We start from the raw sequence: 57,671 nt of genomic DNA on the forward strand, positions 1-57,671 counted from the left end.
TTATTCATAATTAATTCCCCGTTCTCTCCATTTGTTTTGATTATAACGGGTTTTCTGATTGAATTAACACAAAAAATCCCGAATAGTGGACTTTTTTATAAGTGTCCATTATTCGGGATACAGTTCATAACTCTCTATGGGGTGTTTTTATTATGTATGAAGAAGTGTCTCTGGTGTCCGTTAAATTCCTATTAACCCGCCATATGTCACAAATGACGGCATTGATATATGTACGTCAACCTGCAATCTACGTCGCTGCGGGGTCTCGTCTGGACCGTTTCACTTGCAGAAGTCTCGTGAATTTCGCTTGAATAGAAATACTTTTCTACTATCATCACTGCAGGGAAGGCTTCTAACTGGATTAAAGTACAACCGACAAAAACTCCTTAAATCTTTCAAAATTAATCGCTTGCCCCCCACATAAACCGACAGACAATTTTATGACCCTTACGCTATACTAAGTGCACAGTTCTACAGAGGAAGGAGCACCCAATGGCAATATATCTGGATGTCATTTGGTTTCTGAATTTCTGTATCGATTTTCTGTTATTATGGTTGACTTCTGTGATCCTTAAAAGGGAAGTCTCTAAGAACAGGTTGGCCATAGGTGCATTATTAGGTTCTTTATACGTATTGTTTTTATTTTTGGACACCGCAATCATCTACCATCCAATCATGAAGTTAATCTATTCCATTTTCATCATCATCACCACATTCGGTTACAAGCGCTTTGGCTATTTTGTACAAGGCTTATTCATGTTCTACTTTTCAACGTTCATTACAGGGGGTGGCATTCTAGGACTTCATTATTTTTTACAGACTGATGCACAAATCGTGAACGGAGTTGTTAAGACGCAATCGTCAGGGATGGGTGATCCAATCAGTTGGTTATTCGTCATTTTAATGGTTCCGATCATGTTATATTTCACGAAGAAAAGAGTCGACCATATTGAGGTAAGGAAACTTCGCTATGATCAAGTTATGAATTTCGAACTGAAAATAGACTCTTTAACCTTAAAAGGAGCCGGGCTTTTGGATAGCGGGAACCAGTTACATGATCCGATATCGAAACAACCTGTCATGATATTGGATATGACTGTTTTTGCCGGTCAGATTCCTTCGGCGATCATCAACCACGCCAAAAGCCTTGACTCGATGGGTGAATTGGTAGATGAACCGAATCCGTGGCAAGATCGGATGCGCATTATTCCGTATAGGGCTGTAGGAAGTACAAATCAATTTCTTACAGGATTCAAAGCAGATTCTATTGCTATTTGGAATAATGGCGAAAAGTATGAAACATCAAATGTGATCGTCGGACTATCGTTTACAAATATTTCGGGAGAAGGAGAGTATAACGCTATCCTTCATCCGAAAATGTTAGCAAATGCAAAAGTGACATCAACCGCATCGTAAAAATCGATTAATTAACCCGGGGGAGGAAGTTGAATGGGGAAGCTGAAACTGCGACTTACATTGTTCTGGTACAAACTCTTGATCAAATTGGGTGTGAAGACGGAAGAAATCTACTACATAGGCGGAAACGAAGCCCTTCCATCACCCCTTTCGAAAGATGAAGAAGCTTTATTATTGAAAAAGCTGCCAAAGGGTGACAAGGCAGCACGAGCAGTTTTAATTGAAAGGAATTTGCGTCTAGTCGTTTATATTGCGAGAAAATTCGAAAACACAGGAATCAACATAGAGGATCTGATCAGTATCGGTACGATCGGATTGATAAAAGCTGTGAATACCTTCAATCCTGAAAAGAAAATCAAGCTCGCGACATATGCTTCAAGATGCATCGAGAATGAGATATTAATGTATTTGAGACGTAATAACAAGACACGTTCTGAAGTTTCATTTGACGAACCTTTGAATGTTGATTGGGACGGTAATGAATTATTACTCTCTGATGTCCTGGGGACAGAGGAGGATATCATCACTAGAGATATCGAAGCGAGTGTAGATCGGAAGTTATTGGTCAAAGCCCTTTACACCTTGTCCCCAAGAGAAAAGCAAATCATGGAGTTGAGATTCGGTCTTGCGGGCGGAGAAGAGAAGACCCAAAAAGATGTAGCGGATTTGTTAGGAATATCGCAATCATATATCTCCAGATTGGAGAAGCGTATCATAAAGAGGCTGCAAAAAGAATTCAATAAGATGATGTGATTATAAAAAAGAACTTATCGATGACATCCGGTAAGTTCTTTTAATTTTGCTTTTAAAATTCCCAAAATAAATTAACCCTTGTTAAGACAAGCATTTTGAGAGATGACATCGAAATCCGGATCGATAATTTTTAAGCTTGTGCATAAATTTTCCTCCTCAGGAGATACTTTAATTTGACAGTAACTCCCAATTGGAGGGGAAGATATGACACGAAATAAGGTGGAAATTTGTGGAGTAGATACATCTAAGCTTCCAGTTTTGAAAAACCCTGAAATGAGAGTTTTATTCAAAGAAATGCAGAATGGAGATTTGTCAGCAAGAGAAAAACTTGTGAATGGGAATCTAAGGTTGGTCCTTAGTGTCATCCAACGATTCAACAATCGGGGAGAATATGTCGATGACTTATTTCAGGTCGGTTGTATCGGTTTGATGAAATCAATCGATAATTTCGATTTAGGTCAAAATGTCAAATTCTCAACCTATGCGGTACCGATGATCATCGGTGAAATAAGAAGGTACTTGCGCGACAACAATCCAATACGTGTTTCACGGTCATTGCGTGATATCGCCTATAAAGCTTTACAAGTCCGTGATAAAATTGTCAGTAAGGAGTCCCGCGAGCCGAACCCGACGGAAATAGCCCGTGAACTAGGAGTTACAAAAGAAGAAGTCGTTTTTGCACTCGATGCGATCCAAGATCCTGTTTCTTTGTTTGAACCGATCTACAATGACGGTGGTGAACCGATCTATGTCATGGATCAGATCAGTGATGACAAACAGAAAGATTATCAGTGGATTGAGGAAATTGCGCTGCGCGAAGCGATGACGAGATTGAATCAGAGGGAAAAGTTGATTTTGACGATGAGGTTTTTCCAGGGTAAGACCCAAATGGAAGTTGCGGACGAAATCGGAATATCTCAAGCACAAGTTTCTCGTCTGGAAAAAGCAGCAATCAACCAAATGAACAAGAGCATTCAAAGTAGTTGAATAGCATGAGAAGCCGACCATATACAAGTCGGCTTCTTTTTTTGTTCATTTTATATCCACTTGTCATATATTTTATAGAGAAGCATTGTTTGTACGACATTACTTAGTATATACAAGGGCATTCTTGCAGGAAAAATATTTGTTTTTTCAAGGTATTATTCTGTATTAATCAAAGGATTCGCAGAAATCACCAATTAAGAACGACAAGGCCAAATCAAAAACATAAGTCAGGGGAGATTATTGTGATAAAAATATCCGAGTTCCAGGTGAAGGATGTTGTCAATGTTTCGAATGGAAGAAAGCTTGGTCATATAGCAGACCTTGAAATCAATCTGAATTCAGGAAAAATCGAAGCGATCGTTATCCCGGGGGCTGGGAGAATGATGGGGTTCATGCGTAAAGAAAATGATATCATCATCCCGTGGAGAGATATTGTCAAAATTGGAAAAGACGTGATTCTTGTCAGGTTCGAAGACCAATCAGGTAATGAATTGGCTCCTCAAGGCTTTCAACATTCTTCGAAGAATTAAATGAACAACGTATTCTCCAACTATTCAACAACTTGTGATAAAATAAGAAGAGCTAATCATGATATCGACAGCAATACACACGATAATTGTTGGAGGGTAAACAATGTCGGATCCTTTTATACTTGGATATGAAATGTATTATAAAATTAATAAACTGCGGGATTTCACCAATAATAAGGTGACGGCAGGCTTTTCAACAAGGCATGGCGGAGTGAGTCAAGAGCCATTTCAATCATTGAATCTCGGCTTGCACGTGAAAGATGTCGATGAAGATGTCATCGATAACAGGATGCGCCTGGCGGAAGCGATCGACACACAGTTGGACCAGTGGGTGTTTGCTGACCAGGTTCATGGAAGCGAGATATCCAAAGTGAAACAAACTGACAAGGGCAAGGGTTCAAAATCCCTTGAATCGGGAATCATAGGGATGGATGGATTATATACAAGGGAAAGAGACCTTGTCCTTGCATTAGCCTACGCTGATTGTGTACCGATTTTTTTCTTGTCAGAAGAATCCGATATAGTCGGTATTGCACATGCCGGGTGGAAAGGCTCAGTGAAAGGGATTGCTGCTAGAATGGTTGATACATGGGTTACAATGGAAGAGGTAGCTGTCGATTCAATCCATGTCTTTGTAGGACCGTCTATCCAGGAATGTTGTTATGAGGTTGATGAGCGTGTCATTACTCAAGTTGATGACTCCTTAGATGATGAGGATCCCAGGCCTTACACTGCGAAGGGAAATTCAAAGTACCAATTGAATCTTCAGCACTTGAATAAACAGCTTCTTATCAGAGCTGGCGTTCCTGAAAAGAATGTCCATTTGACGAAACTTTGTACAAGCTGCAACATAGAACGGTTTTTTTCACATCGAAAAGAGAATGGAGCAACTGGAAGAATGTTAGGTTTCATCATGTTGAAGCAATAGGAGGTGCGCAAGTTAAGATTGACTATTTCAAATAACTTACAAGTGATCAAAGACGACATAGCAGAAGCTTGCCAGGGAACCAATAGAGATCCTGAAAAGGTATCTATCATTGCAGTGACGAAATATGTCAGTGTCGAAACAACTCAAAACGCGGTTGAAGCTGGAATCATCCATCTTGGTGAGAATCGGGATGAAGGCTTTTTACATAAATATGAGCACGTCAGTGGAGATGTCAAATGGCATTTCATAGGGACTATACAATCCCGTAAAGTCAAATCGATTATTGATCAGGTCGATTATATCCACTCGTTAGACCGTATGTCACTGGCGAAGGAAATCAACAAGAGAGCTGACCGCAAGATCAAATGTTTTGCCCAGGTGAATGTTTCGGGAGAAGAGTCGAAACATGGATTGGAACCCGAAGAAGTTGTTGCATTCATCAAAAAAGTTGCTGAATATGAAAATGTTGAAGTAGTAGGTTTAATGACGATGGCTCCATTCATAAATGATGAAGAAAGGCTGCGGAGTATTTTTCGTACGATGCGGATTCTGAAAGAAGAAGTACAAGCATTAGACCTTTCACACGCACCTTGCACTGAGCTATCCATGGGAATGTCAAATGACTATAAGATTGCCGTAGAAGAAGGCGCTACCTTTGTACGTATCGGTACATCGCTAGTAGGAAAAGAATTTTGAGGAGGGCTCTCCATGGGAATTAAATCAAGGTTGAAGAATTTTTTTGCATTTGATGAAGATTTATATGAAGAAGAGGTTTACGAGGTTGAACAATCTGAGGGTGAAGAGGTTGAACCGATGAGCCGCTCGCGTCGAGATCAGAAAAGCCAGAATATCGTCAGTTTACAAAGTGTTCAACAACAAGTGAAAGTGGTACTGATCGAACCGAGGACCTACTCGGAGGCACAAGAAATCGCAGATCAGTTGAAAAACAGAAGAGCAGTTGTGATGAATCTACAAAGAATTCCCCTTGATCAGGCCAAACGTATTGTCGATTTTCTTAGTGGTACGGTATATGCCATCGGTGGAGATATACAGAAACTTGGTCCAAACACATTCATGTGTACACCAGATAATGTTGACGTTTCAGGTGCAATATCTGAAATGACTGGGGAAGAATAGAAGCTTAAAAGGGTGGTAATAGAGAATGCTAGAAGATATCCTAATATTTGCAATTGGAGCTTACCGATGGTTGATCATCATCTATATTTTCATGTCCTGGGTCCCGAACGCGAGGGAATCGTCATTCGGTCAATTTTTAGGGTCGATTTGTGAACCATTTCTCTCTCAATTCAGAAAAATCATCCCACCACTTGGAATGATTGATTTGTCCCCGATTGCAGCGTTGTTTGCACTTTTCTTCGCTGAAATCGGTGTCCGTGCATTATTCGATTACCTGTAGGTGTAAGAAATGTCGATATATGATCATTACAGACCAGAAGAACAGCCTTTCATAGATCAAGTGTTGGAATGGCGGAAAATCGTACTTGACCAATACCGGGTAAAAGTCACAGATTTTCTGGATCCGCGAGAGCAGCACATTATAAAATCCATTCTTGGATCAAATGATGAAGTCCATTATCAAATTTGGAAGGGGTACCAAGGCATTGAACGTTCAAGGGCCTTGCTGTACCCCATTTATTATGAACCTCAAGACGAAGATTTTGAAATAGAATATCTTGAAACGTCTTATCCATCAAAGTTCGTTACATTACATCATTCAGATATACTCGGTGCTCTAATGAACCTCGGTCTGAAACGGAAGAAGTTCGGGGATATTTTGTTGGGGGAATCTAAATTCCAACTCATCATCGCCAGTGAGGTTGCCGATTATGTCCGTTTGAACTTCAATTCGGTAGGGAAGACATCTATAAGTGCCAAGGTCATCTCTCCGGAAAAATTGATCGGAAAACCTGATGAATGGAATACAGCATCGAGCACGGTAAGTTCGTTGAGATTGGATGTTGTGTTGTCGGAAGTATTTCGTCTGTCACGGTCAAAGGCAGTCCCATACATAACGAACAAAAAGGTAAAGCTGAACTGGAAAGTCGTTGAGCAACCTTCAAGCATTTTGGAGGAAGGTGATCATCTTTCTGTGCGAGGTTTAGGCCGAGCGAAACTCATTTCTGTTGATGGTAAGAGTAAAAAAGGAAAGTGGAAAGTAACTTTTGGTACAAAAAATTCCAAATAAGAGAAGGATTTGTCATTGAATATGTCGAAAATGAAAGAAAGTAAAGACATCGATACGGGGGTGGCGTCATGCCTTTAACACCATTGGATATTCATAATAAAGAGTTTAATCGTGGATTTCGAGGATATGATGAAGATGAAGTGAACGAATTTTTAGATCAAGTCATCAAAGATTATGAAGGGGTCATTCGTGAAAAGAAAGACCTACAGGAACAGTTAGCGAAAATGGAAGAGAAGCTTTCCTATTTTACGAACATTGAAGAAACGCTGAATAAGTCAATCGTCGTTGCACAAGAAACGGGTGAGGAAGTAAAGCGTAACGCGAATAAAGAAGCCCGTTTGATTGTAAAAGAAGCAGAGAAGAATGCTGATAGAATCATTAATGAAGCATTGTCCAAATCGAGAAAAATAATGCTCGATATTGAAGAATTGAAGAAGCAATCTTCTGTTTATCGTACCCGGTTCCGTATGCTGATCGAAGCACAGCTGGAAATGTTGAAAAACGAGGATTGGGATCATCTGATGCCTCCTGAAGATGAGAATGAGCAGCATCAACTTGAGGAATCAGAGTCAGAAAAAGCAAACATAACTTGACGAAGTAATTTTAAATTCGGTATACTTTGATGACAGGAGTATAATCCTACTGAGATGGGGACAGTACGATCAGTTATCTTTCTAAGCGAGTCGGGAATGGTGTAAGCCCGATAAAGAGTCTGTAAGGAAAATCACCCCGGAGTTCCGTGCTGAATTTCAGTAAGCACTGGCGTGTCATTCGCGTTAAGGATGCTGAGTGGCTTGTGTGAAAGTGTACATACAGCTATTAGGGTGGTACCGCGAGTCAACCTTCTCGTCCCTATCTGGGATGAGAAGGTTTTTTTATACCAAAAAGAAAGTATAAGTGCAACTGTGGCTCAGCCTTCGCTAAGGCTTGATTTCGCCATATTTTTCCAATACTTATTAGAGTATCGGATGTTTTCTGCATTTAAAATGAACGCTTGCTCAGTGATGAAGAAGTGGAAAATTTTAATAAGGTACATGCCCCTATTAAAAAATGGCTTTGTTGATATTAATGAAATCAACTATCATTATCAGAGCCTAAGAAAAAAGAACCTTTTGAAAGGCAGGATGGATACATGAATTACAAAGATACGTTATTAATGCCAAAAACTGAGTTTCCGATGCGAGGCGGTCTTCCGAATAAGGAACCGAATATCCAGGAGAACTGGGAAGATCAGAAGATTTATGAAAAAGTGTTGGAGAAAACGAAAGATCAACCCAAATTCATTTTGCATGACGGGCCTCCATATGCTAACGATAATATCCATCTCGGACACGCAGAAAATAAAGTCCTGAAAGATATCATCGTACGATACAAATCAATGAACGGCTTCAACGCACCCTATGTTCCTGGTTGGGACACACATGGGCTGCCGATCGAAACGGCGTTAGCTAAGAAAAAGAAAGTAGATCGTAAGAAACATACGATCGCTGAATTCCGTAAGATGTGTGCGGAATATGCACTTGAGCAGGTTGAATTGCAAAAAGAACAGTTCAAACGTCTTGGCGTACGCGGTGATTGGAATAACCCATATATCACTTTGAATAAAGAATACGAAGCTGAACAAATCAAAGTCTTTGGTGAAATGGCAAACAGGGGCTTGATCTATAAAGGGAAAAAACCGGTCTACTGGTCCCCTTCATCTGAATCAGCTTTTGCAGAAGCAGAGATCGAGTATAAGGATAAACGTTCCCCTTCCATTTATGTCGGATTTAAAGTAAAGGACGGTAAAGGTGTTGTCGATGAAGATGTATCTGTTATCATCTGGACGACTACCCCATGGACGATCCCTGCTAACCTGGGTATTGCCGTTCATCCGGATTACAATTATGTTGTCGTTGAAACTGGCGGTGAAAAATATCTCGTCGCAGAAGATCTGCTTGACGAATTGACAGAGGTATTGGAATGGGAGTCTCCAAATGTAGTGAAGCAGTTCAAAGGAACGGAGCTTGACCAGGTAGTCGCACAGCACCCTTTTTATGACCGGGAATCTTTGATGATGCTGAGTGATCATGTTACCACTGATTCCGGTACTGGATGTGTCCACACTGCACCTGGACACGGGGAAGATGACTTTAGAGTTGGAAAACGTTACGGACTTGGTATCCTATGTCCTGTCGATGATAAAGGTGTCATGACTGCAGAAGCCCCAGGCTTTGAAGGAATGTTCTATGATGATGCCAATAAACCGATTACAGAGAAGTTACAGGAGTCTGGCGCATTACTGAAATTGGAATTCATCACACACTCCTATCCACATGATTGGAGAACGAAGAAACCGATCATTTTCAGAGTGACAGACCAATGGTTTGCTTCAATTGATAAAATCAAGGATCAGATCCTTTCGGAAATCAAGGAAGTCAAATGGTATCCTCATTGGGGAGAAACAAGACTTCATAATATGGTGAAGGATCGCGATGATTGGTGTATTTCGCGTCAAAGAGCGTGGGGAGTACCGATCCCGGTCTTTTATGGAGAGGATGGCGAACCGATCGTTACACCGGAAACGATCGAACATGTTTCCGACTTATTCCGCGAACATGGATCTAATGTCTGGTTCGAATGGGATGCCAAGGATCTTCTTCCTGAAGGCTTCGAATCAAAGCATAGTCCGAATGGAGAATTCACGAAAGAGACGGATATCATGGATGTCTGGTTCGATTCAGGCTCTTCCCATCAAAGTGTTTTGAATGAACGTGATGAATTACAACGTCCTGCTGATGTATACCTTGAGGGTACAGACCAATATAGAGGTTGGTTCAATTCTTCCTTATCAACAAGCGTTGCCGTCACAGGAAAGTCACCATACAAAACGATCATCACGCATGGGTTCGTACTCGATGGTGAAGGTAAAAAAATGAGTAAATCTCTCGGGAATGTCATCGATCCGATGAAAGTTATGAAGCAGCTTGGAGCGGACATCATCCGTCTTTGGGTTTCTTCAGTCGATTACCAAGCAGACGTACGTGTTTCGGATGATATCCTTAAACAAGTATCAGAAGTTTATCGTAAAATCCGTAATACACTCCGTTTCATGCTCGGTAACTTGAACGGATTCGATCCAGCGAAGCATCGTGTATCATATGAAGATATGAACGAGCTTGATCAATATATGCTGGTCAAAATGAATCAGCTGGTAGAACGAGTGAAGGATGCTTATGATGATTATCAATTCTCATCTGTTTATAATGCGATCCATAACTTCTGTACGATCGAATTGAGCTCTTTCTATCTTGACCTGGCAAAGGATACGTTATATATCGAAGCTGAGGATGATCATAAACGTCGTTCAATGCAGACAGTTTTGTATGACAGTGTTGTTGCTCTTACGCAACTTGTCACGCCGATCATCCCTCATACGGCTGATGAAGTGTGGCAGTACATTCCAGGTGAAAAGGAAGAAAGCGTACAGCTTACGATGATTCCTGAAGCCAATAAATATCCGGATGCAGAAGATCTTATAAAGAAATGGGATCAAATGCTGGATATCCGAGATGAAGTATTGAAGGCATTAGAAAATGCGCGTAACAAAAAAGAAATTGGTAAATCACTTGCAGCATCCATCGAGCTCTATCCGAATGCAAAAGCAAAAGAGCTTTTGAACAATGCAGGTGAACTGGATAAATTCTTCATCGTCTCACATGCAACTGTTGCTGGAGATAAAGAACAAGCTCCGGAACATGCTGATGTATATGACCTCGTAGGTGTTGTTGTAAAAGCAGCGGAAGGAGAAACTTGTGAACGCTGTTGGACAGTGACAACTACTGTCGGTGAAAATGAAGACCATCCTGCCCTTTGCGCACGCTGTGCTACTGTGGTAACAGAGAATTATCAGTAAAGAAAAAGAAAGCCTGCTCTGATTGAAATCAGAGCAGGTTTTCTTATTTTATGGAAGGCTTCATAAGACACTTAGAACGCAAAAAATCAGACAAAAGTGTCCCAAGACCTTATTCCCTGTACTCAGAACCCTTTGCTAAGTGCATTAAATTTGGGTTCCCGCGTTTTCATGTACTTAGAACACCTCGCTGAGTACATCAAATTCAGATTTTCGTGTTTTCATGTACTTAGAACCCTTTGCTGAGTGCTTCAAATTTGGGTTCCCGCGTTTTCATGTACTTAGAACCCTTCGCTGAATGCATCAAATTTGGGTTCCTGTGTTTTCATGTACTCAGAACTCCTTGCTGAAAACATCAAGTTCGGATTTCCTCGTTCAATGCAAACTTCCTGTTGTAAAATGCAAGACTCTGGTCAAACTATTATTACTATGCAATAGGAAGGAAGTTGGGTCATGAAATATGAACATTTGAAAAGACAACTCAAACAAAGGAAACAAGAGATATTGCATGAATTTGATCAAAATGACCATTACGGATTGAATCGTGGCTTTGCCAGTGATAATTCATCAGGCGAGCTTTCTCAATATGACAACCACCCAGCTGACTCGGGTACTGAACTTTTTGAGCGTGAAAAAGACATCGCATTGAATGGGCATCTAAAGGAAGAACTGTCGGATATCGAGTACTCATTGAATCAGATGGAAGAAGGGACATATGGAATTTGTGAAGTGACTGGAAAAGAGATTCCTATGGAAAGACTAGAAGCACTTCCTACTGCACGGACAGTAAAGGAAGCTTCGCCAAACCAGGAGATATCCAATGACAGACCGATTGAAGAAGAGGCACTTACTGAAATGGAAGATAAGTATTATTCAGAGCATGATGATAATGAATTCAATCAGCCCAATGTTTATTACGAAGTCGCCTCATTCAACGAGAATAGCATGACATACGATGGCTCCTCTAACTTAGATGAAGAAGACAATACCGAATATGTGGAAGAATATGAACAATTCGTTTCCACAGACATCGAAGGCTACAGAGGTGCAGATAATGTGAATTTTGAACGTAATGTGGAATATGATGAATACATGGATGAACAGGATCGTATGGACGATGAACAGTCTTAAGTGTAAGACTGTTCTTTTACATCTTTGACATACTCACTCCATTTTTGCTTTCTTGCTCTTCCAAACTGCTGAGTCCCTCCAAGTTGGTATTCGGCTCTTATCGTTTTGAGTACTTCATAAAGCGTTCATGAGTACCTCGAAAGTTTTTTCTTATTTTAGTGCTCCTCTTTCGAAGACTAGAATTCAATTGTGAAAGGACCTTCAATATGCTAAAATTTAACGGGTAGAAACGAAGGTGGGGTAAACATGCGCTATTATGCTTTAGCGATTTTTGTATTGATAGTTGATCAAATTACGAAATGGCTCATTGTCACAAGGATGGAGCTGGGGGAACAAATTACGATCATCAACGAGTTCTTCTATCTTCATTCACATCGGAACCGGGGGGCAGCTTTCGGGATATTACAAGGACAGATGTGGCTCTTCATCATCGTCACAATCATCGTCATCATAGCTGTAGTCTATTATCTACATACTGAAGCAATAGGCAATGTTTTGTTAAGTACATCATTAGGTCTTATTCTTGGAGGCGCAATCGGTAATTTCCTCGATCGTCTAATTCGAGGGGAAGTCGTAGATTTTCTCGATTTTTACATCATCAACTATGATTTTCCGATTTTTAATATTGCGGATTCCTCGCTTGTGATCGGTGTCGGAATGATTGCACTTGCCTTTTTACTGGAAAGCAGAACACAGAAGGAGAATTAAAAATGGAGCAAGTTCATATAAAGGTGACTGACGATAATAAACGTGAACGGGTAGATAAAATCATTTCAACTGAACATGAAGATACATCACGGTCACAAGTACAGCAATGGATCAAAGAAAATCGGGTGAAAGTGAATGGGGAACCGGTCAAAGCGAATTATAAATGCCAAGATGGTGATGAAATCATCATCGACATCCCTGAACCAGTTGAGCTTGAAGTCGTACCTGAGGTAATGCCTCTTGATATCGTTTTTGAAGATGAAGACTTGATTGTCGTCAACAAACCAAGAGGTATGGTGGTGCACCCGGCTCCTGGGCACTTGACAGGTACTCTCGTGAACGGTCTGATGGCTCACTGCAAAGATCTTTCAGGGATAAATGGCGTTCTCCGCCCAGGCATCGTCCACCGGATTGATAAAGATACCTCTGGCCTATTGGTTGTCGCAAAAAATGATACGGCTCATAAACATTTAGGCGCTCAGATGAAAGCAAAAACGACAACTCGTAAATATGAAACAATCGTGCATGGTGTCATCCCTCATAACAAAGGAACGATCGATGCTCCAATCGGGAGAGATAAGCATGATCGGCAAAAAATGACGGTTACGGATACGAACAGCAAGGACGCTGTTACACATTTCAATGTACTTGAACGATTCAGCCGTTATACGTTTGTGGAATGTATCTTAGAAACTGGACGGACTCATCAAATCCGTGTCCATATGAATTATATCGATTTTCCGGTAGCTGGGGACCCGAAATACGGACCGAAGAAGACGCTTCCGATCGATGGCCAGGCCCTGCATGCAAAAACGTTGGGCTTTGTTCATCCAAGGACTGAAGAGACTATGGAGTTCACATCTGAACTCCCAGATGATATGCAGACGTTATTGGACGAACTTCGTCGAAATTAAGCTTGACAGGCTGAGAACGCTTTGAGATAATCAGTTCAACAATGAAATAGGAACCTTTAAGATCAGTCCCGTGAGGCTGAGAAGGTAAACGGTCAGGTATCAGGAGAAAAGTGTCTTCTGGATACTTTCAGGTACAACTATACCCTCTCACCCATTACGGTGAGAGGTTTTTTTATGAAAAGGCTATTACCGGGTCCTAAGGTTCACGAAAACAGGGGGTGTGGGAATGGAGCAAACCGTACTGCTCGATCAACAAGCAATCAAACGAGCTCTAACGCGAATTGCCCATGAGATTCTAGAAAGGAACAAAGGAACAGAAAACCTTGTCCTTGTCGGAATCAAGACAAGAGGCGTTTACTTGGCTGAAAGACTGAGTGACCGGATTGAACAGATCGAAGGTGAGAAGGTAAGTAAAGGGGAAATCGACATCACCTTGTACCGGGATGATCTCACGAAAAAGACAGACAATGACGAACCGATGTTAAAAGGAACGGATATCCCGATTGATGTCACCAATAAAACAGTGATTTTAGTCGATGATGTCCTGTATACAGGCCGCACAGTAAGAGCGGCGATGGATGCGCTCATGGATTTGGGGAGACCGTCTCAAATACAGCTTGCTGTCCTGATTGACCGAGGACACCGTGAACTCCCAATCCGGCCAGATTATGTCGGCAAAAATGTACCAACATCAAAAGAAGAAATCATCAGTGTAGATTTGACAGAAGTTGATGCAGTAGAGCAAGTCATCATACAAAAAAACTGAAAAGGCCCTTTTTAAGTCAGTCCCGTGAGGCTGGCAAAGGGGAATGAAATGACAACAGGAGAACTGTACCTTGCTCCGCATTTCATCCAACCTCTTTGCACCTGCAGAGAGGTTTTTCTATGGGCCTCATATTATGAGGAGGATGTAAAAATGAAACAGAAAGAATCTGTTGGAATTCGAGAAGTACCCAAGCCAGGTAAATGGCTGACTTTTAGTATACAGCATTTATTCGCGATGTTCGGAGCGACGATCCTGGTCCCATTCTTGGTAGGACTGAGTCCTTCAGTCGCGCTCATTTCAAGCGGACTGGGCACGTTGGCGTATCTGATCATTACAAAAGGTCAAATTCCTGCTTATCTCGGCTCATCATTCGCTTTCATCATGCCGATCCTTTTAGCGAAATCTCTCGGTGGATTAGAAGCAGTCATGGTCGGCAGCTTCTTAGCTGGTCTTGTTTACGGAATCATTGCATTGTTGATCCGCAGCCTGGGTATCAAGTGGCTGCTGCAGATCTTTCCACCGATTGTGGTAGGTCCTGTCATCATCGTCATAGGACTAGGTCTTGCGACGACTGCGATTGATATGGCGATGTACGTTCCAGGATCTGATCCGAAAGAGTATAGCCTGATCCATTTTTCAGCAGCACTTGTCACACTTGGAATAACGATCATAACCGCTGTTTTTGTGAGAGGATTCTTCAGTCTGATTCCTGTATTGGTAGGAATTATCGGCGGTTATGCATACTCATACTTCATCGGATTGATCGATCTTGCACCAGTCCGTGAAGCTCAATGGATTCAAATGCCTGACTTGATGGTACCATTCGTAACATACACACCATCCTTCTCCTGGCAGATCGCGCTGATCATGGTACCAATCGCAGCAGTGACGATCACAGAGCATATTGGGGATCAGATGGTCCTTAGTAAAGTCGTCGGGAAAAACTTTATCGAAAAGCCTGGTCTTCATCGTTCGATCCTGGGTGATGGCGTAGCTACAATGATCGCTTCATTTTTAGGTGGACCTCCAAATACAACATACGGAGAAAACATTGGCGTTCTAGCGATCACAAGAGTATTCAGTGTATTTGTGGTAGGAGGAGCCGCGGTCCTGGCAATCATGTTCGGATTCGTTGGAAAAATTTCAGCCTTAATCGGGACTATCCCGACACCTGTTATGGGAGGCGTCTCTATCCTATTATTCGGTATCATCGCATCATCAGGATTGAGAATGCTGATTGATAACAACGTGGACCTTGGGGATAAACGGAATCTTGTCATCTCCTCTGTCATACTCGTCCTAGGTGTTGGAGGAGCGACCATTGAAGTGACAGAAGAGTTCCAGATTGCAAGCATGGCTTTGGCAACAATTACAGGAATAATCCTGAACCTGGTCATACCGGGAAGGGATAAAGATGTTCATAATTCTAAGATATTCTCTGATATCAATGAAACCAAGACAACTCAAAATGACTCTGTAGCATGAGAATGACCATCTTTTAAACATAGTCCCGTGAGACTAAAAAGGGTGGATGTGAGGGATTGCTCCTTGTGTAAAAGACACTTGGGGCACCTTCCAACACGCCTTTTACAAAGAAGAAGGCGTGTTTTTTACACATGAAGAAAGTATAAGTGCAACTAAGGCTCAGCCTGCGCTTAGGCTTGGCTTTTGCCAAGTTTACTTTAAAAAATATGGCTTTGATAAACGCTGAAGATTTTCGCTGAAAATTGACAAGAAGCCAAAATATAAAGAGTTAAGGAGCGTGTTTTGGGTGAATCATCTACTTACAATCGACGCTTTACAAACGAGTGCTATCGATGAGATTCTGCAAAGGGCCCAACATTATGCAGACAAAGATTTCAAAGTTGATAGCCAGAGTGAACCGAGATTTGTGGCGAATTTATTTTATGAACCGAGTACGCGTACGAAGTTCAGTTTTGAAGTAGCGGAAAAGAGACTTGGTCTGCAAGTATTGGATTTCGAATCTCAGTTTTCAAGTGTGTTGAAGGGGGAGTCATTATATGACACAGTCCGGACGCTTGAAGCAATCGGAGCGAATGCGGTCGTTATCCGCCATCCACAGGATCACTTTTACGAAGAACTGCAAGATATAACGATTCCGATTTTGAATGCTGGGGATGGATGCGGGAATCATCCAACTCAATCCTTGTTGGACTTACTCACAATTCGACAGGAGTTCATCGTCTTACAAGGTTTGACGGTCGCCATCATCGGGGATTTGAGACATAGTCGTGTGGCACGATCCAATGCAACCTTGCTATCGAAAATGGGCGCTAAGGTCATTTTCTCAGGACCGGAACAATGGTTTGACGCTGAACTCCCATACGGACAATATGTACCAATGGATGAAGCTGTAACAGAAGCAGATGTTGTGATGATGCTAAGGATCCAGCACGAAAGGCATGAGCAAATGATGGACTTGTCAAAACAGGAATATCATAATCAATACGGTTTAACGATCGAAAGAGAAAAGCTGATGAAAAATCATAGTATCATCCTGCATCCAGCGCCGGTGAATAGAGGAGTGGAAATTGCGGATGAACTGGTTGAAGGCCCTCGTTCAAGAATCTTCAAGCAGATGACGAACGGCGTAGCGATACGGATGGCCGCCTTGCATTGGGCACTACAAATAGAGGAGGAAGTAAGTTATGGGAATCTTACTTAAAAACGCTCGTGTATGGAATAAGGATAACCGAAAGCTGCAAGATGTATTGATCATCGATTCCAAAATTCAAGAAATCCGCTCAAACATAGATGAAGAAGGGCATGATACCATCGATGTCGATGGTCAACTTTTGGCACCTGGTTTTGTGGATTTGCATGTACATCTTCGTGAACCTGGAGGAGAGCATAAAGAGACGATTGAGACTGGGACGAAAGCTGCAGCAAGAGGCGGATTCACTACAATTGCAGCTATGCCGAATACACGTCCGGTCCCGGACAGTCAGACCACTATGATGAATTTACAGAAACGGATTAAAGAAACAGCGAGCACCAGGGTCCTCCCATATGCTTCAATCACAGTCCGCCAGATTGGCGAAGAGCTTGTCGATTTTGAAACACTGAAAGAAGAAGGCGCATTCGCTTTTACCGATGATGGGGTCGGAATCCAAAACGCAGATAAAATGCTGCAGGCGATGCAACGAGCAGCTGCACTGGATATGGCGATCGTCGCTCATTGTGAGGAAAATTCACTCATCCATAACGGTTGCGTCCATGAAGGAGAATATTCAAAAGCGAACGGTTTGGATGGAATTCCATCTGTGTGTGAAAGTGTACAGATTGCAAGAGATGTCCTTCTTGCAGAAGCGGCAGGGGTCCACTATCACGTATGCCATATCAGTACGAAAGAGTCTGTCCGAGTGGTTCGGGATGCAAAGAAAGCTGGAATAAATGTGACAGCTGAAGTAACACCTCATCATCTACTGCTGTGTGAAAATGACATCGTCGATCAATCCCCTGATTTCAAAATGAACCCGCCTCTTCGTGGGGAAGATGACCGGAACGCGTTAATTGAAGGCTTGCTGGATGGAACAATCGATTTCATTGCAACCGACCATGCCCCGCATACGGTGGAGGAAAAGGCTGTCGGCATCGAACGTGCTCCATTCGGAATTGTCGGCTTAGAAACGGCGTTTCCGTTATTGTACACATATTTAGTGAAACCTGGTATATGTGACCTGGACTTCTTGATCAGCCGGATGACGAAGGAGCCTTCAAAGTGCTTCGGTTTACCTTATGGCCGAATTGAAGAAGGAGCACCAGCGGATCTTGTCGTCCTCGATTTGGAACATGAGAGTCCGATACTTGTTGAAAACTTTGCTTCAAAAGGAAGAAACACACCATTTAAAGATCGAATTTGTAATGGATGGCCTATCCTGACATTAGTTGCAGGAAAAATAGCATATAAGAACGGGAGCGTGTTCACACCATGAAACGACAATTGATTTTGGAAGACGGTAGTATTTTTGAAGGCGTTGGAATCGGAAGTTTGCGTGAATCGGTTGGAGAAGTTGTTTTCACCACTGGGATGACAGGATATCAAGAAACGCTTTCTGATCCGTCTTATTGTGATCAAATCATCACTTTCACATATCCTTTGATTGGAAATTACGGTATCAACCATGAAGACTTCGAATCGATCGATCCTGCAGCTGCAGGAATAATTGTAAGCGAAGCAGCGATTGAACCAAATCACTGGCAATCGACAAGTACATTCGATGAGCTGTTGAAGGTAAAAGATATTCCTGGAATAACTGGCATAGATACCCGGGCTTTGACACGAAAAATTCGAATACATGGAACGTTGAAGGGGAAAATTGCTCCAATGGAAGCGGATGTCGGTCACATCACGGAAGAGCTGGCTCGGAAATCTTTACCGAGAGATCAGGTCAAGAAGGTTTCTACGCATACACCATACACTCTTCCTGGTAGAGGGAAGCGTGTCGTCCTGGTGGATTTCGGCGCAAAGCGAGGTATCTTAAGAGAATTGATCGAGCGAGGCTGTAATGTCACAGTCGTTCCTTATAACATAAGTGCAGATGAAATACTGCGGTTGCAGCCTGACGGGGTGATGCTCAGCAATGGACCAGGGGATCCGACAGATGTTCCGGAGGCGATCGAAATGGTCAAGAATATCCTTGGGAAAGTCCCAGTGTTCGGAATTTGCCTTGGACATCAGTTACTTGGACTAGCATGCGGTGTAAAGACAGTCAAAATGAAATTCGGACATCGCGGTGTCAATCACCCTGTGAAAGATCTGGAGAGTGGAAAGGTCATGATCACTTCACAAAACCACGGCTACACCGTCGACCCGACCGGTATTGAAGAAACGGAACTGTTTGTCACACATGTCGCGATCAACGATGAAACGATAGAAGGGTATCGTCATAAATCCCAACCAGCGTTCAGTGTTCAGTTCCATCCAGAAGCTTCACCAGGTCCGAATGACTCGAATGATTTGTTTGAGCAATTCATTTCTATGATGCAGACATCGAAGAAAGCGGGGAATCAAGTATGCCAAAACGTTTAGATATTGAAAAAATCCTTGTCATCGGTTCGGGACCGATCGTGATCGGTCAGGCAGCAGAATTTGATTATGCAGGCACCCAAGCTTGCCAGGCGTTGAAAGAAGAAGGATATGAAGTCATACTCGTGAATTCGAATCCAGCGACAATCATGACTGATACGACAATGGCTGATAAAGTATACATCGAACCACTGACTGTCGATTTTGTCAGCAGGATCATACGTAAAGAAAAACCAGATGGAGTTCTTGCAACATTAGGGGGACAAACCGGATTGAACCTTGCAGTTGAACTTCATGATGCAGGTATTTTAGAAGAATACGGAGTCGAGTTGCTCGGAACGAATTTGAATTCAATCCAACAAGCTGAAGATCGGGATCTCTTCAGAACATTGATGAATGAATTGGATGAACCGATTCCGGAAAGCGAAATCATCCGTTCTCTTCCGGAAGCTAAAGAATTCGTCGAGAAAATCGGCTACCCAGTGATCATCAGACCAGCATACACCCTCGGAGGTACCGGGGGAGGGATTGCCAGTAATGAAGCTGAATTGAATGAATTCGTATCAAGTGGATTGAAATACAGCCCTGTGTCCCAAGTGTTACTGGAAAAAAGCATTGCAGGTTACAAGGAAATCGAATATGAGGTCATGAGAGACGGAAACGACGGCGCAATTGTCGTATGTAATATGGAGAACATCGATCCAGTAGGTGTTCATACAGGAGATTCCTTCGTCGTGGCACCGAGTCAAACACTCACTGATCGTGAATATCAGATGCTACGGAATGCAAGTTTGAAAATCATCCGGGCCCTTGAAATCGAGGGGGGATGTAATGTTCAGCTAGCTCTAGACCCGGATAGCTCGAATTATTACATCATCGAAGTGAACCCGCGTGTCAGTCGATCATCCGCACTCGCGTCTAAAGCGACGGGCTACCCGATCGCAAAGCTAGCAGCGAAGATCGCTGTCGGTTATACGCTGGATGAACTGAAAAACCCAGTCACTGGAAGAACCTACGCCTCTTTCGAACCTGCACTGGATTATGTCGTCACTAAAATTCCGAGATGGCCGTTCGACAAATTCGAGGCGGCGAACCGTACGTTGGGAACACAGATGAAGGCCACTGGTGAAGTCATGGCGATCGGAAGGAATTTTGAAGAATCATTGCTTAAGGCCGTTCGTTCACTCGAGACAGACATCTATCATCTGCAAAGCTCGACCGATCCAGCCACTGTCACAGATTGGGAGGAGATCCTGAAGAAAACCGATGATCAAAGGATATATAACGTCACTGAGGCACTTCGGTCTGATGTTCCAATCGAGTCCATCTACGAGTGGACAAAGATTGATCCATTCTTTTTATCTAAGCTGAAGAACATCACCGAGATTGAAAAAGCATTGGAAGCAAACACCAATGATTATGAACTATTAGAGATAGCAAAGCATAGAGGATTCTCTGACAAGATAATTGCAAAGCTTTGGGATATGACGGAGTTTGAAGTCTACCAAAAGCGAGAAGAGAATCAGTTGATGCCGATCTATAAGATGGTCGATACATGTGCGGCGGAGTTCGATTCGGCTACGCCTTATTACTATGGAACATATGGTCAGGAAAATGAAGTTGAGGAAAGTAAGAAAAAGAGTGTTCTAGTATTAGGATCCGGGCCAATCAGAATCGGGCAAGGAATCGAATTCGACTATGCTACTGTCCATACTGTCTGGGCGATCCAGGAGGCAGGATATGAAGCGATCATCATCAACAACAACCCTGAAACTGTCTCCACTGACTTCAGTACTTCTGACAAGCTTTATTTCGAACCACTGACGGTTGAAGATGTCATGCATGTGGTCCGTCAGGAAAATCCGCTCGGAGTTGTCGTCCAATTCGGAGGGCAAACAGCTATCAATCTTGCATCTGAGCTTAGCAAAAGAGGTGTGGAAATACTCGGAACAAGCCTGGAGGATATGGATCGAGCTGAAGACCGTGATAAATTCGAGCGAACATTGCAGAATCTTGATATCCCGCAGCCTCCTGGAAAAACAGCGACATCTGTAGAAGGGGCAGTACAGATCGCGAAAGACATCGGTTATCCTGTATTGGTCAGACCGTCATATGTACTTGGTGGGCGCGCTATGGAAATCGTCTATCAAGAAAATGAGCTCCTTCAATATATGGAAAATGCAGTGAAGATCAATCCGGAACATCCGGTTTTGATCGACCGCTATCTATTCGGTAAAGAGATCGAAGTCGATGCGATTTCGGATGGGGAGACAGTCTATATCCCTGGAATCATGGAACACATCGAACGAGCAGGTGTCCATTCAGGAGATTCAATCGCGGTATATCCGCCGCAAACCATTTCAGAACAAATGAAAGAACAGATTATCGAATGTACCACCAGACTGGCTAGAGGCTTGAAAATCGTCGGATTGCTGAATATCCAGTATGTCATATGTAAGGATGAACTTTACGTGCTTGAAGTGAATCCAAGATCAAGCAGGACAGTACCGTTCCTAAGTAAAATAACGGGCGTCCCGATGGCGAACCTTGCAACAAAGGCGATTTTGGGAGAGAGCTTGGAGCAACTAGGATATGAAACGGGATATCATCCTGAACCGTCGGATGTTTTCGTCAAGGTTCCAGTCTTCTCATTTGCGAAACTACGCCGTGTAGATATTACGCTCGGGCCGGAAATGAAATCGACAGGTGAAGTGATGGGCCGTGACCGTACGCTCGAAAAAGCACTTTATAAAGGCCTGATCGCTTCTGGCATGAAGATTCCAACATTCGGTTCCGTATTGTTCACGATTGCGGATAAAGACAAAGAGGAAGGCCTATCACTCGTCGAGCGTTTCTATGACATAGGTTATCAGATACTCGCTACTGAAGGTACTGCCAACTTCATCAGAGAGCACAACATCCCGGTAACCGTCGTCAATAAGATCCAAGAGGGCAGCCCAAGTTTGCTTGACCGGATCCAGCAAGGCGAAGTACAGTTTGTGGTCAATACGTTGACTAAAGGGAAACAGCCGGCACGGGACGGTTTCAGGATTCGAAGAGAAGCCGTTGAAAATGGAGCTGTCTGTTTGACTTCTTTCGATACGGTGAAAGCTATTTTGAACGTAGTCGAGTCAATGACCTTTTCAGCTAATGAAATGCCATCCTTTGAAAAGAGAAAGGCAGGTGTACTTGCTTGAGGAAAGAGTTGACCAAAGTCATCCAACAAGAACGGATCGCAGACAAGATCTATGAGTTGACCTTCGAAGGTGAAATGGTTGCTGAGATGGTAGAACCCGGACAGTTCTTGCATATCAGAGTCGGTGAACAGTTTATGCCGTTGCTCAGAAGACCGATCAGTATCTGCGATGTTGACCTTGACCGCAAGCATTGCACAATTTTATATCGTGCAGAGGGGGAAGGCACTCAGCTTTTGACGAAAAAAAGACAGGGAGACCAATTGGATGTATTGGGACCATTAGGAAATGGTTTCCCTCTAGATACTGTTCAGGAAGGCGAAACGGCTTTGCTGATAGGTGGAGGCATAGGGGTTCCTCCCCTCTATTACCTCTCCAAGAATCTGGTGGCACGTAACGTACGTGTCATCCATGTCCTTGGATTTGCGTCGAACAAGGATGCCTTTTATGTTGACGAATTCGAACAACTTGGGAAAACCGCAGTCACTACAATTGATGGGACACTGGGATATCAGGGATTTGTAACAGATTACATTAAACAAGCACAACCTTCATATGACGTGCTGTATTCATGCGGACCGACCCCAATGTTGAAAGCGGTCGAGGAGCAAATGAATCCACAGCGTGCCTACTTCTCGCTTGAAGAGAGGATGGGCTGCGGAATTGGAGCTTGCTTTGCTTGCGTGTGTAATGTAAAAGATGATCCGACTGGTCACGCATATCGAAAAGTTTGTTCAGATGGACCAGTCTTTCCACAAGGGGTGATTCAACTGTGAGTAAATTCAATATTCAATTGCCTGGTTTAACGATGAAAAATCCAATCATGCCCGCTTCCGGTTGCTTCGGGTTCGGAAGAGAGTTCGCGAAGCTGTATGACTTGAGCCAGTTGGGGGCAATCGCCATCAAAGCCACAACAGATGAACCTCGTTTTGGGAATCCGACACCAAGGGTAGCTGAAACGCCTGGTGGTATGCTGAATGCAATCGGTTTACAGAACCCAGGTCTTGAACAAGTGGTTTCTGAAGAGTTGCCTTTTTTAGCGGACTATGATGTCCCCATACTTGCAAATATCGCAGGGACAACCACAGAAGATTATGTTACTGTCGCCCGGACCGTTTCCATATCACCGAATGTGACAGCACTAGAGTTGAACATTTCATGTCCTAATGTCAAAGAAGGCGGAATTTCATTTGGTACGGATCCTTATGTCGCGGCTGAACTGACAAAAGCAGTGAAGGAAGTTTCTGAAGTACCCGTCTATGTGAAACTCTCTCCAAATGTGACAGACATAACTGAAATTGCTCAAGCCGTCGAAGCAGCTGGTGCCGATGGGTTAGCAATGATCAACACTTTGCTCGGCATGCGTATCGATTTGAAGACAGAAAAACCTGTCATTTCGAATTGTACGGGTGGATTATCCGGCCCTGCAATCAAACCAGTAGCGATCAGGATGATTTATGAGGTCAGCCAGCGTGTAAAGATTCCGATCATTGGTATGGGCGGGGTTACATCTGCGGATGATGTCCTTGAGTACTTTTTGGCAGGCGCAAGTGCAGTGGCGGTAGGGACAGCTAATTTCGTCAACCCGTTCGTTTGCCCGGAAATCATTGCAGAGCTGGAAGAGAAATTGAAAGAAATGAAGGTCGGACATATCAATGAGTTGATCGGAAGGAGCTGGAAGTCTTGCTACAGCCCATCATTATCGCGTTAGATTTCGAATCGAAGGAAAAAGTCCTGACCTTTCTAGATTCATTTCAGGATGAGCAATTATTCGTGAAAGTAGGAATGGAACTATTTTATCAAGAAGGACCAGATCTGCTCCGGATGTTGAAGGACCAAGGGCACGCCATCTTTCTCGATTTGAAGCTTCATGATATCCCCAATACAGTAAACAAAGCGATGAGAGGTTTGGCGAAGCTTGATGTCGATCTTGTCAACGTCCATGCGATGGGCGGATCTGAAATGATGAAAGGTGCAATCGAAGGTTTAGTGGAAGGAAGTCGAAGCAGACGTCCCAAATGTATCGCAGTCACACAACTTACAAGCAGTTCCACGAAAATGTTGAACGAAGAGCTGAATATCCCTGATCCAATTGAGAAATCAGTCATTAAGCTAGCTGAAAATACACAAAACGCAGGTCTAGATGGTGTGGTGTGCTCACCATTGGAAGTACCGCTCATCAGGGAACATTGCGGGCAATCATTTTTGACGGTCACACCTGGAATCCGTCTGTTCTCGGATCAGAAAAATGATCAGAAGCGGATAGCGACTCCGGCCCGTGCACGAGAGCTAGGAAGTGATTTCATCGTCGTCGGCCGCACGGTCACGACATCTGTTGATCCGCTTCAAACATACCGGAAAATCGAAAATGAATGGGGGATTACTTATGAAACACCAGGTAGCTAAGTATCTACTAGATATAGAAGCAGTATCATTAAGTCCGAATGATCCATTTACATGGTCTTCTGGAATGAAATCACCAATCTATTGTGATAACCGTCTGATCATATCTCACCCTGAAATCCGTTCCAAGATTGCTGATGCATTTGTTGAATTGATAAAAAAGTATTATCCAGAAGTTGAAGTCATTGCTGGAACGGCGACAGCTGGGATTCCCCATGCAGCATTGGTCGCTGATCGGATGAACCTTCCAATGGTGTATGTCCGATCCAAGGCAAAAGCACACGGTAAAGGTAAGCGGATTGAAGGGAAGCTTTCAGAAGGCTCCAATGTCGTTGTGATTGAAGATTTGATTTCTACAGGAGGCAGTGTCCTCAATGCAGTGGATGCTGTAGAAGAGGATGGAGCCCGTGTTCTAGGATGCGCGGCAATTTTCACCTATGAATTGCAAAAAGGGAAAGAGGCATTTGCAGCTCGATCATTGGACGTGCAAACCCTTTCTGATTTTAGTACATTAGTACATGTAGCCGCAGAAGATGGGACCATTTCAAACGACTCGATCAACCAGTTGAATGAGTGGTGTAATAATCCTGAATCCTGGTCGAACGTGGCATCAAAATAAAATCGATCTGGAGTGAAGCCTGGTGAGGAAAATGGAAGGGGAGGACTTTGATCAGCTTGTTTCTTTTTTTGACGGGATGGCGAGGACAAGCTGGTTGAGTTCGATTCATGATAAGTTGAAAATACAATCAGGAAGCTGGGAAGGTGCTCACGTATTGGACGTAGGTTGTGGAACCGGGCGCCTTTTATTGCGTGGGATTGAGGAAGCAGAGCATGTGACGGGAGTCGATCTTTCTTCAGAAATGATAAAAGCAAGCAAACAAAACTTTTTCTTACATAACCGTGCTGAGAAATCGACGTTTTTGATTGGAGATGCTTATGACCTGCCCTTTGAAGACGATACATTTCAAGTCTCGCTCTCTACATGTGTGATGTTTCTCCTTCCAGAGCCAGAAAAAGGACTGAAGGAACTGATCCGGGTAACAAGTCCTGAAGGAACAATTACAATGTTGAACCCGAGCAAGAAAATGAATCAACTGAACGCATTCGATTACAGTAAAAAGAATGGTATCACGGGATTCGAACAGACGACTTTACTGAAATGGTCGAATGTTTCGACCCGCAGGCATCGATATACTTCCCTAGAATTGACGGAATTGCTTACTCGCTTGGGTGCAAAAAAAGTAAGCCACCAAGAAGTATTGGATGGTCTCGCGGTGATTACAACCGCAGGAATTTAAACATCCCTATTCATTTTTAGTGTAAAAGTGAATTCTTCATTTCACTCTTCATGAAGGAAATTCGTGATGCCTGGAGTAATTAATGTAATAGCAATTCGAATTATACTGAAGAGGAGAGGTCGAATGTACGAATTGAAAACGAAGGAAAATGACAACAGCGTTATTGAATTCATAGAAAATGTCGATAACCCTAAAAAGCGTCAGGACGCCTACGAATTACTGGACATCTTCACAGAAACGACGGGTTTCAAGGCGAAAATGTGGGGACCAAGCATCATCGGATTCGGATCTTATCATTACAAATATGAATCAGGTCATGAGGGAGATGCGCCTTTAGTCGGCTTTTCACCAAGAAAAGCGAAAATAAGTTTGTATTTTGCCCCTGGGGATCCAAAGCGCGACGAACTGTTGAAGGATTTCGGAAAACATACGACAGGGAAGGCTTGCGTGTACATAAACAAAATCGCAGATATTGATGACGACGTACTTAAGGAATTGATCAACCATTCTGTGAAGTTCCTCCAGGAAACATATCCAAAAGCAAATAAATAAAGGCTGTTTTCTAAAAGATTGTTGCTTTTGAGTCAATTATAAAAACTCACCTTATACAAGTTGAGTGGAGAGCAAGGTATATAAAAGAAGGGCAGTCCTTTTCAGGCTGCCCTTTCCTGTTGCATGTAATTTAGTATGATGACGAGCTGAGATTAGAATAACCAGTTGACGATGAAACTGATGACGACGATTGCTCCAATGATCATTAAGATAGTTCGTAGCATGAATAACTTCCTTTCTGATTTCGAATTTTACTGAAACTTATGTGAGTTTAATTTCTTAATTGTATAATTCACTACTCTTACGAAAATTAAACCTTTTACATTAAGCTTTTGAAAATTCTCACCATACAGAAGTTCATCCGCGTCGTTGCAGCAATTGAAAGACCAGATCCTCGTCAGGAGTGACGTAAATGGTTTTTTGATGATCATAGGTTACGAAACCTGGTTTTGCACCGCTCGGTTTTTTTACATGTTTGATAAATGTGTAATCGACAGGGACGGAACCCGAGTGTTTCGCTTTACTGAAATAAGCTGCTATATTCGCAGCTTGCTGCAGGGTTGTTTCATCAGGATTGTTACTTCGGATGACGACGTGTGAACCTGGAATATCTTTCGTATGAAGCCATACATCGTTCGCATTGGCAAATTTGTTTGTCAAATAATCATTCTGTTTGTTGTTTTTTCCGACCCAAATATCCACGTCGCTTGTAGAACGGTAATGCTCAATAGCCGGTTTATGATTTTTCTTTTGCTTGGATTTGTTCTTTTTCTTTAAGTAATGACCCTCTTCCAACTCCTCGCGAATTTCCTCTACATCACTTGCAGACGCTGAGTCCAGCTGTTGTACCAAAGATTCAAGGTACTTGATTTCGTCCTGCGTCTCGTTGATCTGTTCATGGACATATTGAATCGAATTTTTTAATTTATTATACCGTTTGAAGTAATGCTGGGCATTTTCCGAAGGGGTTTTTTGATTGTCTAAGGGTATAGTGACTGTACCGCGATTCTCATCATAATAATTAGGCAATTCTGCTTCTTTCATTCCACGGCTCAGCTGATAGATGTTCGCAGTGATCAGTTCCCCATAAAGCTTGAATGTTTCAGCTTTTTCAGAGTTTGATAAGGTTTCCTCCAACTTCGGCAATTTCTGTTCGTTTTTTTTCAGTTCATTCCTCAGGAATTTCTCAAGATCGTTTGCCTGTTGTTTGACTCGATCTCTTTCTGCTTTTCCGAAAAAGTAACGGTCTAAAAGGTTGCTGATTGTATGAAAATGGGTCATCTCTCCTTTTAAGTGGGATAATTCGACGACTGAATAATATTCTTTATCATCTGTTACGAGCATAGTCGGTTGATAAATATGGTTTCTTACATTTTCCATCACTTTTAGAAAGGAGGAAGATAGCGAACTGTGGTCCCCTAACTTTGACCTCGAAATGATTTCCTTGGCAACAAGTGGAGAGATCCCTTCGAAATTACTAACAATTTGCCGGTCAAGTTTCCCGCTGTTGAAATCCAGTCTGCGAATGAAAGCGTCTTCATCTGCCTCTAGTGGGTTTGCTTTGTTTTGTGCTGGAGGAAAAATGTAGGTACTTCCTGGAAGCAGTGTCCGGTGTCTGTTTTGAGTGGGCGGAATATGCTTCACACAGTCGAGTATTACATTGGAATCAGCATCCACCAGGGAGATGTTACTGTGTCTTCCCATGATTTCAACAATCAACAGTTTGTGAGTAATGTCCCCAATTTCATTTCTTGAAGCAATATGGAAAGTGACGATGCGCTCAAGTCCAGATTGTTCGATCCGGTCTATGATACCACCTTCAAGATGTTTACGAAGCAACATACAAAACATCGGTGGTACTTTAGGGTTTTCATATTGCTGTTCAGTGATATGTATCCTCGGAAAACTTGCATTTGCGGATAATAACACTCGTTTGGATTTGCCTTTTGAACGTATGACAAAGATCAACTCTGTCGGAAATGGTTGATAGATTTTTGTGATTTTTCCTTGCGCTAGGTTTTCGGTAAGTTCGTGTGTAATGGCTCTTGTCATGATACCGTCGAAAGACATAATGTTTCACTCCAATATATTGATACTTGCACGGTAAGGTTTTTCAATCTTTTAAACTAGAACTTTACTCCTCTTTCATAAGCTCACATTCAAATTCCCGTTCCATTATAGCATTTTTTGGGACAATCCTGAATATAGATGGCTTGTATAAGAAGGTTTAAACGGGGTGGAAGAATGAAATGGTATACGTTCTCAACTTCAGAAATTGAAGAAAGACTTCAGACCAGCACCAAAACAGGATTGACCGTAAAAGAAGCTGAAAAACGATTTGCGGAGGACGGCCCCAATGAACTGCAACAAGAAGAACGAATGTCTGCCATTATCGTTTTTTTAGCACAATTCAAGGATTTCATGGTCCTAGTGTTATTGATTGCAACCTTGATTTCGGGGATTCTTGGAGAGTATATGGACGCCATCACGATCATGCTCATCGTTTTCGTGAACGGAATCCTGGGTTTCTTGCAAGAACGGAAAGCTGAACGATCATTGCAAGCATTAAAGCAACTTTCAAGTCCGAAAGTCCAGGTATTACGTGAGAAGGAATGGATTACAATTCCTTCTCGTGAGGTTGTCATTGGGGACGTCATCCGATTCTCTGCAGGGGATAGGATCGGTGCAGATGTCAGGTTGATCGAGGCAAGGTCGTTGTCTGTGGAAGAATCAGCCCTTACAGGTGAATCTTTGCCATCACAAAAAAATGGGACAGTCAGCTTGCAAGGCGATCATGAACCTGGGGATCAAGAGAACATGTGCTTCATGGGAACTCTCGTATCCAATGGAAAAGGAACGGGAATCGTAGTCGGGACGGGTATGGGTACAGAAATGGGGAAGATCGCCCACCTCCTGAAGAGCGAAGAAGGATTACAGACCCCATTGCAGCGACGGCTTGAGCAGCTCGGTAAGATCCTTATCCTCGTCGCACTGTTACTGACTGCCCTCGTTGTCGTAGTCGGAGTCATCCAAGGTCATGATGTGTATACGATGTTTCTTGCTGGAGTTTCACTAGCGGTCGCTGCCATACCAGAAGGCTTGCCGGCCATTGTGACGATCGCACTCGCATTGGGTGTGCAGAAAATGATCCGGAGACGAGCAATCGTCCGAAAGCTCCCTTCAGTGGAGACATTAGGTTGTGCAACAGTCATCTGTTCGGATAAGACAGGTACCCTCACTCAAAATAAAATGACAGTCACGGATATTTGGAGCAGCGGTAATTCCTGGCAGGTGACAGGAACTGGTTTTGAGTTGTCAGGAGACTTTATAAAGGGAGATCAAACTGTACAAGTCGATAATTTTCCGGCTTTGAAGCAGCTCTTAACCTTTGGTGTGCTTTGTAATAACGCTACAATCAAATTTTCAGAGAGAAAAGGGAAGAACGGTTATCAAATAAACGGTGACCCCACTGAAATTGCTTTGCTCATAGCTGGTCAAAAAGCAGGACTGAGTAAAGAAGCGCTGCAAGAAGCTTATCAAATCAAAGATGAGTACCCATTTGATTCGGATAGGAAGATGATGAGTGTTCATGTTCGTACTTCGGATAATCAGGAGTATATCGTGACAAAAGGGGCACCAGACGTTGTGTTATCTAGATGTGATAACATCTTATGGAATAATCGGAAAGCCTATTTGGATGATTCGAGGAAAAACGGCGTACACCAGGCTGTGGAAAGGATGGGAAGCCGTGCTCTGAGAACGATCGCAGTCGCTTACCGGCCGTTGAAAAAGGGAGAAAGAGTAAGCACTTCTTTCGAGGCAGAATCGAATTTGACCTTCATCGGATTACAAGGGATGATTGATCCACCTCGACCCGAAGCAATTGAATCAATCAATGATTGTCAGCAGGCTGGAATCAAGACAGTGATGATCACCGGGGATCATATCGTCACAGCAAAAGCAATCGCCCGAGAGCTGAACATGCTCCCTGATCATGGAAAAGTGATGGAAGGAAAGACACTGGCCGCAATGACCGTCGAGGAGCTTGAGGATGTTGTGGATGATGTTTATGTTTTTGCAAGGGTATCTCCCGAACATAAATTGAAAATCGTCAAAGCCCTTCAAAACAGAGGACATGTGGTAGCGATGACCGGTGATGGGGTAAATGATGCACCTGCCATCAAAGCTGCGAACATCGGAATTGCAATGGGTGAATCAGGTATGGATGTCGCTAGAGAAGCTTCTTCCCTTGTCCTATCCGATGATAACTTTGCAACGATCAAAGCTGCTATTGAAGAAGGCAGGAATATTTATGAAAATATACGGAAGTTCATACGTTACTTGCTAGCATCCAATGTTGGGGAAATATTAGTGATGCTGTTTGCAATGCTGCTTGCATTACCGTTACCTCTAGTTCCAATCCAAATCCTCTGGGTGAATCTAGTGACGGATGGTTTGCCTGCAATGGCATTGGGTGTGGATAGCGCTGAAGAAAATGTCATGAAAAGAGCACCAAGGTCTACGAAAGAAGGAGTGTTTTCACGAGGGCTTGGCTGGAAAATCATCAGTCGCGGATTTTTGATTGGAATCGTCACAACCATTGCCTTCTGTATCGCTTATTTTGAAAATCCGGAAAATCTAGTCAGAGCACAAACCATTGCATTTTCAACACTTGTAATGGCACAGTTGATCCATGTGTTCGATTGCAGAAGCGAGCGTTCTGTATTCCATCGCAATCCGTTCGGAAATATATATCTTGTATGGGCAGTCATTTCGTCAGTCGCTCTGCTTGCTGTCGTTGTATATTATCCCCCACTTCAGCCGATCTTCCATACTACAAATCTCACGATCAGGGAATGTCTATTAGTCCTTGGTATGGCAGCATTACCAACCTTTGCACTTGCAGGTTCACACCTGTTCAATAAGAAAAAGCATAAAGGTCATACAATCAAGCAAGCCTAATAAAGTATGAAATGAGGCTGGGACAAAACGATAACCGCCAACAGAAAAGACGAACAATAAAACAAAATAGATAAAATGAAAACGAAAAGCGTAAGCAACCTCCTTCGACTCCTGCGGGAACAGCACGAGTCGAAGCCCCCGGAAGATAGCGGTCTGTGCTTTCTGAAGAGGCTGAGGCCGCGCCCGCGGAAAGCGAAGGATGTTGACGAAGCGGGACCTTCATGTATTGCCACTAAAGAAAACCCGGACAAACGTTCGGGTTTTCTTTTTTCACTTTAAGAATGATAAATACTTTCCTCAGTATAAGAGCAGCTATGGCTCAGCCGTCGCCAAAAGGCTTGGCTGAGCCAAGTTTTCTTTACCGTATTTCCGCTTTAAAAGGAATTAGGGACTATAAATCTTTCATAATCTTGTCCACTGTTGTAAAATTGTATAGAATAGTACAATGGATGTGATAATGTGATTAAAAGTATGACGGGTTTTGGAAGAGCATGCATTGAGCATGATGAATACACGATCACTACAGAGATCAGATCCGTGAACCACCGTTTTACTGAGGTTCATGTTCGGATGCCGAGACAGCTGACGATCATTGAGGATAAGGTCAAACGTTGTGTCACACGATACATAAAACGGGGTAAGGCTGATGTGTGGATCACCGTTGAAGGCGAAACAGGTGTAGAACGCGAATTGACTGTGGATTGGGGATTGATGGATCAGTATGTTGCTGCGCATGAAAATGCAAATGAACGATACAATGTCCAGGATCCAATCCGTTATCATCAACTCTTAACATTTCCGGACATCGTTTCTATTCGCGAGAAAGAGAGTGTATCCGATGAATTTGCAGAAAAGATACTAGAATCTGTTGAAAAAGCAGCTTCTAAGTTGAGCGAAATGAGAGTTGAGGAAGGAAAACATTTGAGAGAAGATCTCAATCAACGGGTAACGGTGATTGAAAAACTTCTTAACGAAGTAGAATCCTTTGCACCAGATGTTCAAGAGGCTTATAAAGAACGTCTTTATAAAAGGATTAAAAGCATCAATGATGGAACGGTCGAATTAGATGAAGACCGTATCTTGACTGAAGTTGCGATATTCGCTGATAAGTGCAGCATTGATGAAGAATTGATCCGTCTGAAAAGTCATCTAAGCCAATTCAGAGACATATTAGAGGAATCTGAACCTGTGGGAAGAAAATTGGATTTCCTCGTCCAGGAGATGAATCGTGAAAGCAACACGATCGGATCAAAAGGAAATGATTATTCAATCAATAAAAATGTTGTACAATTGAAGAGTGAAATTGAAAAAATCAAAGAACAAGTACAAAACATTGAATAAGGTATGATCTAGAGGGTTGTACGTTAAGAAACTTGGATACGCTAGATATAGATAGCCAGGAGGTAACAAATGAACATTAAATTGATCAACATTGGATTTGGAAATATTGTTTCGGCAAATCGGATCATTTCGATCGTAAGTCCAGAGTCTGCTCCAATCAAGCGAATCATAACGGATTCAAGGACACAGCATAAATTGATAGATGCGACTTATGGTAGAAGGACACGTGCCGTGATCATCACGGACAGTGATCATGTTATTCTTTCTGCTGTACAACCCGAAACGGTAGCTCAAAGATTACTAAACAAAGAGGATTTGACAGAAGAATAGAGAGTGACTGAGGTGTAAAGGTTAATATGAAAAATGAGAGAGGAATTTTGTTCGTTTTATCTGGTCCCTCCGGTGTTGGAAAAGGAACAGTGAATCGAGCATTGCGTCAACAATGGAATGGGCTTGAATTTTCGATTTCCGTTACTACCCGTAAACCTCGTGAAGGTGAGCAGGATGGGATTGATTACTTCTTTAAATCCCGTGATGAATTTGAAAAGATGATTGAACAGAATGAACTTCTTGAATGGGCAGAGTATGTGGGGAATTACTACGGGACTCCGTTGCATTATGTAGAGCAAACGTTGGCTTCCGGTAAGGATGTTCTGCTTGAAATTGAAGTCCAGGGTGCTTTGCAGGTGCGAAAACTGGTACCCGAAGGCGTATTCATTTTCCTTGTTCCTCCAAGTCTTGCTGAACTTCGAAGTCGAATCGTTGGCCGAGGGACGGAAACTGAAGAGTTGATCAATAATCGAATGTCCGTTGCTAAGGAAGAACTAGAAATGATGGATCATTACGATTATGTTGTGGAAAATGATGAAATACAGGCGGCATGTAATCGTGTCAAATCGATTGCAATTGCGGAACATTGCAAGAAAGAAAGAATCAAACAACAATACTTGAGATTACTGGAGGTTGAGTAAATGTTATATCCTTCAATCGATTCATTGATGGAGAAAATAGATTCCAAATACACGTTGGTGACAGTTTCAGCTAAAAGAGCCCGAATGATCCAACAGGCATCAGAGCCGATGATTGATGATCCGAAATCCAACAAATTCGTTGGTGTGGCTTTAGAAGAGATCATCGATGGAAAACTAAGTTATGACATTACTAAGCTAGAAGGATAGAGGGGTTGACCCATAAGTGTCTGACGTACTCCGTTGAACCAACATCTTGATTCAATTTGTTGCCGGGGAGACGCCTGACACTTTTCTTATGGGCCGGCCCTTTTTTACCTTAACTATATTAATCATAAGCAGTTAAATAGTAAACTTTCTTTAAACGAAATTTCACCGTAAAAATATTATGTATACAAAAAGTAGTAGGGGATGGTTTCAGTGTCTAGCAATAAAAACATTTTGCTATGCGTGACAGGAGGAATAGCGGTATTTAAAGCTGCTGCCCTCACAAGTCAAATCAGACAAGCTGGGTATGAGGTCAAGGTGATGATGACAAAGTCTGCGATGGAATTCGTTACACCATTAACTTTCCAAACACTCTCTAGGAATCCTGTATATCATGATACATTCGATGAAAAAGATCCATCCGGTGTGGCTCATATCGATTTGGCTGATTGGGCTGATCTGGTCGTCATTGCACCAGCGACAGCAAACAGCATTGGTAAACTGGCAAACGGGATTGCAGATGATATGACCTCTACGACATTGTTAGCAACGACCGCTCCAATCATGATCGCTCCTGCCATGAATGTCCATATGTATGAACATCCGGCAGTCTATTCGAATATGGAAAAACTGGCTGACTTCGGATACCGATTCATAGAACCTGGGGAAGGGTTATTAGCATGTGGTTATGTGGGTAAAGGAAGGCTTGCAGAACCAATTGAAATCCTTGAAGCAATCGGTGCTTTTTTTAAGGAAGCGGAAAATCAAATTTTACAAAATAAACATGTGCTGATCACAGCGGGACCGACTAGAGAACATATCGATCCAGTGAGGTATTTTTCCAACCGTTCAACTGGCAAGATGGGATACGCTTTAGCAGAAGCAGCCGTTTCACTTGGTGCAAAGGTGACGCTTGTCAGCGGCCCTTCGGTGCTCAAGCCGCCATTCGGAGTAGACATGATCCCGGTGGAGACAGCTGAAGAAATGTTTGAAGCTGTAATGGACCATTATGCTGATGCAGACCTAGTGATCAAATCAGCAGCGGTTGCTGACTATCGTCCAAAACTCACGTATGATTCGAAAGTGAAAAAGAGTGAAGGTGATTTGTCGGTTGAGATGGAAAGAACGAAGGATATCCTGAAGGAACTTGGCCGCTCCAAAACAAGACAAATATTAGTCGGTTTTGCTGCTGAAACGGATGATGTTGAGCGGTACGCAAAAGATAAGCTAGAAAGAAAGAACTTGGACATGATCGTTGCAAATGATGTTTCACAAAAAGGATCAGGTTTCGAAGGAGATACGAATCAAGTTTATATTTATGGCAGGGATGGTCATGAGCACAAAAGTGCCTTAATATCCAAAAAACAAGCAGCAGAACTGGTGCTGGAAGAATCTCTCCGATACATGAACGGGTTGAATAAAAGATGATCGCTGGGGTGATTGTCGATGTTCCAGCAATTGGTACGGACCGGACGTTCGACTATCGGATCCCGGACGATTTAGAAAGTGCGGTACAAATCGGCATACGTGTCGTTGTGCCTTTTGGACCCAGAAAACTGACCGGATTCGTAATAAGTTTGAAGGAATCCTCAGAGCATAAAAAGTTGAAGAAAATTGAAGATGTTGTCGACCCTTCACCGGTCATAAATGGAGAACTTATTGACCTTGGGAAATGGATTGCAGACAACACTTTATGTTTTCTTCATTCTGCGTATCAGTCGATGCTGCCAGCAGCCATGAAAATGAATTACACGAAGCGTATTCATATGACGGAAAAAACGGATATGGACAAGTTTCCGGACAATATCCAGACATCTCTTCGATCTGATAAAGGTCTGAGCTGGGATGAGGTTTTGAAGATGGGCTCAGAATATGTACGTAGTGTACAAACAGGTTTGAACGAAGGGCAGCTTGATGTCCAATATGAAATACGATCAAAAGGAAACAAAAAGAAGCAGAAAGTCATCAAAATCTCCAAAACGCCTGAAGAACTAGCAAAAGCACGGGATGAGATGATAAAACGTGCACCAAAGCAAGCGGAGGTCTTGACTTTTATACTTGAATCCAACCATCAAGAGATCCTTACTCAAACGTTGATAGAGAGAACCAACAGCTCACGAGCGGCGGTGAAGGGGTTGATTGAGAAGCAACTATTGCTTGAAACTGATAAGGAATTGTACCGGGACCCTTACCAGGATCGTGAATTTGAAAAAACGATATCGTTACCGCTCACCGGTGAACAAAAGTCTACCATCGAACCTATTTTAGAAGATATCCAAACTGAAACACATGAAACGTTTCTCATCCATGGGGTGACAGGTAGCGGAAAGACGGAAATCTATCTGCAAGCAATTGAACAAGTCCTCCATCTCGGAAGGGAAGCGATCATGCTTGTCCCAGAAATTTCTTTGACACCGCAAATGGTTCATCGATTCAAAAGTCGGTTCGGGTCAGAAGTAGCAGTATTGCATAGTGGCCTCTCAGTTGGAGAAAAGTATGATGAATGGCGAAAAATACATCGTAACGAAGCACGTGTAGTTGTAGGAGCGCGGTCAGCAATCTTCGCACCCTTCAAGAACCTTGGAATCATCATCATCGATGAAGAACATGAATCAAGTTATAAACAAGAAGAGAATCCTCGCTACCATGCAAGGGATATCGCGATCCAAAGAGGGAAATCCCATAAGTGTCCGGTCGTGCTGGGTAGTGCAACACCGACGTTGGAGTCCTATGCACGTGCGCAAAAAGGGGTATATACACTTTGCACTCTCAGCGAACGTGTGAATAATCGGGATATGCCGACAGCTGAAATTGTCGATATGAGGGAAGAGTTACGTTCAGGCAATCGGTCCTTATTCTCAGAGACACTCTTTCAGCGTTTGAAAGACCGGAAAGAGAAAGGTCAACAAAGTGTTCTGCTTTTAAATAGAAGGGGTTACTCCACATTCATCAATTGTCGCGATTGCGGTTATGTCGCACAATGTCCGCACTGTGACATTTCCCTTACTTTCCATAAAAGGTATAGCACGCTCAAGTGTCATTATTGCGGTTATGAAGCACAGCAACCTTCCACTTGTCCAGAATGCAACTCAGAGCATATCCGTTTTTTTGGAACAGGAACACAGAAAGTCGAGGAAGAGCTTAACCGGCTGATGCCAGAAGCTAAAGTAATCCGAATGGATGTTGATACCACTAGCCGCAAAGGGATGCATGAAAAACTATTGAATTCTTTTGCCGAGAAAAAAGCGGATATTTTGTTAGGGACACAAATGATCGCAAAGGGATTGGATTTTCCGAATGTCACACTCGTAGGAGTTTTAGCAGCAGATTCTATGCTCCACCTCCCAGATTTCCGTTCCTCAGAACGAACATTCCAGCTATTGACCCAAGTAGGCGGAAGAGCAGGGAGACATGAGCTTTCAGGTGAGGTCGTCATCCAAAGCTATACACCAGAACACTATAGCATCCAACTTGCTCAGTATCATGATTTCCTCACTTTTTATAATAAGGAAATGCAAATTCGGAAATTACACCAATACCCGCCTTTTTATTTCTTGGCACTCATCACGATTTCTCACGAAGAACTGATGTATGTCGTGGACATATGCGAAAAAATTGCAGGACGGTTGAAAGAATCCCTCAGTTCACAAGCTATCGTCCTCGGACCAGTAGCCTCACCAATCCCTCGTATGAAAGATAGATATCGGTACCAATGCGTGATAAAATACAAAAATGAACCGAAATTAAAAGAAACATTGAATGAAATTCTAGTCCATTACCAGAAAAGGATGCAGCGGGATGGGTTGGTTATTGGCGTAGATATGCATCCTCAAACAATCATGTAATAAGATGATAATTCAAAAAGTACTGAAAGGGAGAGAAGTTCGCAAAATCTCTTAAATAATGGACTTATAAGATAGGTGATTAAATGAAAATCGTGTTTATGGGAACTCCGGATTTTTCAGTTCCGGTTTTACAAAGACTCATCCGTGATGGTTATGAAGTAGTGGCTGTTGTTACTCAACCAGATAAGCCGGTCGGCCGGAAGAAGGTGATTACACTGCCACCTGTGAAACAGGAAGCGTTACGGCATGAGATTCCTGTTTTACAACCTGAAAAGGTGAGGGTGGAATATGAGGAAATCCTTAAGTATGAGCCAGAACTGATCGTCACAGCAGCATACGGACAAATTTTACCTGGCGAATTGTTGGATTATCCTGAATTAGGCTGTATAAACGTTCATGCTTCTTTACTTCCTGAATATCGAGGAGGAGCACCGATCCATAAATCGATTATCGATGGGAAGAAAGAAACCGGTGTAACGATCATGTATATGGTAGAAAAACTGGATGCTGGAGATATGCTTAGTCAAGTGAGGGTTGAAATCGAAGAGGATGACACTGTTGGCAGCTTACATGATAAGTTGAGCGAGGCAGGGGCAGAATTGCTTGGGGATACCATTCCGATGCTGGTGAATGATGAGCTGCAACGGATTGCCCAAGACGAATCGAAAGTCACATATGCTCCCAATATTTCTAGAGAAATGGAAAAAATTGATTGGACAGCAGACGGAAACGACATCTATAACCAGATTAGAGGATTGAATCCTTGGCCTGTCGCTTATACGTCATTAGAAGGAAAGAATGTGAAAGTCTGGTGGGGAACAAAAGAAACGGTTGAACCTAAAGGTGAACCGGGACAAATTTTAGCTTTGGATAGCAGAGGGATATTGGTAGCGACAGGGGACGAAACAGCAATAAGGATAACAGAGCTGCAACCGGCAGGGAAGAAACGTATGGAAGCTTCTCAATACCTTGCTGGTGCACAACTGACTACAGAAATGAAATTCGGTGAATAAGTATGAAGAATGTACGAGAAGTTGCTACAGAGCTGTTATTGAAAATTGACCGCTCACAAGCATATAGCAACCTTTTATTGAATCAGGCAATACAGAAAAATAACCTTTCAGGGAAAGATGCAGGTCTTTTGACTGAAATTGTTTATGGCACGATCCAAAGGAAAAACACATTGGATCATTACTTGAAATCGTTCATAAAAAAACCATTGGCCAAACTCGAAGACTGGGTTCTAGTACTCTTACGGCTGTCCGTCTATCAAATGGTCTACCTTGATCGGGTCCCAGACCACGCAATCATCAATGAAGCGGTTGGCATTGCAAAAAAGAAGGGGCACAAAGGTATTTCCGGATTCGTCAATGGCGTCCTTCGGAATATCCAACGAAAAGGGGTCCCTGGTGTTGCATCAATAGAAGGTGAGAGGTTACAATTAGCCATTGAGTGCAGTCATCCAGAATGGTTGGTTGAACGCTGGGTCGACCAGCTTGGAGATGAACGTACGAAAGAAATGTGTAGGATCAATAATACTCCGCCGTCAGTTACAGCCAGGGTGAACCGTTTGAAGATGTTCGCTGAAGAAGCTGTTGGACGACTGGATGAGCAGTTTGTCGAAGCAGAACTGAGCGAATTCATACCAGAAGGCATCAAGATCTTATCAGGTAATCTTCCTAAATCGGAACTTTACGGATCAGGTTGCCTGACTATCCAAGATGAAAGCTCGATGATTGTCGGGTATGCACTTGACCCACAACCAGGTGAACGTGTATTGGATGCCTGTGCCGCACCTGGGGGGAAAACAACTCACCTCAGCGAAAGAATGGAAGATAAGGGTGAAATCACAGCGATCGATTTGCATGATCATAAAGTAAAGCTTATAGAAGAGCAGGTTGATCGACTTGGATTGACGAATATTGAAACGATTGCGATGGATACTAGGAAAGCAGCGAAATTATTCAAGGAAGAAACATTTGATCGTGTTCTTCTGGATGCCCCATGTACAGGTTTTGGTGTGATCCGGAGAAAACCGGATATCAAATGGGCGAAACAACCAGACGATATCGAACGGATTCAAAAGGTACAATTTGAATTGTTGGAAGCAGTCGCCCGGGTCGTCAAGGTTGGTGGATTATTGGTGTATAGTACGTGTACAATAGAAGCAGAAGAGAATAGCAATCAGGTTGAGCGATTCTTAGATCGCCATCCTGAATTCGAATGGGATGTCACTTTATCTAAAAGGCTGCCGGTACCTGTACAATCATACGTATCAGATTCAAAGGGGGAGGTCCAGATCCTTCCTCAATATTTCAACAGTGACGGATTTTATATTGCATGTTTAAGAAAAACTTCTAGAAAAGGCGGTGATGAAACATGTTGAAACCGTTAACGGAAAAACAGACCAATCCAAATGTAGGGGCATCGATATTTTCATTAAAATATGAGGACCTTTTGGATTGGTTGAAACAAGAAGGTGAACCATCGTTTCGTGCAAAACAGATTTATGAATGGCTGTATAGGAAACGAGTGACATCATTTGATGAGATGACGAACCTTTCTAAGGACCTCCGTGAAAAGCTGAACGACGCATTTGTGATCACACCTTTAAAACAGGTGATCCGGCAAGAATCCAAAGATGGAACGATCAAGTTCCTATTTGAACTTGAAGACGGCTATTCGATTGAAACGGTGTTGATGAGACATGAGTATGGAAACAGTGTTTGTGTCACGACACAAGTTGGATGCCGATTAGGTTGTACATTTTGCGCTTCCACACTAGGTGGTTTGAAACGCAATCTGAAGGCCGGGGAAATCGTTGCCCAAGTATTAGAAGTGCAGCGTGCCATGGACGAAACAGATGAACGTGTAAGTTCAGTTGTAATCATGGGGATCGGAGAACCTTTTGATAACTATGAAGATTTGATTTCGTTCCTTAGAATCATCAATCATGATGAAGGGTTGAATATCGGAGCAAGGCATATCACGGTATCTACAAGTGGGGTTGTACCAAAGATCTATGATTTTGCAGATGAAGGAATGCAAATAAACTTTGCGATCTCTCTGCATGCGCCGACTACAGAAATCCGCAGCAGGCTCATGCCAGTCAACCGTATGTATCCACTTGAGGATCTGATGGACTCGATCCGGTATTATATCCGGAAGACTGGGCGTCGTGTCACATTTGAATACGGCCTGTTCGGGGGAGTGAATGATCAAGTCGAGCATGCTGAACTTTTGGCTGATCTGATCAAAGATATAAAGTGTCATGTTAACTTAATTCCTGTAAACTATGTACCAGAGAGAGATTACGTCCGTACACCTAAAAATCAAATTTTCAAATTTGAAAGTACGTTAAAAGAACGCGGTGTGAATGTTACCATTCGTCGAGAGCAGGGTCATGATATCGATGCTGCTTGCGGTCAATTACGTGCGAAGGAGCGTAAGGACGAAACGAGGTGAAGAAGGTTGTTGAAGGCATCTTTTCAAACTGACCAAGGTAAAGTACGATCCCATAATGAAGACAGCGGGGCAGTGATCCAGATTTCTGCCTCGGATGTTTTCGCTGTCGTTGCAGATGGAATGGGTGGGCATAATGCCGGGGATGTCGCCAGTCAAATGGCTGTCGATTATATTAGGGAACATCTTGATACATACATAAAAGAAAAGATTGAAACGGCAAATGTGATCCAATCTTTAATTGAAGATGCGAATACCAGTATTTATACGTATGCAGATGAACATCCAGAGTGCCATGGAATGGGGACGACCGTGGTCCTCGTCAGAGCAACAGAGGATGAGGTTTACTTAGGACATGTAGGGGACAGCCGTTGTTATCATATCCACGATCAGACGATAAGGATGCTGACTGATGACCATACACTTGTCAATGAATTGGTGAAGTCAGGTCAAATTACCACTGAAGAAGCGGAGTATCATCCTAGAAAGCATGTTGTCATGAGGTCTGTCGGGACCGACGCAAAGGTAAGGATCGACAACCTCAACTATTCTTGGGATCCAGGTGATTATCTACTCTTATGTTCCGATGGACTTTCAAACAAGGTACCAGCAAACTTGATGTTAGAAGTCGCTACAGAGGACAGGTCTCTTGAGGACAAAGTGAACCAACTCGTCAAAATGGCGAATGATGCTGGAGGGGAAGATAATATTACCCTGATCCTATTGTATAACGGTTTGTATGACGATGTTGGTCCTGAAGAAGGTGCATCCACATGATCGGCAGACGTATCAGTGATCGATACAGGATAATTGAGGTCATTGGTGATGGCGGGATGGCGGTTGTCTATAAAGCAGAAGATTTGATTCTTGATCGGATCGTTGCAGTGAAAGTGTTGCGTTCAGAATACTCTACAGATGAGGACTTCATCAGGCGTTTCAGACGTGAAGCCGAGTCAGCAACGAGTCTAAACCACCCGAATGTCGTCAATATTCTCGATGTAGGTGAAGAAGAGCAAATCTACTTTATCGTGATGGAGTATGTACAAGGAAAGACATTGAAACAGATCATCCGTGAACAAGGACCGCTATCACCAGAGCGTTCAGTCGAAATCATGAAACAGATTTCTTCTGCAATCGCCCATGCCCACGAGCATCATATCGTTCACCGGGATATCAAACCACATAATATTTTAATAGATGAGGATGGAAATGCTAAAGTAACAGATTTCGGTATCGCGTTAGCTGCAACATCTGCTACGATCACGCATACCAATTCTGTACTTGGCAGTGTACATTATTTTTCGCCTGAACAAGCAAGAGGCGGGATTGCAAATAATAAATCTGATATTTACTCTATGGGCGTCGTACTCTATGAAATGGTGACTGGCAGACTACCTTTTTCAGGTGAGTCAGCTGTTTCGGTAGCCTTGAAACATCTTCAGGACCAGTTCCCAGAACCGAAGTTCATCAATCCCGATATACCACAGAGTGTCGAGAATATCATATTGAAAGCCTTGGCCAAAGATCCAAATGAACGATTTGATAATGTTCAGGCAATGGAGGAAGATCTGGATACAGCGCTTGATCCTGAGCGTCTCAATGAGCCGAAACATTCGATTGATGAAGATGAAGAGGCTACGAAAGTTCTTACGCCGATCGGGAATATGACGGAACAAATGAAAACGGCTCCAGTCCCGCCTGTTAGTAATACGGAAAAAGAGAAATCTGATCCGAATAAGGGTAAGAAAAAGAAGAAACAGAAGAAAAAGAAGAATTGGATCGCAATCATCTTAATGATTTTTCTTCTTTTAGGGATTGCGGGTGTTGCAGCAGTAACCCTGTGGCCTGAAATTTTCCAAACGAAAGAGGTCCCTGTCCCAGACGTCATCAATATGCCGTATACAGAGGCTTATGAGAAAATCAAGGATGCGGGACTCAATCCGGAAAAAGAGGAACAGCCCAGCGCTGAGGTGGAAGAGGGGAATGTCATCCGACAAACCCCTTCTCCAGGATCTGCTGTAAAAGAAAATCAGACAGTAAAACTATATGTGAGTACCGGGCCAAAAAAGTTTGAAGTAGAGAACTATGTTGGTCAAGAAGAAGATGATGTTAAGCGGACAAATGTGGAAGACTATTTCAAACGTGTTGATTATCCCTCAAGAAGCAGTGAGGATGTGCCTGCAGGGCAAATCATTGAACAGTTCCCTGAAGCAGGTGAAATGGTCGTCCCTGGTCAAGAAGTGTTGATATTATATGTCAGTAGCGGACCGCCGCCTTTCGAGCTAGCTGATCTTACAGGGAAATCGTTAGAAGAAGCCAAAACGTATGCGGATGAAAACGGAATTACCTTAAAAGAGGCTGACGAGCGTGAGTATTCAGAAGACATTAATGAAGGGAATATCATCCGTACAGATCCGAACGCCGGTGAATCCGTTCGTGCTGGGGATGAGATAACTGTCACAGTTTCAAAAGGTCTACCTGAACCAGTAACGATCAAAGACATGGTTGAAATCGAATTCGAAGATGATGGCGGTAGTGGGGATGACCCAGGAAATGGTAACGGAGATGACAAAGGAAAAAAGAATGAACCGAAACATGTCCGTATCGTAACGAATGACGCGAACGGTGAGAAAACCATTGTCGATAAAGAAATCTCTGAAACAGAACAGTTCGAAATTCCTCTTACTGTCGAGTATAACGGTGAAGGTAGTTACAAAGTCTATGTAGATGATGAAGAATATTATAGTGACTCTTATACCTATGAAGAAGCGAAAAACTTTCAGAATGGAGAGTAGATGGACTGCATGCCAAATGGAACGATCATTAAAGCGTTGAGCGGATATTATTATGTGAAAAGTGAAGAAGAGAATGAAATCTATCAATGTCGAGGAAGAGGCAACTTCCGTAAGCGAAAATTGACACCGCTTGTGGGAGATGAAGTAGAGTTTCAATCGACCAATCAGACAGACGGTTATGTTTTGGAAATCTTCGAACGGAAGAATGAACTGGTCAGACCGCCTGTTGCCAATGTAGACCAGGCACTGATCATTTTTTCCGCACGCCGTCCAAGCTTTAAATCGCTCCTTTTGGATCGATTTTTAGTCCATATTGAAGCTAATGAAATTCTTCCTGTCATCTGCGTCAGTAAACTAGACTTGTTAGAGGATGATACGGAAATCGGAAAAGAGCTGGCGGTCTACCGTCGGATTGGGTATCATGTACTCGAAACATCCTCCATCGAAGAAAAAGGCCTGGAAGAAGTGAGAGCACTTTTCGATAATAAGGTGACAGTCATCGCCGGACAATCAGGTGTTGGAAAGTCCACTTTATTGAATTCGCTCAATCCTGATTTGAATTTAGAAACGAACGATATTTCAGATCATCTCGGGAGAGGCAAACATACGACAAGGCATGTAGAACTGATTCCATTTGGAAATGGACTTGTAGCAGATACTCCTGGTTTCAGTTCATTGGATTTCATCGATATTGAGCCCGAGGATTTATCAATCTATTTTCCAGAAATGCGTGATTTGCGGCCGGAATGTAAGTTCAGAGGTTGTACGCACATGTCAGAACCAAAGTGTGCAGTAAAAGAAGCATTGAAAAATGACAAAATCGCACGGTTCCGATATGACCATTACGTTCAATTCCTTCAAGAGATCAAAGACCAAAAACGGAGGTACTAGTCATGACTAAAATCGCACCATCGATTCTTTCCGCAGATTTTTCGCGGTTAGGTGAAGAAATAAAAGATGTTGAACGGGGAGGAGCCGACTATATACATGTGGATGTGATGGATGGGCATTTTGTTCCGAATATCACCATAGGGCCATTGATTGTCGATGCAATCCGGCCGATCACTGATTTACCGTTAGATGTCCATCTGATGATTGAAAACCCTGACCAATACATTCCGGAATTCGCTGAAGCTGGTGCAGACATCATATCAGTACATGTGGAAGCTTGTCTGCATCTGCACCGTACTATTCATCTGATTAAAGATCATGGGAAAAAAGCGGGGGTGGTGCTTAATCCACACACACCCGTCAGCATGATTGAACACGTCATCGAAGATCTGGATCTTGTTTTATTGATGACAGTCAACCCGGGATTCGGCGGACAGTCTTTCATTAAACAAGTTTTGCCGAAAATCAAGGAAGTTTCTGATCTATGTGATGCAAAAGGTCTTGATATTGATATTGAAGTCGATGGTGGGGTCAATCCTGAAACTGCGAAATCATGCAGAGAATACGGTGCGAATGTACTTGTTGCTGGATCTGCCATTTATAAGAAAGAGAACAGGAAGGATGCAATCGAGTCGATCCGTGGTGTATAATAAGTAATTAGTACAGTAAAAGAATATAGATTGTAAAGAGACCACTAGGGGAATCTCCTTAAGAGATTGAGAGTGGAGTGCATGCTCCTGACCCTGAGAACCTGAACAGGCTAAAACCTGCGGAGGGAAGTCGGCTTTCACTAGAAGAGTGTGAAATGAAGGCAGCTGTATCTCCGTACAGTTGCTTTTTTTATACTTAGGCTTTGTTAGTTTATATTGCTGATTTCTAAGAAATTCACTTCCTTTCTGCGGAGGAACCTGCCTCCTTGGCTTTTCCAGGGTTTCTTATGTTCAGGCAAGGATTCTTTTACGTGCAACGTACAACAAGGGGAGATGAAAGTCTATGAATAAACGTATGTTGATGATCGCTGAAATCGCAATCATGTCAGCTCTTGGTGTCATTTTAGGATTCATAAAATTAGGTGGACCTTGGGCGTTTGGTGGCTCTGTTTCGCTTGAAATGGTGCCGATTTTCCTCATGGCATTCCGTAGAGGATTAGCTGGCGGTGTTCTTACAGGGCTGATGATAGGGATTTTACAATTGATCATCAATCCATTTATCGTCCATCCAGTCCAACTTGTGTTGGATTATCCTTTAGCCTTTCTACTGGTTGGTTTAGCGGGTATAGTCACGCCAAATTCAAGAGATTCTTATAGGAAGAGAATATGGCTGATTATCTTAGGAACGTTTATTGGAAGCTTGTTCCGTCTAATCAGTCATGTCATTTCAGGTGTGATATTTTTTGCAAGCGCTGCTCCGGAAGGGACTCCGGTTTGGATATATTCAATTACGTATAACAGTACCTATATCATTCCGACATTCATTCTGACGGTAATCCTGTTAGTTCTATTATCAAAAACAGCTCCCAAACTGGTTCATGGAGAGTGACATTATTGCAAACAATTTGTATCGTTTCTGGAGGTCCTGAACATTTGCTTCCCCAGGAGATGGAAAGTGATAATGCCTTGTATATTGGCGTTGATGAAGGGGTTCTATATCTTCAAAAAAGAAATATAATACCACAAGCCGCCTTTGGTGACTTTGATTCGATAACGAGTGAAGAGGTTACTAAGCTTCAAGACATGAAAATGGAAATCTTTACGTTTGATCGAGAAAAAGATATGACGGATCTTGAACTTGCGTTAAGATGGTCGCTTAAACAAAATCCCGAAAAAATCATTTTATATGGTGCCACAGGTGGCCGGCTGGATCATGAGCTGATCAATATTCAAATGTTGAAAGCAGGCCTTGATTCCAAAATACCTATAGAAATTGTTGATCGTGATAATATCATCCTCATGAAGGACCCTGGGACATACACGATTGATACTATTCATGAATTTCCGTACGTCTCCTTCTTACCATTTTCACCAATCGTGACAGGGGTGACATTGTCTGGTTTCCGTTACCCGTTGGATCATGCAACAGTAAAGTGGGGCTCGACCCTCTGTATTTCAAATGAGCTTGTAACAAAAAAAGGTACTTATTCGTTTGATAGCGGCATAATTATGGTGATAAGAAGCAAAGATCGAGATGGAAATTTAAAAACTCCGGGTACTATTTCTAAGTAGACGAATATACTTAAATAGAATGTTAATTTTCCGAAAGAGGGATCTTCCGGAAACTAACGTTGGAGGAGGCGGAATCATGAAATTTTATACCATCAAACTGCCAAAGTTTTTGGGTGGATTCGTGAGGGCGATCTTAGGGTCATTTAAAAAAGGGTAGCAAAAAAGCACCAAACCAGGTGCTTTTTTGTTTTAGCTGTTTTTGCAAACTTTGTTCCTCTTGCACTTAAAGAAAGTAAAAAATACTTTCTTCAATAAAAAGTAAAATAGTCTAAAAATAAAAAAAGACTGGCTCATATTAAAAAATGAACCAGTCCTTTTTGTGTTTTTAAAAATTAAACGCGTTCTACTTTACCTGATTTCAAGGCACGAGCAGATACGTATACACGTTTCGGTTTACCGTCAACAAGAATACGAACCTTTTGAACGTTCGCTCCCCATTTCCGTTTAGTAGTGTTCAACGCGTGAGAACGCTTGTTTCCAAAGCTTGTTTTCTTACCAGTAACAACACATTTTCTAGCCATGATTGGTACCTCCTTTGTTACAAATAAAAATTGTAATCACAATTACATTCAATATTCTTCTTTTTACGAAAACACTACATTATAGTAGCATGAGATGTGTAAGAATGCAAGAATGTTTATCAAGTTTATTTACTTGACACGATAAATAGTGCTTCTATGATATTTTCTTTCAAATTGTAAGATATTATAGTAAAATGACACTAGCCATAGGTCATTATAATCCAAGGGAGGATTCTGCATGTCTATAGAAATGAAAACAAATTACGGAGAAATTGATATTTCTAATGATGTTATTGCAACAATTGCAGGTGGAGCTGCGATTGATTGTTATGGTATTATCGGAATGGCCTCGCAAAAACAAATTAAAGATGGCATTACTGAACTTCTAGGCAGAGACAATTTCAGTAGAGGAATTGTCGTGCGACAAGAAGAGGATGAAGTACACATAGACATGTATATCATCGTCAGCTATGGAACGAAAATTTCTGAAGTAGCTCACAATGTTCAAACAAAAGTGAAGTACACGCTTGATCAAATGCTCGGACTATCTGTTGATTCCGTCAACATTTTTGTTCAAGGCGTGAGGGTGACGAACCCGTAACGAGGAGGAAGGATTCGTGACAGTTAAGAAGGTAGGCGGGAAAAAGCTTTCCCAAATGTTCATTTTCGGAGCGGATAACCTGAACAAAAACGTAAAAATGGTAGACGCTCTTAATGTTTTTCCTGTACCGGATGGTGATACTGGGACGAACATGAATTTAACGATCACTTCTGGTGTGAAAGAAGTAAGAAATTTATCAACTGATGACGCCAGTAAAGTAGCAACATCATTTTCGAAAGGGCTCCTAATGGGTGCCCGTGGCAACTCTGGTGTCATTTTATCCCAGCTTTTCAGAGGTTTTTCGAAAGCGATAGAAGGTTACAGGGAGATTGATACGAAATTATTTGCTGAAGCGTTTGAAGCTGGTGTCGAAACTGCATATAAAGCAGTCATGAAACCAGTTGAAGGTACGATCCTGACCGTTGCTAAGGATTCGGCCAAAAAAGCAGCGAAGGCTGCTCGTAAATCAGACGATATGGTAGACGTCATGAAGCAGACATTGAAAGAGGCGAAGGAATCCTTAGATCGTACACCGGACTTATTGCCCGTTTTAAAAGAAGTCGGTGTAGTCGATTCAGGCGGTCAAGGACTCGTTACCATTTATGAAGGATTTCTGGCTGTACTTGAAGGAAAAGAGCTTCCGGAAGTCAGCGTATCAGGTCCATCCATGGATGAGCTTGTGAATGCAGAACACCATAAGGCACAAAGCCATATGAAAACAGAAGATATCCATTATGGATATTGCACCGAGTTCATGGTGAAATTCAAATCCGAAAAAACGGAAAAGAATCCATTTTCTGAAGAAGGATTCAGAAATCAACTCAGTGAGCATGGTGATTCTTTGCTCGTCGTTTCTGATGAAGATCTCGTCAAGGTCCATATACATACGGAAAAGCCGGGAGATATGCTGACTCTCGCTCAAACGTATGGTGACTTGATTAATATAAAAATTGAGAACATGCGGGAACAGCACACGGCTATTTTAGATGATGAAAATAAGCCCGAACCAGAAACCAATGTACCGGAACAACCAGCGAAAAAGGAATTCGGGATCATTACTGTTTCAATGGGTTCAGGGATTGAAGAGTTGTTCAAAAGTTTAGGTGCGACTGTCGTGATTGCCGGAGGGCAGACGATGAATCCGAGTACGGAAGACATTGTCAAAGCCATTCAAGAAGCGAACGCTGAAAAGTTGCTCATCCTTCCGAACAATGGAAACATTGTGATGGCTGCGGAACAAGCAGCTACAGTAGTTGATGAAGACGTAGCAGTGGTGAAAACGAAAACGGTTCCACAAGGGATTTCTGCACTTCTCGCTTTCAATCCCAGCGCTTCTTTAAATGATAACCAATCAGCGATGACAGAAGCAGTCAAGCATGTCAAATCTGGACAAATCACTTTTGCGGTACGTGACACAAGCATTGATGGTATTGATATCAAAAAAGACGATTTCATGGGAATCTTCGATGGGAAGATTGTAACGTCGAAAAGGACTCAAAAAGAGGCGGCCGAGGCGTTGTTATCTGAAATGGTGAGTGAAGAAGATGAAATCATCACTCTCATTTACGGTGAAGATGCTGATGAAAACGAAGCGTCCGCACTTGGTGATTGGATAGAGGATCGATTTCCAGATGCGGAAGTTGAAATTCATCCGGGTAACCAACCAATTTACTCGTATATCATTTCTGTAGAATAAACGCTTTGAATATTCCTACCATGATCAGACGCATTCCTGACAGGGTAGGAATATTCTTTATCTCTATATGCATAGATGGAGGAATTACAAATGAAATATAAAAGCGTTTTCGATATCATCGGACCGATCATGATCGGTCCATCCAGTTCACATACAGCAGGTGCAGCAAGAATCGGGCGGGTAGCTAGATCCTTGTTTGGCCGTAAACCTGAATGGGCACACATTTCCTTCTACGGATCCTTCGCGAAAACGTACCGTGGTCATGGAACGGATGTAGCGATTGTCGGTGGGATCCTCGATTTTGATACGTTTGATCAACGAATAAGTGAATCATTGAAAATCGCCAAACAAGAACAAATTAAAATAAAGATGACAGAAGAAGAAGCGTTGACTGATCATCCGAATACTGCCCGGATCCGTCTTGGAGATAAAGATGGAGATATGGAAGTGGTCGGGATTTCGATCGGCGGCGGAAAAATCGAGATTATTGAGTTGAACGGATTTGAGTTGCGGTTATCTGGAAACCATCCTGCGCTGCTTGTCGTACACAATGATCATTACGGTGCAATTGCTGGCGTAGCCAATCTATTAGCCAAACACCAGATCAATATCGGTCATATGGAAGTTGGAAGGAAAGAGATCGGAAGTGAAGCTTTGATGACGATTGAAGTGGATCAAAACCTTGAAGATGACGTTTTAGCAGATATCGAAAAACTTCCCCACATTATAAAAGCGACACGGATTCATGATTAAACAGAAGGGCGGTATGAGTGATGTTTAGGAATGTCAGTGAGTTAGTGGAACTTGCCGTTTCAAAAAATGTTCCAATTTCTGAAGTGATGATCGAACAAGAAATGGAAGTGACCGGTCGATCGAAGGAATCGGTCATGGAACGTATGGAAAAAAACCTTGATGTCATGGAAAAGGCTGTAGAGCGCGGAATTAAAGAAGGTGTAAAATCACATTCTGGGTTGACTGGCGGTGATGCAGTCCTTCTTCAAAAATATATCGAGAGTGGCAAAAGCCTCGCTGGTACGACGATTTTGGATGCGGTCAGCAAAGCTGTGGCGACTAATGAAGTGAACGCTGCGATGGGAACGATCTGTGCGACGCCTACTGCAGGGTCCGCAGGTGTCGTGCCAGGTACCCTATTTGCCCTTAGAGACAAACTGCAGCCGAACCGTGAACAAATGGTCCGCTATTTATTCACATCTGGTGCATTTGGTTTCGTCGTAGCAAATAATGCGTCGATTTCCGGAGCTGCTGGCGGTTGTCAGGCAGAGGTAGGTTCAGCTACGGGAATGGCTGCAGCAGCAATCGTTGAATTAGCTGGCGGCACCCCTGAGCAATCAGCGGAAGCTATGGCGATTGCGCTTAAAAACATGCTTGGTCTTGTATGTGATCCCGTTGCAGGACTGGTAGAAGTGCCATGTGTAAAAAGGAATGCCATCGGTGCAAGCATCGCGATAACCGCTGCAGATATGTCACTTGCTGGAATCACGAGCCGTATTCCTTGCGATGAAGTGATTGATGCGATGTATAAGATCGGGGAATCGATGCCGACCGCCCTTAAGGAGACGGCGCAAGGAGGATTGGCGGCTACTCCGACAGGTCGGGAACTTGAAGCGAAAATTTATGGAGTACCGTTAAAGAAAAAGTGATGGAGTTGTCGATACCAGTGACACAAGTTAAAGGAATCGGAGAAGCACGGGCAGAAGAATTGGCTGATTTGAAAGTGTATACCGTCAACGATCTTCTCATGTACTTTCCCTACCGTTATGAAGACTTCCAGGTGAAGGATTTGACGGAACTGAAACATGATGAAAAAGCAACAATAGAAGGGAAGGTTCATAGTGAGCCTTCTCTCCGTTATTTTGGTCGGAAGAAATCTAGACTGACCGTGAAAGTGCTCGTAGGGAAATATCTTGTAACGGCTGTGTTTTTCAACAGGGCTTTTTTGAAGAAACAACTTTCAATCGGACAACCTGTCACAATAACAGGAAAATGGGATCAGCACAGGTTGACGATCACAGCGCAGCATGTGACGTTCGGGCATCAAGAATCTGACGAGACGATTGAGCCGGTCTATTCGACTAAAGGAGATTGGACCGTCAAGAAAATCCGAAAAGTCATCCAGCTTTGTCTACAACAATACCTTGGTTCCGTCAAGAATATTTTACCGGAGAATTTGAGGAAGCAATACAAACTTATCGAACGCAAAGAGGCGATCCAATGGATCCATGTTCCTGCCACCCATGAGCACTTGAAGCATGCACGACGGTACTTCGTCTATGAAGAACTGCTACGATTCCAATTGAAAATGCAGTGGTGGCGGAAACAGGAGAAAGAAAAATCCGATGGTCAAGAGAGGTTTTTCAATGAGGCTGAAATCGACCGTTTCATAACTGCATTGCCTTTTCCATTGACAGGTGCACAAAAGCGTGTGGTCGATGAAATCTTAAAAGATTTAAGATCCCCTTATCGGATGAACCGTCTGCTTCAAGGGGATGTAGGATCTGGTAAGACCATAGTGGCGGGCATAAGTATGTATGCCCTCGCAACATTGAACATGCAATCAGCCTTGATGGTCCCGACTGAAATTCTTGCTGAACAGCACTATGAATCGATGAGCCAACTATTCAATAAGTTTGAAATCAAAGTGGAGTTGCTGACAAGCTCGATTAAAGGGAATCGTCGCAACGAGATTCTGGAGCGGGTCAAAAATGGGGAAACGGATATCCTTATCGGCACACATGCCCTGATCCAGGATGAAGTCCAATTTGATGATCTTGGTTTGGTGATCACGGATGAACAGCACCGGTTCGGAGTGGAACAGAGGAAAGTGCTCCGGCAAAAAGGGATTACTCCTGATGTCCTCTTCATGACCGCTACTCCTATTCCAAGGACACTGGCGATATCGGCCTTTGGTGATATGGATGTTTCAACAATCGATGAGATGCCTGCCGGGCGAAAACCGATTGAAACCTATTGGGCGAAGCATGGGATGCTTGATCGTGTTCTTGGATTCATTGAAAAGGAATTGGAGAGAGGTCGACAAGCCTATGTGATTTGTCCGCTGATCGAAGAATCGGATAAGCTCGACTTCCAGAATGCCGTCGATGTTCATGCTCAGCTGGTCAACTATTATACTAACTTCAAAGTGGGATTGATGCATGGACGGTTACGATTTGATGAAAAAGAAGAGATTATGGCTAAGTTTAGTAGAAATGAAGTTCAAATTCTTGTTTCGACGACAGTAGTTGAAGTGGGTGTTAACGTCCCGAACGCAACAGTCATGGTCGTTTATGATGCAGAGAGGTTCGGTTTGTCACAATTGCATCAATTACGGGGAAGAGTAGGAAGAGGAGATGCGCAATCCTACTGTATCCTTATCGCTGATCCGAAATCCGATGTCGGGAAAGAACGGATGCAGATCATGACAGAAACTAATGACGGTTTCGAATTATCTCAGAGGGACCTTGAACTACGCGGACCTGGTGACTTTTTTGGCAAAAAGCAAAGCGGTTTGCCCGACTTCAAAGTTGCCGACCTTGTCCATGACTATCGGGCTTTGGAAGTTGCAAGGAACGATGCTGCAAAAATGGTAAACTCTGAAGGTTTTTGGATAGAACCAGGCTATGAAGCTCTAAGAAATTGGCTGATGGAACAGGTAGATGCCTGGGAGGATCTTGATTAACTCACTATTCCTTGAAAAGAATGACCAATCAATATATACTACTATTAGTACCTACTCATAAGAGTAAGGGATGGTGAAGGAAATGAAGAGAAATAAAAAAGAACGTCAACAAATGTTGAAAGAGACGATTCTTATAAATCCATTCATAACAGATGAGGACTTAGCAGATCAATACCAGGTAAGTGTACAAACAATACGACTTGATCGTTTGGAGCTTTCGATACCGGAACTTCGTGAAAGGATCAAAAACGTCGCCCGGCAACAGCTGGATGAAGTGAAGGCACTTTCGATTGAAGATGTTATTGGTGAAATCATTGACCTGCAACTGGATGAATCTGCGATTTCAATCTTGGATATCAAGAAAGAGCATGTTTTTTCTAGACATAATATCGCAAGGGGACATCATTTGTTTGCACAGGCAAACTCCCTTGCCGTTGCAATCATAAATGATGAAATGGCATTGACCGAAAAATCCGACCTGCGATTTACAAGGCAGGTCAAAGTTGGTGAGCGAGTCGTTGCAAAAGCGAATGTGGTCGAACATCAAAATGATCGCTCTATTGTACAAGTGAAGAGCTACGTTGAACAGGAACTTGTGTTTGAAGGTGTATTCACCATGTTTCGCTCGAACACTCGAACAGAAGCAAGAAAGAAAGGACGTAAATCATAAATGAGGATTGCTATTGATGCAATGGGCGGTGACAATGCTCCTGAACAGCTTGTTCTAGGTGCCATTGAAGCTGTCAATCAGTATACCGATCTTGAGGTGACTCTAGTCGGTGATGAAAACGAAATCAAAAAATATTTGACCGGATCCCACCGGATTTCAATTCTACATACAACCGAAAAGATCACAAGTGATGAGGAACCAGTAAGGGCAGTCAGGAGAAAGAAACAAGCTTCCATGGTATTATCTGCGGTCGAAGTAAAAGAAGGCAAAGCCGATGCCTGTATCTCGGCAGGAAATACGGGTGCATTGATGACGACCGGATTGTTCTATGTCGGGCGTATCCCAGGAATCGATCGCCCGGCCTTATCACCTACGTTACCAACCCTGGATGGTCAGGGATTCGTCCTGCTGGATGTGGGATCGAATATGGATGCAAAACCAGATCATATTTTTCAATATGCATTGATGGGTAGTGTATACAGCCAAAAAGTGCGGGGCATCGGGAAGCCGCGTGTCGGACTTTTGAATGTCGGGACAGAAGATGGAAAGGGAAACGAATTGTCTAAACAGACTTTTCAATTGTTGAAAGAAACAGATCTCGTCCATTTTGTCGGTAATGTAGAATCACGTGATCTTTTGGAAGGTGTTGCTGACGTTGTTGTCTGTGATGGTTTTTCGGGTAATCTCGTTCTGAAAACCATCGAAGGTACTGCAATGTCAATGTTCAAGATGCTAAAGGAACAGCTGACGAGTTCAGTGAAAAGTAAATTGGCTGCTGCTGTTTTGAAACCAGAATTCAAATTGATAAAGGAAAAACTTGACTACAGCGAATACGGTGGAGCGGCGTTATTCGGTCTCCGTGCTCCTGTAATTAAAGCGCATGGCTCTTCCGATGCAAATGCAGTGCTGAATGCGATACGCCAAGCACGGCATATGGTTGAATATGATATGGTAACAATCATTACTGAAAAAGCAGCTCGACTAGAAGGGAAGGGATGACAAATGGGGAAAGTCGCATTTATTTTTCCGGGACAAGGTTCTCAACAAGTTGGAATGGGACAAGATTTTGTAAAACAGAACGAACAATCTGCTGCAGTCTTCAAACAGGCTGACGATCGATTAGAATACTCGCTGTCTTCGATCATCGCAAATGGTCCTGAAGAAACACTGACACGGACCGAGAATACTCAACCGGCTTTATTGACGACCAGTATTGCGATTTTGAAAGCTTTAGAAGATTATGAAATACGTCCGGACTACACTGCAGGTCATAGCCTGGGGGAATATACAGCTCTAGTAGCTTCGAAAGCGTTGAGTTTTGAAGACGCCGTATATGCCGTTCGAAGACGCGGTATGTTCATGGAAGAAGCAGTACCTGCAGGTGAAGGCGCAATGGCTGCAGTCCTCGGCATGGAGGCGGATCAACTGGAAAAAATCACAACTCGTATAACAGCTGATGGAGATTCTGTGCAATTGGCAAATCTTAATTGCCCGGGACAAATTGTCATCTCCGGTTCCAAGACAGGGGTAGAAAAAGCTTCTGAAGCAGCGAAAGAAGAAGGCGCGAAGAGAATCATCCCTCTGCAAGTGAGCGGCCCGTTCCATTCGGAATTGATGAAACCTGCTGCTGAAAAAATGGGTGACATCCTGGATGAATTGACGATTGCAGATGCTGACATACCGGTTGTAGCGAATGTAACGGCTGAGCCTGTAACTGAAGCTAGTGAGATTCGATCGAAACTGATTGAGCAAATCTACTCACCGGTACGGTGGGAAGAAACAGTCCGTTATTTGTTGGATGAAGGAGTGGATACGTTCATCGAAATCGGACCAGGGAAAGTTTTGTCTGGTCTTGTGAAAAAGGTGCATCGACGAGCGACCACGATTGCGATATCAGACCCGGAATCGTTGGAAGCGGCTGTAAAGAAACTTAAGGAGGTATGATTTGATGCTTACTGGTAAAACTGCCTTAGTAACTGGGGCTTCTAGAGGGATCGGCCGAGCGATAGCAATTGAACTTGCAAAGCAGGGGGCCTCGGTTGCAGTGAATTATTCAGGAAGTGAAGAGAAGGCAAGAAAAGTAGTAGAAGAAATTCAAGAAAACGGTGGACAAGCTTTTGCCATCCAATCAGATGTTTCCAGCATGGATTCCGTAACCGCTATGATCAAAGAAGTAGTCTCCACTTATGGCTCTCTCGATATCCTTGTCAATAACGCTGGGATCACGCGAGACAACCTCTTGATGAGAATGAAAGAAGAAGAGTGGGATGAAGTCATCAACACGAACTTGAAAGGTGTCTTCAACTGTACAAAAGCCGTGACACGTCAAATGATGAAACAACGTTCAGGTCGTATCATCAACATGGCATCAGTCGTTGGTGTAGCTGGAAATCCTGGACAAGCAAACTATGTCGCAGCAAAAGCCGGTGTCATCGGTCTGACAAAAACGACTGCAAAAGAACTGTCCAGCCGAGGAATCACAGTTAACGCTGTCGCTCCAGGTTTCATCGAAACAGATATGACAGACGCCCTCGAAGGAAGCGTCAAGGATGAAATGCTCAAGCAAATTCCACTCGCACGTCTAGGACGGCCAGAAGACATCGCAGCAGCTGTAAAGTTCCTGGCTAGTGAAGAGAGTGGGTATATTACGGGGCAGACTATTCATGTCGATGGAGGCATGGTAATGTAGTGAAAGGATAGTTCAGAATTCCGGGAAACAGTTCCGTCGAACTTCTTCGTTACGTCACTACTCAGGTCCTCACGTATTATTAAATACGCTCCGGCCAATCGTAGTATCCGTGCCTCGAATTTCTCGGTCCTGTTTGTCCTCATTCTGAACTTGGATTGAAGCGATGCTTAGAATGTATCCAAATATTAAACGTCGAATTTTCGACGCACAGGACGTGCTAGTACTGCCGTTGTCACAGGACGTGACGCTTTTAGGCAGTGAGCGTTACTCGGTTTTACCGGTCCTCCGACGTACAGGATATACTAGGACCGGCGTTGTCACAGGACGTGACGGTTTTAGCCGGTATCCTTTTCCGGTCCTCAAAACCTTCGTGCCT

The 57,671-nt window shown here is 42.9% G+C and carries 54 protein-coding genes, 1 riboswitch and 1 other annotated feature; of the genes, 52 read left to right on the forward strand and 2 right to left on the reverse strand.

Annotated elements, in window-relative coordinates:
• The first annotated feature begins 492 nt into the window (after nt 1–492).
• The 26 genes from spoIIGA (at nt 493) to N8M93_RS13770 (ending at nt 26,728) form a co-directional block, all read left to right on the forward strand.
• Entirely contained in the window at nt 493–1,416 is a 924-nt protein-coding gene (gene spoIIGA, locus N8M93_RS13645; protein WP_261132701.1) for a sigma-E processing peptidase SpoIIGA, read from the forward strand.
• A 33-nt stretch (nt 1,417–1,449) separates the two neighbouring features.
• Nucleotides 1,450–2,169: an RNA polymerase sporulation sigma factor SigE gene (sigE, locus tag N8M93_RS13650; protein WP_261132702.1), complete on the forward strand. Its 720-nt coding sequence runs from the start codon at nt 1,450–1,452 to the stop codon at nt 2,167–2,169.
• Between the two features lie 204 nt (nt 2,170–2,373).
• A complete protein-coding gene (sigG, locus tag N8M93_RS13655) occupies nt 2,374–3,156 on the forward strand; it encodes an RNA polymerase sporulation sigma factor SigG (RefSeq protein ID WP_221564112.1) in 783 nt (260 codons plus the stop codon).
• A gap of 242 nt (nt 3,157–3,398) precedes the next feature.
• A complete protein-coding gene (locus N8M93_RS13660) occupies nt 3,399–3,686 on the forward strand; it encodes a YlmC/YmxH family sporulation protein (protein ID WP_261132703.1) in 288 nt (95 codons plus the stop codon).
• Nucleotides 3,687–3,789: 103 nt separating this feature from the next.
• On the forward strand, nt 3,790–4,614 hold the full coding sequence (pgeF, locus tag N8M93_RS13665) for a peptidoglycan editing factor PgeF (RefSeq protein ID WP_261132704.1): 825 nt from the start codon (nt 3,790–3,792) through the stop codon (nt 4,612–4,614).
• 18 nt (nt 4,615–4,632) lie between these two features.
• Nucleotides 4,633–5,310, forward strand: a complete 678-nt coding sequence (locus N8M93_RS13670; RefSeq protein ID WP_261132705.1) for a YggS family pyridoxal phosphate-dependent enzyme — start codon at nt 4,633–4,635, stop codon at nt 5,308–5,310.
• 12 nt (nt 5,311–5,322) lie between these two features.
• The gene (locus N8M93_RS13675; RefSeq protein ID WP_261132706.1) at nt 5,323–5,751 is read left to right on the forward strand and encodes a cell division protein SepF; all 429 of its coding nucleotides are present in this window, start codon (nt 5,323–5,325) and stop codon (nt 5,749–5,751) included.
• Nucleotides 5,752–5,776: 25 nt separating this feature from the next.
• Nucleotides 5,777–6,031, forward strand: a complete 255-nt coding sequence (locus N8M93_RS13680; RefSeq protein WP_221564122.1) for a YggT family protein — start codon at nt 5,777–5,779, stop codon at nt 6,029–6,031.
• A gap of 9 nt (nt 6,032–6,040) precedes the next feature.
• Entirely contained in the window at nt 6,041–6,820 is a 780-nt protein-coding gene (locus N8M93_RS13685) for an RNA-binding protein (RefSeq protein ID WP_261132707.1), read from the forward strand.
• Between the two features lie 68 nt (nt 6,821–6,888).
• On the forward strand, nt 6,889–7,413 hold the full coding sequence (locus tag N8M93_RS13690) for a DivIVA domain-containing protein (RefSeq protein WP_261132708.1): 525 nt from the start codon (nt 6,889–6,891) through the stop codon (nt 7,411–7,413).
• 42 nt (nt 7,414–7,455) lie between these two features.
• Nucleotides 7,456–7,677, forward strand: a binding site (T-box leader).
• A gap of 275 nt (nt 7,678–7,952) precedes the next feature.
• Complete coding sequence (gene ileS, locus N8M93_RS13695) at nt 7,953–10,715, forward strand: isoleucine--tRNA ligase (protein ID WP_261132709.1); 2,763 nt, start codon at nt 7,953–7,955, stop codon at nt 10,713–10,715.
• A 450-nt stretch (nt 10,716–11,165) separates the two neighbouring features.
• Complete coding sequence (locus N8M93_RS13700; protein WP_261132710.1) at nt 11,166–11,843, forward strand: TraR/DksA C4-type zinc finger protein; 678 nt, start codon at nt 11,166–11,168, stop codon at nt 11,841–11,843.
• A 246-nt stretch (nt 11,844–12,089) separates the two neighbouring features.
• Nucleotides 12,090–12,551 (forward strand): signal peptidase II, encoded by a 462-nt coding sequence (gene lspA, locus N8M93_RS13705; RefSeq protein ID WP_261132711.1) that lies wholly within the window; start codon nt 12,090–12,092, stop codon nt 12,549–12,551.
• 2 nt (nt 12,552–12,553) lie between these two features.
• Nucleotides 12,554–13,465: an RluA family pseudouridine synthase gene (locus tag N8M93_RS13710; protein ID WP_261132712.1), complete on the forward strand. Its 912-nt coding sequence runs from the start codon at nt 12,554–12,556 to the stop codon at nt 13,463–13,465.
• A 226-nt stretch (nt 13,466–13,691) separates the two neighbouring features.
• Complete coding sequence (gene pyrR / locus N8M93_RS13715; RefSeq protein ID WP_261132713.1) at nt 13,692–14,231, forward strand: bifunctional pyr operon transcriptional regulator/uracil phosphoribosyltransferase PyrR; 540 nt, start codon at nt 13,692–13,694, stop codon at nt 14,229–14,231.
• 150 nt (nt 14,232–14,381) lie between these two features.
• The gene (locus N8M93_RS13720) at nt 14,382–15,716 is read left to right on the forward strand and encodes a solute carrier family 23 protein (protein ID WP_261132715.1); all 1,335 of its coding nucleotides are present in this window, start codon (nt 14,382–14,384) and stop codon (nt 15,714–15,716) included.
• A 286-nt stretch (nt 15,717–16,002) separates the two neighbouring features.
• Complete coding sequence (locus N8M93_RS13725; protein ID WP_261132717.1) at nt 16,003–16,917, forward strand: aspartate carbamoyltransferase catalytic subunit; 915 nt, start codon at nt 16,003–16,005, stop codon at nt 16,915–16,917.
• Nucleotides 16,901–18,187, forward strand: a complete 1,287-nt coding sequence (locus N8M93_RS13730) for a dihydroorotase (protein WP_261132718.1) — start codon at nt 16,901–16,903, stop codon at nt 18,185–18,187. The genes N8M93_RS13725 and N8M93_RS13730 overlap by 17 nt, the downstream gene beginning before the upstream one ends.
• On the forward strand, nt 18,184–19,284 hold the full coding sequence (locus N8M93_RS13735) for a carbamoyl phosphate synthase small subunit (protein ID WP_261132720.1): 1,101 nt from the start codon (nt 18,184–18,186) through the stop codon (nt 19,282–19,284). Before N8M93_RS13730 ends, N8M93_RS13735 begins: the two co-directional genes overlap by 4 nt.
• Nucleotides 19,269–22,478, forward strand: coding sequence for a carbamoyl-phosphate synthase large subunit (gene carB, locus N8M93_RS13740; RefSeq protein ID WP_261132723.1), 3,210 nt, complete (start codon nt 19,269–19,271; stop codon nt 22,476–22,478). The genes N8M93_RS13735 and carB overlap by 16 nt, the downstream gene beginning before the upstream one ends.
• Nucleotides 22,475–23,251: a dihydroorotate dehydrogenase electron transfer subunit gene (locus tag N8M93_RS13745; RefSeq protein ID WP_261132724.1), complete on the forward strand. Its 777-nt coding sequence runs from the start codon at nt 22,475–22,477 to the stop codon at nt 23,249–23,251. The genes carB and N8M93_RS13745 overlap by 4 nt, the downstream gene beginning before the upstream one ends.
• Complete coding sequence (locus N8M93_RS13750) at nt 23,248–24,186, forward strand: dihydroorotate dehydrogenase (RefSeq protein ID WP_261132726.1); 939 nt, start codon at nt 23,248–23,250, stop codon at nt 24,184–24,186. The genes N8M93_RS13745 and N8M93_RS13750 overlap by 4 nt, the downstream gene beginning before the upstream one ends.
• The gene (gene pyrF, locus N8M93_RS13755; RefSeq protein ID WP_261132728.1) at nt 24,159–24,881 is read left to right on the forward strand and encodes an orotidine-5'-phosphate decarboxylase; all 723 of its coding nucleotides are present in this window, start codon (nt 24,159–24,161) and stop codon (nt 24,879–24,881) included. The genes N8M93_RS13750 and pyrF overlap by 28 nt, the downstream gene beginning before the upstream one ends.
• Entirely contained in the window at nt 24,862–25,497 is a 636-nt protein-coding gene (gene pyrE, locus N8M93_RS13760) for an orotate phosphoribosyltransferase (RefSeq protein WP_261132729.1), read from the forward strand. The genes pyrF and pyrE overlap by 20 nt, the downstream gene beginning before the upstream one ends.
• A 31-nt stretch (nt 25,498–25,528) precedes the next feature.
• Nucleotides 25,529–26,176, forward strand: a complete 648-nt coding sequence (locus N8M93_RS13765) for a class I SAM-dependent methyltransferase (protein WP_261133054.1) — start codon at nt 25,529–25,531, stop codon at nt 26,174–26,176.
• A gap of 123 nt (nt 26,177–26,299) precedes the next feature.
• Nucleotides 26,300–26,728 (forward strand): DUF1801 domain-containing protein, encoded by a 429-nt coding sequence (locus N8M93_RS13770; protein WP_261132731.1) that lies wholly within the window; start codon nt 26,300–26,302, stop codon nt 26,726–26,728.
• 357 nt (nt 26,729–27,085) lie between these two features.
• Here the strand turns inward: N8M93_RS13770 and N8M93_RS13775 are convergent, their stop codons facing one another.
• On the reverse strand, nt 27,086–28,798 hold the full coding sequence (locus tag N8M93_RS13775) for an NFACT family protein (protein WP_261132733.1): 1,713 nt from the start codon (nt 28,796–28,798) through the stop codon (nt 27,086–27,088).
• Between the two features lie 174 nt (nt 28,799–28,972).
• On the opposite strand from N8M93_RS13775, the gene N8M93_RS13780 reads away from it, so the two are divergent.
• The 17 genes from N8M93_RS13780 (at nt 28,973) to spoVM (ending at nt 47,578) form a co-directional block, all read left to right on the forward strand.
• Complete coding sequence (locus N8M93_RS13780) at nt 28,973–31,690, forward strand: calcium-translocating P-type ATPase, SERCA-type (protein ID WP_261132735.1); 2,718 nt, start codon at nt 28,973–28,975, stop codon at nt 31,688–31,690.
• Nucleotides 31,691–32,149: 459 nt separating this feature from the next.
• Nucleotides 32,150–33,031, forward strand: coding sequence for a YicC/YloC family endoribonuclease (locus N8M93_RS13785; RefSeq protein ID WP_261132736.1), 882 nt, complete (start codon nt 32,150–32,152; stop codon nt 33,029–33,031).
• A 69-nt stretch (nt 33,032–33,100) separates the two neighbouring features.
• Nucleotides 33,101–33,361 (forward strand): extracellular matrix/biofilm regulator RemA, encoded by a 261-nt coding sequence (gene remA, locus N8M93_RS13790; RefSeq protein ID WP_225065642.1) that lies wholly within the window; start codon nt 33,101–33,103, stop codon nt 33,359–33,361.
• A 26-nt stretch (nt 33,362–33,387) separates the two neighbouring features.
• Nucleotides 33,388–34,002: a guanylate kinase gene (gene gmk, locus N8M93_RS13795; RefSeq protein WP_261132739.1), complete on the forward strand. Its 615-nt coding sequence runs from the start codon at nt 33,388–33,390 to the stop codon at nt 34,000–34,002.
• Nucleotides 34,003–34,209: a DNA-directed RNA polymerase subunit omega gene (gene rpoZ, locus N8M93_RS13800; RefSeq protein ID WP_261132741.1), complete on the forward strand. Its 207-nt coding sequence runs from the start codon at nt 34,003–34,005 to the stop codon at nt 34,207–34,209.
• A 210-nt stretch (nt 34,210–34,419) separates the two neighbouring features.
• The gene (gene coaBC / locus N8M93_RS13805) at nt 34,420–35,634 is read left to right on the forward strand and encodes a bifunctional phosphopantothenoylcysteine decarboxylase/phosphopantothenate--cysteine ligase CoaBC (RefSeq protein ID WP_261132743.1); all 1,215 of its coding nucleotides are present in this window, start codon (nt 34,420–34,422) and stop codon (nt 35,632–35,634) included.
• Nucleotides 35,631–38,051 carry a primosomal protein N' gene (gene priA, locus N8M93_RS13810; RefSeq protein WP_261132745.1) on the forward strand — a complete coding sequence of 807 codons (2,421 nt, stop codon included), beginning with the start codon at nt 35,631–35,633 and terminating at the stop codon, nt 38,049–38,051. The genes coaBC and priA overlap by 4 nt, the downstream gene beginning before the upstream one ends.
• A gap of 83 nt (nt 38,052–38,134) precedes the next feature.
• A complete protein-coding gene (gene fmt / locus N8M93_RS13815) occupies nt 38,135–39,064 on the forward strand; it encodes a methionyl-tRNA formyltransferase (protein WP_261132746.1) in 930 nt (309 codons plus the stop codon).
• 2 nt (nt 39,065–39,066) lie between these two features.
• Nucleotides 39,067–40,437 (forward strand): 16S rRNA (cytosine(967)-C(5))-methyltransferase RsmB, encoded by a 1,371-nt coding sequence (gene rsmB / locus N8M93_RS13820; protein WP_261132748.1) that lies wholly within the window; start codon nt 39,067–39,069, stop codon nt 40,435–40,437.
• Complete coding sequence (gene rlmN / locus N8M93_RS13825) at nt 40,431–41,516, forward strand: 23S rRNA (adenine(2503)-C(2))-methyltransferase RlmN (RefSeq protein WP_261132750.1); 1,086 nt, start codon at nt 40,431–40,433, stop codon at nt 41,514–41,516. Before rsmB ends, rlmN begins: the two co-directional genes overlap by 7 nt.
• 9 nt (nt 41,517–41,525) lie before the next feature.
• Complete coding sequence (locus tag N8M93_RS13830; RefSeq protein WP_261132752.1) at nt 41,526–42,290, forward strand: Stp1/IreP family PP2C-type Ser/Thr phosphatase; 765 nt, start codon at nt 41,526–41,528, stop codon at nt 42,288–42,290.
• A complete protein-coding gene (gene pknB / locus N8M93_RS13835) occupies nt 42,287–44,308 on the forward strand; it encodes a Stk1 family PASTA domain-containing Ser/Thr kinase (RefSeq protein ID WP_261132754.1) in 2,022 nt (673 codons plus the stop codon). Before N8M93_RS13830 ends, pknB begins: the two co-directional genes overlap by 4 nt.
• A 9-nt stretch (nt 44,309–44,317) precedes the next feature.
• Nucleotides 44,318–45,199, forward strand: coding sequence for a ribosome small subunit-dependent GTPase A (gene rsgA / locus N8M93_RS13840; protein ID WP_261133056.1), 882 nt, complete (start codon nt 44,318–44,320; stop codon nt 45,197–45,199).
• Between the two features lie 2 nt (nt 45,200–45,201).
• Nucleotides 45,202–45,849, forward strand: coding sequence for a ribulose-phosphate 3-epimerase (rpe, locus tag N8M93_RS13845; protein ID WP_261132756.1), 648 nt, complete (start codon nt 45,202–45,204; stop codon nt 45,847–45,849).
• Nucleotides 45,850–45,885: 36 nt separating this feature from the next.
• A riboswitch (TPP riboswitch) is annotated at nt 45,886–45,994 on the forward strand.
• A gap of 198 nt (nt 45,995–46,192) precedes the next feature.
• Nucleotides 46,193–46,738 (forward strand): energy-coupled thiamine transporter ThiT, encoded by a 546-nt coding sequence (gene thiT, locus N8M93_RS13850; protein WP_261132757.1) that lies wholly within the window; start codon nt 46,193–46,195, stop codon nt 46,736–46,738.
• A 5-nt stretch (nt 46,739–46,743) separates the two neighbouring features.
• Complete coding sequence (locus tag N8M93_RS13855; RefSeq protein WP_261132759.1) at nt 46,744–47,421, forward strand: thiamine diphosphokinase; 678 nt, start codon at nt 46,744–46,746, stop codon at nt 47,419–47,421.
• Between the two features lie 76 nt (nt 47,422–47,497).
• Nucleotides 47,498–47,578, forward strand: coding sequence for a stage V sporulation protein SpoVM (gene spoVM / locus N8M93_RS13860; protein WP_096199318.1), 81 nt, complete (start codon nt 47,498–47,500; stop codon nt 47,576–47,578).
• Between the two features lie 175 nt (nt 47,579–47,753).
• Here the strand turns inward: spoVM and rpmB are convergent, their stop codons facing one another.
• Nucleotides 47,754–47,942 (reverse strand): 50S ribosomal protein L28, encoded by a 189-nt coding sequence (gene rpmB / locus N8M93_RS13865; protein ID WP_226551145.1) that lies wholly within the window; start codon nt 47,940–47,942, stop codon nt 47,754–47,756.
• A gap of 238 nt (nt 47,943–48,180) precedes the next feature.
• On the opposite strand from rpmB, the gene N8M93_RS13870 reads away from it, so the two are divergent.
• The 9 genes from N8M93_RS13870 (at nt 48,181) to fabG (ending at nt 57,295) form a co-directional block, all read left to right on the forward strand.
• Nucleotides 48,181–48,543 carry an Asp23/Gls24 family envelope stress response protein gene (locus tag N8M93_RS13870; RefSeq protein WP_221564188.1) on the forward strand — a complete coding sequence of 121 codons (363 nt, stop codon included), beginning with the start codon at nt 48,181–48,183 and terminating at the stop codon, nt 48,541–48,543.
• 16 nt (nt 48,544–48,559) lie between these two features.
• Nucleotides 48,560–50,239: a DAK2 domain-containing protein gene (locus tag N8M93_RS13875; protein WP_261132763.1), complete on the forward strand. Its 1,680-nt coding sequence runs from the start codon at nt 48,560–48,562 to the stop codon at nt 50,237–50,239.
• Between the two features lie 90 nt (nt 50,240–50,329).
• Nucleotides 50,330–50,992 (forward strand): L-serine ammonia-lyase, iron-sulfur-dependent subunit beta, encoded by a 663-nt coding sequence (sdaAB, locus tag N8M93_RS13880; protein WP_261132765.1) that lies wholly within the window; start codon nt 50,330–50,332, stop codon nt 50,990–50,992.
• A 20-nt stretch (nt 50,993–51,012) separates the two neighbouring features.
• A complete protein-coding gene (gene sdaAA / locus N8M93_RS13885; protein WP_261132767.1) occupies nt 51,013–51,900 on the forward strand; it encodes an L-serine ammonia-lyase, iron-sulfur-dependent, subunit alpha in 888 nt (295 codons plus the stop codon).
• Nucleotides 51,900–53,936, forward strand: a complete 2,037-nt coding sequence (gene recG, locus N8M93_RS13890; RefSeq protein ID WP_261132769.1) for an ATP-dependent DNA helicase RecG — start codon at nt 51,900–51,902, stop codon at nt 53,934–53,936. Before sdaAA ends, recG begins: the two co-directional genes overlap by 1 nt.
• 82 nt (nt 53,937–54,018) lie before the next feature.
• Nucleotides 54,019–54,606, forward strand: a complete 588-nt coding sequence (gene fapR / locus N8M93_RS13895; protein ID WP_261132771.1) for a transcription factor FapR — start codon at nt 54,019–54,021, stop codon at nt 54,604–54,606.
• A complete protein-coding gene (gene plsX, locus N8M93_RS13900; protein ID WP_261132772.1) occupies nt 54,607–55,605 on the forward strand; it encodes a phosphate acyltransferase PlsX in 999 nt (332 codons plus the stop codon).
• A 3-nt stretch (nt 55,606–55,608) separates the two neighbouring features.
• Entirely contained in the window at nt 55,609–56,550 is a 942-nt protein-coding gene (gene fabD, locus N8M93_RS13905) for an ACP S-malonyltransferase (protein ID WP_261132774.1), read from the forward strand.
• 4 nt (nt 56,551–56,554) lie between these two features.
• On the forward strand, nt 56,555–57,295 hold the full coding sequence (gene fabG, locus N8M93_RS13910; RefSeq protein WP_261132776.1) for a 3-oxoacyl-[acyl-carrier-protein] reductase: 741 nt from the start codon (nt 56,555–56,557) through the stop codon (nt 57,293–57,295).
• Nucleotides 57,296–57,671 lie beyond the last annotated feature (376 nt).

Origin of the sequence: Bacillus sp. Marseille-Q3570, assembly GCF_946151055.1 — a bacterium.
GTDB lineage: Bacteria > Bacillota > Bacilli > Bacillales > Fictibacillaceae > Pseudalkalibacillus.

Coding starts and splice junctions, on each gene's coding strand:
- spoIIGA (WP_261132701.1), top strand. CDS start 493: ATGGCAATATATCTGGATGTCATTTGGTTTCTGAATTTCTGTATCGAT.
- sigE (WP_261132702.1), top strand. CDS start 1,450: ATGGGGAAGCTGAAACTGCGACTTACATTGTTCTGGTACAAACTCTTG.
- sigG (WP_221564112.1), top strand. CDS start 2,374: ATGACACGAAATAAGGTGGAAATTTGTGGAGTAGATACATCTAAGCTT.
- pgeF (WP_261132704.1), top strand. CDS start 3,790: ATGTCGGATCCTTTTATACTTGGATATGAAATGTATTATAAAATTAAT.
- N8M93_RS13675 (WP_261132706.1), top strand. CDS start 5,323: ATGGGAATTAAATCAAGGTTGAAGAATTTTTTTGCATTTGATGAAGAT.
- N8M93_RS13680 (WP_221564122.1), top strand. CDS start 5,777: ATGCTAGAAGATATCCTAATATTTGCAATTGGAGCTTACCGATGGTTG.
- N8M93_RS13685 (WP_261132707.1), top strand. CDS start 6,041: ATGTCGATATATGATCATTACAGACCAGAAGAACAGCCTTTCATAGAT.
- N8M93_RS13690 (WP_261132708.1), top strand. CDS start 6,889: ATGCCTTTAACACCATTGGATATTCATAATAAAGAGTTTAATCGTGGA.
- ileS (WP_261132709.1), top strand. CDS start 7,953: ATGAATTACAAAGATACGTTATTAATGCCAAAAACTGAGTTTCCGATG.
- N8M93_RS13700 (WP_261132710.1), top strand. CDS start 11,166: ATGAAATATGAACATTTGAAAAGACAACTCAAACAAAGGAAACAAGAG.
- lspA (WP_261132711.1), top strand. CDS start 12,090: ATGCGCTATTATGCTTTAGCGATTTTTGTATTGATAGTTGATCAAATT.
- N8M93_RS13710 (WP_261132712.1), top strand. CDS start 12,554: ATGGAGCAAGTTCATATAAAGGTGACTGACGATAATAAACGTGAACGG.
- pyrR (WP_261132713.1), top strand. CDS start 13,692: ATGGAGCAAACCGTACTGCTCGATCAACAAGCAATCAAACGAGCTCTA.
- N8M93_RS13720 (WP_261132715.1), top strand. CDS start 14,382: ATGAAACAGAAAGAATCTGTTGGAATTCGAGAAGTACCCAAGCCAGGT.
- N8M93_RS13730 (WP_261132718.1), top strand. CDS start 16,901: ATGGGAATCTTACTTAAAAACGCTCGTGTATGGAATAAGGATAACCGA.
- N8M93_RS13735 (WP_261132720.1), top strand. CDS start 18,184: ATGAAACGACAATTGATTTTGGAAGACGGTAGTATTTTTGAAGGCGTT.
- carB (WP_261132723.1), top strand. CDS start 19,269: ATGCCAAAACGTTTAGATATTGAAAAAATCCTTGTCATCGGTTCGGGA.
- pyrE (WP_261132729.1), top strand. CDS start 24,862: ATGAAACACCAGGTAGCTAAGTATCTACTAGATATAGAAGCAGTATCA.
- N8M93_RS13765 (WP_261133054.1), top strand. CDS start 25,529: ATGGAAGGGGAGGACTTTGATCAGCTTGTTTCTTTTTTTGACGGGATG.
- N8M93_RS13770 (WP_261132731.1), top strand. CDS start 26,300: ATGTACGAATTGAAAACGAAGGAAAATGACAACAGCGTTATTGAATTC.
- N8M93_RS13775 (WP_261132733.1), bottom strand. CDS start 28,798: ATGTCTTTCGACGGTATCATGACAAGAGCCATTACACACGAACTTACC.
- N8M93_RS13780 (WP_261132735.1), top strand. CDS start 28,973: ATGAAATGGTATACGTTCTCAACTTCAGAAATTGAAGAAAGACTTCAG.
- remA (WP_225065642.1), top strand. CDS start 33,101: ATGAACATTAAATTGATCAACATTGGATTTGGAAATATTGTTTCGGCA.
- gmk (WP_261132739.1), top strand. CDS start 33,388: ATGAAAAATGAGAGAGGAATTTTGTTCGTTTTATCTGGTCCCTCCGGT.
- rpoZ (WP_261132741.1), top strand. CDS start 34,003: ATGTTATATCCTTCAATCGATTCATTGATGGAGAAAATAGATTCCAAA.
- priA (WP_261132745.1), top strand. CDS start 35,631: ATGATCGCTGGGGTGATTGTCGATGTTCCAGCAATTGGTACGGACCGG.
- fmt (WP_261132746.1), top strand. CDS start 38,135: ATGAAAATCGTGTTTATGGGAACTCCGGATTTTTCAGTTCCGGTTTTA.
- rsmB (WP_261132748.1), top strand. CDS start 39,067: ATGAAGAATGTACGAGAAGTTGCTACAGAGCTGTTATTGAAAATTGAC.
- rlmN (WP_261132750.1), top strand. CDS start 40,431: ATGTTGAAACCGTTAACGGAAAAACAGACCAATCCAAATGTAGGGGCA.
- pknB (WP_261132754.1), top strand. CDS start 42,287: ATGATCGGCAGACGTATCAGTGATCGATACAGGATAATTGAGGTCATT.
- rsgA (WP_261133056.1), top strand. CDS start 44,318: ATGCCAAATGGAACGATCATTAAAGCGTTGAGCGGATATTATTATGTG.
- rpe (WP_261132756.1), top strand. CDS start 45,202: ATGACTAAAATCGCACCATCGATTCTTTCCGCAGATTTTTCGCGGTTA.
- thiT (WP_261132757.1), top strand. CDS start 46,193: ATGAATAAACGTATGTTGATGATCGCTGAAATCGCAATCATGTCAGCT.
- spoVM (WP_096199318.1), top strand. CDS start 47,498: ATGAAATTTTATACCATCAAACTGCCAAAGTTTTTGGGTGGATTCGTG.
- rpmB (WP_226551145.1), bottom strand. CDS start 47,942: ATGGCTAGAAAATGTGTTGTTACTGGTAAGAAAACAAGCTTTGGAAAC.
- N8M93_RS13870 (WP_221564188.1), top strand. CDS start 48,181: ATGTCTATAGAAATGAAAACAAATTACGGAGAAATTGATATTTCTAAT.
- sdaAB (WP_261132765.1), top strand. CDS start 50,330: ATGAAATATAAAAGCGTTTTCGATATCATCGGACCGATCATGATCGGT.
- sdaAA (WP_261132767.1), top strand. CDS start 51,013: ATGTTTAGGAATGTCAGTGAGTTAGTGGAACTTGCCGTTTCAAAAAAT.
- recG (WP_261132769.1), top strand. CDS start 51,900: ATGGAGTTGTCGATACCAGTGACACAAGTTAAAGGAATCGGAGAAGCA.
- fapR (WP_261132771.1), top strand. CDS start 54,019: ATGAAGAGAAATAAAAAAGAACGTCAACAAATGTTGAAAGAGACGATT.
- plsX (WP_261132772.1), top strand. CDS start 54,607: ATGAGGATTGCTATTGATGCAATGGGCGGTGACAATGCTCCTGAACAG.
- fabD (WP_261132774.1), top strand. CDS start 55,609: ATGGGGAAAGTCGCATTTATTTTTCCGGGACAAGGTTCTCAACAAGTT.
- fabG (WP_261132776.1), top strand. CDS start 56,555: ATGCTTACTGGTAAAACTGCCTTAGTAACTGGGGCTTCTAGAGGGATC.